Raw genomic sequence first — 57671 nt, forward strand, 5'->3', positions numbered from 1 at the left:
TATCAAACCCTTCTCCAACAGTTTTAACTGCTGAGCATGTACTTGTTATATCTAAAGTTTTGCAAGCCGCGTGACATAACTGTTGGACTAGAAATATACTGTCGTTACAGTTTTCCTTAACTTGGTTTTTGAACTCAATTGAGAAACTTATATTTAGTAAGGATTCACTATTAAAAAACAACTCATCAAGATCTTCTGGAGTCCATAGATCGGCATTAATTGAAATAACACGCCCTGTTAWGTCACCATTATGGACGGTGAGTCTATCCTCTTCGAGCCAAACACCTACGATAATGAAACAAATATCAGATGCTTCATGGAATGCTTTTAATGCGACAGAAAAATCAACTTGTGTTTCTTCGGGAAGATAATGAAAGTCTTCAATCACTACATATTTTTCAAAGGAAATTTCTCTTAATGCTCTTATGACATCATTAACGTCGCTAGGGTCTAGCTCTAAATTTTTTTTGTTAATTTGTTTGGCTTTTTCATAATCAACATCCCCTGAACCTCCTCCAATAAAGGGAATGTCAAACTTTAATCTTATTTTGCTCTTTCCTTTTATGGTTTTTGATTCTGAAATAGTAATCGAATACCCTGCTTCTTTTAAAATAGATATATGTAAATCTTGTAAGTCCCAATTATTAGAGCACGTAAGATCAATATAGTCTTCTTCTTGAAGATTAGACTTTCTCAAAGAAGTTTTTCCCTGTTTCGAACTGCCGTGGATCACTAGATGTGAATCCTCGGTCAAAGAATCGATAAAACGCTGGTCTGTATGATTCCTTGTAACATAATTTAGAGGTAGTCCTCTAGAAGTTTTAAAAACATCACTTGCTTTTACTACTTTTTCCACAATTTTTCCTTTGATATGAAGCTAAGAAAATTTTAATTATAGGTATTACGCCTCAAGAGGAGGCACCGCTTGTGGCGACGTTCTTGCTTGACTTGTTATGTGATTAATTTTTAGAGTCTTTACAGCCATTACGGTAGCATGGGTTTTTATCTGGTTTGTAATAGTATCTTTGTGGCATAGATAAAGTTATTGGACCTTCTTTAGTAAGAATAGCGATAAGTGTTCCATTCTTGAATATAACTCTGCCTATTGGATTAGTTAATCCTTTATGGTTTTTCAATTCAGAGATATTAATCTCTAAACACTGGCTCCAATAATCACCAGCATCACCACATAAGAAATTCTCATAATATTTAAGCCTTTTTTGAGCCACCAACTCTCCGTGATTAACACCGAGCAGAGGAAAATATATCCATATAATTATAAATAAGGGTATAAAAATCAGAAATACCATGAAAAAATATGATGCAGCAAAGGCAATAAAAGACTGTTCCTTAAGAAGGAGCCAATTGAATGGAACATAAATTAACCGGTATATCCAGATATGGTTTTGCCTGAGATTATAGATTTTTTTCGCTAACTTAAAATTAACTTTTCCACTTGTTTTTCCTTGGCTGTTATCAGATTGAATCTTTGACAACTGCATCCAAATTCTGGAAATTAGATATACAGAGAGCAAAAGGATTAGCAAGGCAGAAGACGTGAATTTATTCATAAATTCAATTGAACTAACGCCTAGCTCTCTGCTAGCGGCATAAGTCCACAGCAATGTGTCTTTCCATTCAATCGGAAAAAGATTGTATTCGAACCCAAGCGCTTCCACATATCCTTGATAATATCCTAAACCATAGATATACATAGCATTACCGAGCAACCCAGAGCCAATTGCCAAAAGCATTATTCTCTTGAGAATTTTCAAAATTACATTTTCTAAATTGTAAAATTCCATAGATTCCTGCTAATCACATAACGAATGACATGGATTCCCCCTCTTGAAGATCTGCCACACTTAGGTGCGGCCTTTATTACCGGAGGTAACCATGTCTACTCAATTCTTTTGTGGCGTTGATCTCGCCAAGCACCACTTTTCTCTTCACGCGGTGGATGACCACGGAAAAGTCATTCTCCATAAATCTGTTTCACGCGCTAAGCTACTGGCTACATTAGCAAATATGCCTACGATGTGCATAGGCATTGAGGCCTGTAGTGGGGCACATTATTGGGNTATAACGAATGACATGGATTCCCCCTCTTGAAGATCTGCCACTCTGAGGTGCGGCCTTTAATACCGGAGGTAACCATGTCTACTCAATTCTTTTGTGGCGTTGATCTCGCCAAGCACCACTTTTCTCTTCACGCGGTGGATGACCACGGAAAAGTCATTCTCCATAAATCTGTTTCACGCGCTAAGCTACTGGCTACATTAGCAAATATGCCTACGATGTGCATAGGCATTGAGGCCTGTAGTGGGGCACATTATTGGGCCAGAGAATTCAACAAGCTCGGCCACGATACCCGCATCATGGCCGCAAAGTACGTCGGYCCTTATCGCAYAAGAGGAAAAAATGACCTGAACGATGCCGTTGCCATTTGTGACGCTGTTCAGCGTCCAAACAGCCGGTTCATTCCTGTTAAATCACCCGAACGCCAAGCGATTCTCGCGATTCATCGTGTACGTGAACATTGGGTCAATGAACGTACCGCCCTCATTAATCGTATTCGTGCATTACTGGCAGAGTTCGGCATTATTATTCCAACAGGACGAGCCGCCGTTCACCGTCAAGTACCACTTATTCTCGAGGCAGCAGAAAATGGCCTGCCTGATATTGCTCGTGCTNATTCATCGTGTACGTGAACATTGGGTCAATGAACGTACCGCCCTCATTAATCGTATTCGTGCATTACTGGCAGAGTTCGGCATTATTATTCCAACAGGACGAGCCGCCGTTCACCGTCAAGTACCACTYATTCTCGAGGCAGCAGAAAATGGCCTGCCTGATATTGCTCGTGCTGTCGTGGCAGATTGTTTTGACCACCTACAAACACTTAATCAGCGTATCGACGATACCGAGCAGTGTTTCGATATGGTGACCAAGGCCAGCCCTAATGCCCAGCGTATTCTTAATGTTCGCGGCATTGGTCCACAAACAGCAACGGCGATTATCGCTACTATCGGAAAAGGCGAGCAGTTTGATTCCGGTAGAGACTTTGCGGCCTGGCTTGGATTAGTGCCCAAACAGTACTCAACCGGAGGAAAGCCGCGATTAGGTCGTATTAGTAAACGAGGAGATAAATATCTCAGAACACTCTTAGTGCATGGCGCGAGAGCCGTCATCACGAACCTAGGCGATAAACAAGATAGGCTCAGTGTTTGGGGGCGAAATGTCCTTGAGCGACGTGGCATGAATCGCGCCATTGTCGCTCTCGCAGCCAAAAATGCACGTATTGTGTGGGCGTTATTGCACCATCAAACAGATTATCAAGACTACGCGGCCTAACTCGTCGCTGTCGTAAGGAGAAATACACCAACCGGGTCATTGCACACGCAAGTTGATGAGTATCGGTGAAAACCATTTGCAGAGAGCCTGTTAATGCGGCGGGCACCTTGATGCCTTCTAACGAATTAGGCACTGCAACCGCGCAATGTCATCAGGGCCATGACGTGAGTCAGTAAAAGGCCGAATGTAGAGCGGCAGTCCAAACCAAACTCAATACGCTTCGCGGATGCTTGACGAAGGGGGAATCCATGTAGCCGCATTCAGCGGCTTGTCCGCTGCAATGCTTTTTAACCATTTTTAGCTTCCCTTTTGATGGCTCGTTTTCTGGCCATCTTGCTCGAGTTACGGCCAATAAGGCTTTCGACTTCTTCTTGGATAATTTCTACTGGAAATTCTGGTTTAACATCTGCGAAAAAATGGTGGTGGTCCTCGTCCATTTCTGCAATTCCTACGTTTCGTAATGCTGGATGGGAGATAAGCATAGACATCATTTCTTTGAGTTCTGGTTTATCTCCATGACCCAAGCAAATATCTATGTCTCTATCCAAATGCTCGCGAAAATAGCTTTTTGACATCCTAGTCCTGTCCATTCTTTGCACAGACCTTCGAAGGCTTTTTAACTCTTCTAGGATGTATTCTTGGCCAGAGACTTCTCTCTGCTCTAGTTTAGCTACTTTGAACTCGCCAAAATGTTTCAAAAATGTAGTGTAGTTTTGATCGGTTGTAGCCTTTTTGAAGGTGGCTTTTATTTTTTCCGATAGTTTTTGCTTAAACTCTACTATCTGACTAAATCTCAAGTCCCGCGGGTATTCTAGATGCTCTATTGCGGAAGTATCGAAAGAATACGAGGTCTCATCATCTTTTATTATTATGGTAGGCTTATCAAACGCAAGTCGGAGCCCCAACTCAAACATAACATTCGGATTTTTACAGCTTACATCGCATACAACGACTGGATTGTCGTATAGATTCTGTATTATCCGCTTATGGATTATGCCCACCTCATCCGCATTGCTTACCAAGTTCCCTTCAAACCCAGCATCATCTATTGCCTCGTTTATAATCTCAAGTACTTCGGACCAATGTGCTTCAGCACATCCATCGATACTTGATATTGGCATTACGATTCCGCATACCTTCGGCTCGGCATTCTCAGCCATGGCTAGATTCCTTTTTATGATTAACATTGTATTAATGCGTATGCTCGATTCCTCAAAAACTGTCATACGCACTCTTTCTTACTTAACTGGGTGTTATCAATTAGACCTATCGTCTCTAATGCCTCTCTCTACCCAAAGAAATAGTGTGCATCTATCACGGATAAACGCGCACGCTTTGCGTTTATCTGGCCGATAAACAGGTTAACCATCCTATGTTTTTGCCATGCTACCGCCAGTCAGTTGTCGGCACCTAACACGCCATTGAATTGGCAGATTTGCGATTAGTGTATCAAGGGCTGTTTTGGTTTTCGTGCGCTGTTGTCTAAAGTGTTAGATAAACCATGTTTTGTGAGGTGGGTACAAGAAGTTGGTTAGAACACAAGGAGAGTTGGGTTGGTGGGGCGGTGCGCGATTGGGGCTATGGCTCCGTTTCGCGCACTGCTCTGGTTGGGATGCGGTTGTGTCCGTCGATAGAGAACGTATAAGTGACTACGGTGGACTAAACACCCAGTGCTGGATTCACATCCATACTTTTATGCAGGATTCGAACGACTTTAATGTGATGATTACCCTTGGGTTGATAGAAAACAATATGGCTGCCAAGAGGAAATTTACGATACCCTGATCGGATGTCATCACACGGTTTCCCCATGTCTGGGTTTTCAGCCAATAACCAAAAGGTGTCATCGAACTGTTTTACATATAGATTGCGCTGCCCCTTTCCCCAGCGACGCTGGGTAAACAACGCGATATTCCTTAAGTCCGTTTTGGCGGCGATAGTCAGCGTAAATGGCTTCATTGCGTATCTTCGGCATCGATTTCGTGGATAAAGCTATCGATGTCATACTCCGCATCGCCACTCTGTTCGCCCTCTACGAGAAGTTGACGTAGTGTATGCAGTTTCGTCTCTTGGTTTTCGAGTAAACGCAGTGCGGCGCGAACGACTTCACTTGTCGAGCTGTAACGCCCTGTTTCGATTTGGCTAGCGATAAAGCCATCGAAGTGTTCACCTAGGGTAATACTTGTATTCTTTGCCATGGTTAGAACTCTTTGATACCAATATATACCTAATTATGGTATTTGGCGTGCGTGAAGGCAAGATGACGGCCATGGGCGATAAAACCTATACGACGAGCAATGTGCGCGAGCTCTTTCTCGCGCACTGCTGAGGTTGGGATGCGGTTGTGTCCGTCGATGCCAATTAGTGTGATTGCGCCGAATGAGTGGTGGATGGGCGCGTTGCTTTTGTTGCTTGCTGCGTCGGCTGTGGGCGCTGTTGGTTACGGTGGATTTGATATTGCTGCCACGCAAAGGTCACCACAAAGCAGCCGGTGAGTAGCAGTACAATGGTTGGGCCGGGTGCGCTGTCGAGGTAAAACGACAGGGTGACGCCGCCCACGGCGGTGACTAAAGCAATTGCACAGGCAATCCATAACATGCGGCTAAATTGTTTGCTGAGCATAAAGGCGGTAACGCCCGGTGCAATCAACATCGCCACCACTAAGATAATCCCTACTGCATGTAACCCCGCAACAATGGTGGCAATCATCACCGAGAGTAAGAGCCAGTGAAGTTTTTGTACTGGGAGCCCGAGCACGCTGGCTTGCGCGGGGTCGAACGATAGCAGCATTAAATCTCGCCCTTTAAGCAGCACGAGCGCGAGCACGACTAAGCCGGTAATGGCGGCGGTAAGCAGCTGTTGGTGGTTAATTCCCAATAGGTTGCCAAATAGAATATGGTCAAGGTGCAAATCAGACGGGAACTGGCCTTGCAAAATCAGCCCCAGCGCGAAAAAGCCAGAAAACACAATCCCCAGCAAGGTGTCTTCTTTCACACGGCTATTTTGTTTGAGCCAATGCACACTAGTGGCGCATGCGGAGCCCGCAGCAAACGCGCCGACAATCAGCGGCAGGCCAAATAAGTTTGCTAGTACCAATCCCGGCAGCACCGCGTGAGCTACCGCATCGCCAATTAACGACCAGCCTTTTAATACTAAATAGCAAGAAAGCAGCGCGCAGGGCAGTGCCACCAGAATCGCCATGAGCAGTGCATCTTGCATAAAGGTCAGTTGATACGGATTCATTGCAGTGCCTCCTGACGTTTGGCGCGCCGCGCGAGCAAACCGTGTTTGGGGCCAAACACAAAGGCGGCTAGGAAGAGTCCCACTTGGGCCAGCACAATCAGTGCGCCGGCGTTAAGGTTGGCGAAATAGCTGATATACACCCCAAACAGTGAGGTGAGTGTGCCGATGACACCGCTTAGCACCAACACGGGCCCGAAGCGATCACTCAATAAATAGGCGGTGGCGCCGGGGGCGATCACCAAGCAAATCACCAAAAAGGCACCGACACTTTTAAGTGCCGCCATGGTGCAGGCGCTGAGCAGCGCAAAAAACAGCACTTTAAGCCCCACCACGGGTAAACCAATGCAGCGGGCGTGGCTTTCATCAAAAAAGGTCAGCATAAAATCACGCCATTTCACCGCCAGTACGGTGAGGCTCACCAAGGCAATGATCAGCATTTGCACCGCATCGAGTGGGGCAATGGCGAGCAAGTTGCCCAGCATAATTTGTTGAATATCGACCGCGACGGGCGAAATGGAGACTAAAAACAGGCCGAAGGCGAAAAAGCTCGAAAAAATCAAACCGATGATCGCATCTTGTTTGATGTGACTGCGTTGATGCAAAAACAGCATCACGCTCGCGGCCATGCCGCCGGCAACAAAGGCACCGAGCGAAAAGGGCAGGCCTAGCATATAAGCGCCGGCAACGCCCGGTACAATCGCATGGGAAAGGGCATCGCCCATCAGCGACCAGCCTTTAAGCATCAAAAAGGCGGAGAGTAAGCCGCACACGCCGCCAATCAAGGTGGTGACCAGCAATGCTTTTTGCATGTATTGATAGGCGAGGGGATCRAGTAAGCTCATTCGCGGCGCTCCTGCGCGCTTTGTTCGCGCTTGCCATACACCACCAAAGGCCGCTCGTCGTCGGAAATGACCGATAGCTCGCGCGGATCGGCGTCTTGGTGGAGCTGATCGCTAGGCATGACATACTGGCGCAGTTTGCCGCCAAAAATGGCACTGAGATTCTCGGTGGTAAACACATGTTCGGTGCGTCCGCCTGCCACCACCGCGCGATTGACCAACACGGTGCGATCGCAAAAGTCGGGCACGGTGCCAAGGTTATGGGTGGCGATTAAAATGGTTTTGCCTTCGTCTTTGAGCTCGAGCAGCAAACGCATAATTGACTCTTCACTGGTGACATCTACGCCAGTAAAAGGCTCATCCAGTAAAATCAGCGGGCTGTGCTGAGCCAAGGCGCGGGCGAGAAAAACGCGTTTTTTCTGTCCGCCGGACAGTTCGCCAATTTGGCGCTGGCGAAATGCACTCATATCAACGCGGGCCAAGGCCTCATTCACCGCTTGATGATCCGCCGCTTTGGGGCGACGCATAAATGACATCTTGCCGTAGCGGCCCATCATTACCACATCTTCCACTAACACCGGGAACGACCAATCGATCTCTTCGGATTGAGGGACATAAGCGACCAAGCCTGCTTTTTGCGCTTGCTTAATGGGAGTACCGTTGACCGCAATGCTGCCACTGCCTGGATTCACAAACCCCATGATGGCTTTAAACAAGGTGGATTTGCCGCTGCCATTGGCACCCACCAAGGCAGTGATGGTTTGCGCTGGCAGTGAGAAACTGGCGTGCTCAAGGGCACACAGGCCGTTTCGATAGACGACACGTACCTCGTTGACATCTAACACACTGGGCGTGTCGTCGGTTAAATCATAGTGCGTCATGGCGCAACCCCGCTAAGACGGTTTCTGTGGTCACTGTCAGTAAGGATAGATAGTCAGGCACGGGTCCGTCAGCGCTACTGAGTGAATCGACATATAAAATGCCGCCATAGTGCGCGTCGGTTTCCGCGGCGACCTGTTTAGCGGGCGCATCAGACACGGTACTTTCAGAGAATACAGCACGCACTTGGTGTTCTCGTACGGTATCAATCAGCGCGCGAACTTGTTGCGGTGTGCCCTGACGCTCAGCGTTTATCGGCCATAAATAGGCTTCGTTGAGGTTTAAATCACGCGCCAGATAAGAGAAAGCGCCTTCGCTGCTTACTAGCCAACGCTGGGATTCGGGGACAGCGGATAGCGCGTCTTGCGCACGCGCGAACACGGCTTGAATTTGTGCCTTGTAGGCTTTGGCATTGGCTTGGTAGTGCGTTTGATTGGCAGGATCGTACTTAATCAGGGCTTGCTCGATGTTATCAACGTATCGCATTGCATCCGAAGGCGACATCCACGCGTGCGGATTGGGTTTGCCGCGATACGGGCCCGAGGCAATCACAATCGGCTCCACGCCCTCAGATAAGATCACATTCGGCACTTTATCGATGTGCTGGAAAAAACGTTCGAACCAGCGCTCTAAGCCTAATCCGTTCCACATCACCACATCCGCACCTTGCGCGCGCAGAATATCCCCCGGGGTGGGTTGGTAGTTGTGGATCTCAGCACCGGGTTTCGTAAGGGACACTACCTCGGCATGCTCGCCCGCTACGTTGGCAGCCATATCAGCGAGAATGGTAAAGCTGGTCACCACTTTTAACTTGTCCGCGTGTTTTAATTGGTCGGCGTGCGCCAGTGGAGAGAGCAAGAGCGCCGCAATAATTAGCAGGTGTTTTCTCATAAGCGTTAATCTCGTTCATTATGCGTGTGACTACGGCGTGAGGTCGCCAGCCGATCATACGTTAAAGATAACGGTTATGATAATCATTCTCAAGTGAGTGTTATTAAAAAGGGCACATGAGGTGCCCTGTCGTCACGCTTCCTGTGATCTTTTACTAATCACGAATGGTGTCGTAGCGAGCCCATTCCATAATGGTCCAATCTTTTTCTTGGGCGTGTAGGCTTAAGTGTGGGTCAGGGTTAACCGCAAAGGCGCTGTCGACTTGCTCAAGCAAGGGGACATCCCAGTGCGAATCACTGTAACCGTATGTGTGGCCGACCGTGTCATGACGGTCAGATAGCCATGCCTGCATGTAGTCATGCTTACCACGAAAATCACGCACGCAATGGGATATGCTGCCTGTATACACGCCATTYAATGTTTCAAGCTCAATCGCAATCACGGTATCGAGTTTGAGTAGTTCGCCAATCGGCCTTGCCAAGTGTGCGGCGGTATTTGATACCAACACACAATGATCGCCACGGTTGCGATGCCACTCGATGCGCTCTAACGCTTGTGGCACCACCACAGGGGCGACGCGCCGATCGATAAAGTCGGTCGCCCATGCAGCCACGGTTTGAGTGGATTTTCCTTTGATTGGGCTCAACTGCACTTGCATATATTGCTCAAGGTTGATGCGGCCTTTTTTAAAATCCAGATACGCCCGCTTTTCTTGGTCGACCACGTTTTGCGGGGCAAGGTCGCACTGACAAAGGTATTCCAGCCACGCTTGTTTGGTGTCGGTGGCAATCAGTGTTTCGTCTAAGTCGAAGAATGCAATGTTAATCGGAGAAGTCATAGCCAAACTGATGTAATGAGACATTGATAGGCATCCTAACGAGCAACTATGACGATAGGGTTTCACTCTGCAGTGGTATCGTCTGGTAAGAGCAGCCCGTATTTTTGCTTCAAATCGTCAAAGGTGCCATTTTGTTTGATTATTTCCAACCCGCGGTTAAAGGCTTGAATGTATTCTTGCGCTTTAGGGTTGGCTTTGCCGGCGGTGACATGGATGTGCTGTTTGAACATCGGGGTGGGAGAAAAGTGAAAATCATCGGTATTTAGGTTTAAAGGTTCGAGCTCGTGTTGCATGACAAAGCGATTGCCCACCGCCATATCAACCCGACCGGCAGCGAGCATTTGCAAGCTAGACATCAGTGAGGTGGTTTCTACTCGTTGAAAATAATCTGCATCTAAAAACCATGAATCATAGCCGTAGTCGCGTACGCTGGCGATGCGTTTGCCAATAAGGCTTTTGGGACCTTTGAAGTCAAAAAAGGTATCTTTTCGCATCATGATATCGATATTGGTGGCGAAATAGGGTTCGCTGTAGAGCAGAAATTCACTGCGTGCGTCTGTGTACCAAGTGGTGGTGATTAAATCGATTCGCCCATTTCTCACTTCGTACAAGCCGCGCGCCCAAGGGAAGAGTAAGAATTTGGTATCATAGCCTTGGGTAGAGAGGGCAGCGGTCACTACTTCAACAGAAAAGCCCGGTTTAGCTGTATCTCGAGTGACGTAAGGAGGCCAAGCGTCGTTGACTGCGGTAATAATCTTCATCACCCCTTGTGCTGGAAGTGTGATGAGACAGAAAGCAAAAAAGAGGGAAAGACGCTTAAAAGAGATGAGCCTCATAGATAGGTATCCTTATCGATCAATGGATATCATCGCCAGACCAAGGCGCCGTTTTTCATCAGTATAGTGAATGTTTTAGGGATCGATAATAAACGCCCCAGCAGGTGCCGGGGCGTATGGATTTGAGGGAGAGAAAGATTGCTCTCTTATTGGCGGATACCCTCTACGTGCAGCTCCATATCGACATACGTGGCTGGACCCATAGTGGCAATGCCGAAATCAGCGAGCTCGAGGCGAGTGTTGCCCATAAAGCCTGCGCGGTAGTTACCCCATGGGTCATCGCCGTGGCCAACCAATTCAGCGTCAATCTCAATCGGCTTGGTTTGCCCATGCAAGGTGAGGTCGCCTGCAATGGTCATTGAGCCATCGCCGTTATCTGTGACCTTAGTGCTCTCAAAAGTGGCTTGGCCAAACTTGCTCGCGTTGAGAAAATCCGCACTACGAATATGCTTGTCACGCTCGGCTTGGTTGGAGTCCAAGCTGGTGGTATCGATGGTCACTGTTACGCTAGACGCGCCAATGTTGTTGGGATCAAATTCAAACTGACCATCGAATTTGTTAAAGCGACCTTTGATAAAGCTGTAGCCCAAGTGAGGCACTTTGAAGTTGACAGAGGCATGTGCGCCCTTGGTGTCAATCATATAAGTGTCTGCYAATGCAGGCCCAGATAAGAGTGTCGCGGCGCTAATTCCCATGGCTAACATGAGTTTTTTCATTTCGGGTTTCCTCCGATCATCTTCCGTAACGTATTGTCTTTGTCGATAAAATGGTGCTTTAACGCAGCCAGTGCGTGAACAGCGGCTAAGGTAATCAGGGTAATGGCAACATAATAGTGTACGTCACCTGCGATATCCGACTGATTAGGGAAAAGCTCCCCTGCACTTGGCACGGTAAACCAAGTAAACACGTCGATACCTCGGCCATCTGAGGTAGAGATTAAATACCCAGACACAARCAGTACTGCGAGGAGCAAGTAAATCGTGTGGTGTGCTGCGGTCGCTGCTTTGCGTTCCCATGCTTTGCCCTCAACCTTAGGCATTGTATGGGTGATTTTCCATCCTAAGCGCAGTATGGTGGCGCCAGCGAGCAAGATCCCAATGGATTTATGCCAATGTGGGGCGGTTTGATACCAACTGCTGTAATAGCTAAGGTCGACCATCCACAGGCCCACGGCAAACAAGCCGATAATGACCAGAGTAGAAAGCCAGTGCAGCACCCGCATTACAGGATCGTAACTCGTTTTCGCTGTCATAGTCCCTGTCCTAATAACAATTCCAACACAGTATATAAGGTAAAATGGGATTCAGAACCAAGTTACCTTGAACAAGATGTTCGAATTATTCTAACGAACTCTTTACGCGGTTACGAATCGCGGTCTGTCCAACTGAGGCTTAGTGAGACGGAGTCGGCAAACCTTAACGCATGCGGCTTATCAATAGTCACTTGGGCGTAACGCACCCAGTGGTGATCGCGTGCAATGTCGAGCACGCCGGCGACCAGTTTTTCCAACAACAAAAAGCGGCCATTCTCAACATAGTCGATGATCGCTTTGGTGATCACTTTATAGTTCAGTGCGTCGTCAACATTATCCTCTTGGCTGGCTTTGTGGCCGGGATAGTGAATTTCTACGTTAATCACCACGTCTTGCTTCTTTTCCTGCTCTTCGGGGTTAAAGCCGATATAAGTACGCAAACGTAGATTGGTAATTTTGATCACAGCGTCATTCATCATTGTGCTTTCCAGTTAGGCAATTACGCTAAATGGCGTCCGCCATCGAGTTTAAGGGATTGGCCCGTCATATGCTGACTGGCAAGAATAAAGTCGCAGGCGTTGATCACTTCCTGCTCGCCGGGCACTGTGCCCAAAATCGATTTTTTGCGCGCTTTCTCACGGTAGGCATCGTCATCACTGTCGTTGAACATGATAAGCGCGGGGGAAATACTGTTTACCTTGATGTCGGGGGCGAGTTGTTGAGCAAACGATAGGGTGAGGTTTTCAAGCGCGGCTTTACTCGCGGCATAGGCAAGGTGTTTTGCGCTACCTTTGTGGGCCACATAATCGGTCAGGTGAATAATGTCGCCGCTATTCATCCATCTGGTTGCCGCCATATTGATCAGATAAGGCGTTTTGGCGTGGATTTGCATCATGCTGTCAAACAAAGCCGCGAAATCTTGGCTTTGCTTTTCACTGTCCCATGATGAGGCATTGTGGATTAAACAATCAAATACCGGATTGTGCGCGTCAATGGCTTGGATAAATGCGTGGATGCCGGCATCGGTAGAAAAGTCCGCCTGAATACAGTGGGCGCCTCGTTCGATAAGCTCACTCACTTGAGGACGCGGTGTCCGATACGACACAGTGACTTGATGCCCTTGCGTAAGAAAGTGACAAGCAAGCGCGTAGCCGATCCGTTGTCCTGCCCCTGTGATAAGAATATGCTTTTTTGTCACGTGTTTTCCTTTATGGTTACCACTGAGAGTGAATGCACTCTGACAACAACGAGTATGTTACGTTTCATGGACTTGTAGCGATCAAAGATAGCGACATGTTAACGAAATCGACAGATTTATACCGAGTTAACTCGCTGATTTCGTGGCATGAACAACAAAATCGCGGACAATCGGAACAAATGCATTACCATCATGCAACCAACTTTGAGGGAAATTGTCATGGAACCTTGCCAATGGGCACAACAGAGTGAGTCGGAGCAGCATTATCACGATACCGAGTGGGGCGTGCCGACATTTGATGATCAAGCGATCTTTGAGTTCATTTGTTTAGAGGGCGCGCAAGCAGGATTAAGTTGGCGGCTGATTTTAGAAAAGCGTTCCGCGTATCGAGCCGCTTTTACTGATTTCGATTTCTATCAACTGGCAAACGTGGCTGAGCCGAATATTGCTGAGATCATGGCCAACCACGAGATTGTCCGTAATCGCTTGAAAGTGGCGTCTGTGTTTACCAATGCGAAAGCGGCGGTGACGCTAGTGGAAGAGTATGGATCCTTGGCGAAGGCGCTGTGGCAGTTTACTAGCGGTGTACCGATCGTGAACCACCACCAATCGGATGCCGATGTCGCCACCGCGACCGACGAATCCCGCGCCATGAGTCGTTTTTTAAAAAAGCGTGGGTTTAAATTTGTGGGCGAGACGATTTGCTATTCGCTGATGCAAGCGCTTGGCATGGTCAATGATCACGTGGTCACTTGTCCGCGTTATCAACCCTGTTGCGATCTGGCTGAGTCGGTAAAAGCCCCGCCTCAGAAATAACGACGGAATTGCCAGAAGCGTGCTTGCCAATACGGATTATCAAGGCGTGACACTGTCACGCCTTGTGACGTAGACGCATGCATAAATTGCTGGTTGCCGAGATAGATACCAACATGTCGCAAGCCGGGGCGAATGTGGAAGAAAACCAAATCACCTAATTGGGCATCCTTATAATCAACCGGATAGCCGCCCTTCGCTTGGCCATGGGTTGTGCGCGGTAAGGGCGTGGATAGCGCATCACGATAAACGCGCTGGGTATAGGCCGAGCAATCGATGCCTTGGCGTGAGGTACCTCCCCAACGATAAGGCGTGCCTTGCCATTGCTGATAGTGCTGCGTCAGTGCGTAGTGCAATGCTTGGCTGCTTGCGGAGTGTGAGGGAGCCGAGGAGACGGGCGTTGTGCTTGAGTCCGGATCGGATAGTGAGCTGCTACATGCGCTTAGCAACAGTATGAAGGTACACACTAACCCCAGCTTTATCATTCGCTTCCTCGAATACAGTTTCTTCCCGCTTGTTTAGCTTTATACAGTGCTTGATCGGCCAGTTGCAACACTTCATCCGGTTGGCTGGCTTGCGAGGCATCGGCGAAACCGATACTCACAGTCACATGAACGGTTGCGGTGTCTTTTTTCTGCCCTCGTTTTTGCTTGCCTTCATTCGGGTTGGTAGGACGGTTTTCTTCACGAAGTACCAACGGGTACTGGGCGATATCCTCTCGCAATGCGTCAAGAAAAGGCAGGCATTGATCGGTGGTTTTCCCCTTGAATAAAAGGGTAAATTCTTCCCCGCCATAGCGGAAAGCGGTTGCGCCACCTTCGCATTGTGATAGCAAACTCCCCACCAGCTTTAACACATCGTCACCGGTTTCATGGCCATAGGTGTCATTAAAGCGCTTGAAGTGATCCACATCGAGCATGGCGATGGTGTAACGGCGACCGAGGTGCTTTAACTCATCTTGCAGTGCCCGACGACTTGGAATGGCGGTTAAACCGTCTAAAAAGGCTAATTGATGACTAAACGCGACTTGGTTGGCAATGAGGAGCAAGCCGGCAATGGCAAAACTAAACGATGACACATAGGCCATATCAAAAAAGATCACCGTGACCGATGTACAGGTGAGCGCGATAAAGGTGGCATGATCGTCGACACTGTTTTTATGTAAAACACGTATCGCGGCCATACACAGTGCAATTAGCAGCATCACGATCAAAAGTAGGGGGAGTGGGCTAAAGGCGGGAATGCGCACAAACACTGGATGCTGATACAGCCAGGTCGCCAATTCACCATATTGCATCACTAACAGAGCGCCCCAGCCAATCTCGAGTGCCATCGCGGCAAAGAATAACAAGCCAAACAGCGAGGTCAGCTTTCTATCGCGGGTGATGCGAATATAGAGCAAATTAATCGGCAACAATACAACCAGAAGTACATATTCCAAATAGGTTGTGCCATCAGTCAGTGGTGATTGCAGCCGGGTTAAAATGACGGTGTAGCTAATAAGCAATATCACCACAGTCATGCCAACACGCGCACTCTTGAACAAGTGACTTAATAGCAGGGCAGTAAATAATAAATAGAAGGGCGCGGCATAGAGTAAGTTTAGGTATGGCGAAAGCGAGGCCAGCAACGGGTGATAACCTGCAGCAAAAACAAGGAAGATAAGTAGCGGCACGCCCAAACGTGCTAACGGTGAATGTAACAGCCCCATGACACCTTATATACTGCGTGGCGAGTGTGAAAAATCAATGATTGTGTTTTAGTTATCATAGTGTGCGCATAGTGAAAGAGTGCCAAATTCAGAGCCTTAAACAAACAGACTGTGACCAGCCTTGTGCTTTTTCCTCCGATGCGCCATCAAGGCTCGTTATCGATGAGATTGTGGCTCGATTACTTTGGCGCCTTGCCGTTAGATAGCGGGAAACTAATGACTAACTTATCATTTCAAGCGCAATACGCCCAATAAAAAAGCCAAGCGGTAAGGCTTGGCTTTGAAGGGGAGTGGACTCGCCGTGGCGAGCCACAAGAAAGAGGGTGAGATTATTCGTCTTTCGCTTGTTCAGGCAGCGCAAACACTTGGGTTGGTTTTGCCACAATGGAGCGCGTAGACTCTTTGATATCCGCAATCACCACTTCCAGACTGTCGCCAAGCTTAAACTCAACGTTGCCATCAATGGTCACTGTGCCTGTTTCTTTATCACAGGCAATGCGGGTTTTGTTATCGATGATCAGCGACGATGGAATAAACGCCGGTGCGCCATTTTCGAGTAGGCGAACACGCATACCCGCGCGGTTAATATCAAAGATTTCCGCTGTGTAGCGGGTTTGTGCTTCCACTTCTGGCTTCAACAAACGGACGTACAGCCAATCAGCGACATCGCGCTCGGCCATGCGGTGGTGTTTGCGATGACCAGCCAGTTCTTCACCGACCGTATCCGCAGGGGCATTGGCTTCGGTTTCGCCGCGAATGATCGCTTTGAGTAAGCGGTGGTTAATCATATCGCCGTACTTGCGGATAGGCGATGTCCATGTGGCGTAGACATCAAGGCCCATCGCGTAGTGAGGAGCAGGCTCATGACCAATTTCACTGTACGCTTGGAAACGACGCAGGCGGTTGTCGAGATAGGTGGTGTCGAGGCTGTTTAACCAACGGCGCAATGCGCTAAAGCCTTCAACGGTTGCCAAACTCTCGCTCTCGGCGTCTCCGTCATGGGCTTTGACCAACTCGACCACATCGTTCAGCTTGTCACTGTTAAAGCCTGCGTGAGTATTAAAAATACCGAAACCGAAGGATTCACGCAGTTTGCGACCTGCACAAATGTTAGCGCTGATCATCGCCTCTTCAACGATACGGTTAGCGATGCGGCGCGCGTCAGTATGAATCGCGATCACATCGTTATCTTCGCTGAGCTCAAAGCGATAGTCAGGACGATCGGGGAAGGTCACCGCATGCGTTTCACGCCATTCAATGCGGGCAAGTGCAAACTGGTGCAACTGATGGATTTGATCCGCGATGTCGCTGCTCTCTGGCTGCCATGCCGCCTGTTCGCCTTGCTCGATGTAGTCCGACACCTTGTCGTAGGCTAGCTGGCCGTGTGATTGGATCCATGCAGAGAAGAACTCGGCGTCATCGGCAATGGTGCCATCGGCAGCGATATTGAAGGTACAGCAAAGCGCCGGACGTTTTTCGTGGGCACGTAGTGAACACAAATCGTCACTCAGATCGCGAGGCAACATTGGGATGTTGCGACCAGGCAAGTAAATGGTGAAGCCGCGGCTGCGAGCCACTTGGTCAAGGTCGTCATCCGCATCGATATACGCAGTCGGATCGGCAATCGCGACTGTCATGGTAAAGCCGCCTTGCTCGTTGGCTTTTACATATAACGCATCGTCCATATCTTTGGTCGATTCGCTATCAATGGTCACGAAGGGAAGCGCGGTCAGATCGCGGCGCTCTAAACCTTGCTCCAACATCGCCCATGCCTCTTTAGGCGCAGGCTCTTGGTTTGGTAAGTTATGTTTTGCTAGCGTGACCCACCAAGGTGCAATCTTGTCATTTGCATCGGTGATTTTTTCACTGACTTGGCAGAAGAAGTTGTCGTCGCCTTTGAGTGGGTGGCGGATCAGGGATGCGACAACCCAGTCGCCATCTTTGAGCTCGTCTTGCGATAAGCCGCGCTGGGTTTTGGCACGAATCGCATCTTTGATTTGCGGATGATCCGGCACAATGTTAAGACGGTTACGAATCCACTGGACGCGACCAATAAAGCGGTCAATGCTCTGCTCAACCAAGGCATCTGGCTCTGCGACCTCACGCTCTTTTTCTGTGCGAATGAAGGCTTCAACACGATCACCGTGCATCACTTTCTTCATATACGGTGGTGGAATAAAGAGGCTGGTTTTATCGTCCACTTCTAAAAAGCCAAAGCCTTTTTCAGTGGCTTTTACCGTTCCCTCTTTCTTGGGCAGGGTTTCTTGGATCTGTTGCTTAAGTTGCGCTAGCAGGGGATTGTCTTGAAACATAACATCGGTCTCGGTTTTCGAATCGCCACACTATACGTATTCGCTCACGCAAAACCAACCCGTGACCGGAAATTGCTATCGATGGTGTGGTATGTCGTGGATCCAAGTGAATCGCCGGTAATCGGTTGATGCGTAACCATACAGGGATTGTATGCGAGATAAACAATGTGCCACATGAGTGCGCGAAAGCGGCAAAATTTGTGAAGTTGTTCAACTTTTTCTGGCTTTTTTCGCCTGAATAGCGCAGAATGCACACCCTTAATTACCGAGGCCCGTGGCGCTGGTGACTTACACTGTGAAAGAGCAGTGTAGCTGGTTGAGCAGAACGCTGAAGGGGCCCCGTTTCGCTACACTCATAGATTGGGATCCCAATGCAAGAATCTGTAACCAAATTTCGCCAGTTAGATCTGGCCGACACCCTTTTATCTGCACTTGACGCCATGGGCTTTGAATCGCCAACACCGATTCAAGCTGCGTCTATTCCTGTGCTGCTAGAAGGCCGTGATGCGCTAGGTAAAGCGCAGACGGGGACGGGCAAAACCGCGGCGTTTTCTTTGCCGCTGTTGAACAAAGTTGATTTAAGCCAGCATAAACCTCAAGCCATCGTGATGGCGCCGACTCGCGAGTTGGCCATTCAGGTTGCTGCCGAGATGAAAACCTTGGCGCAAAACATCAAAGGCCTCAAAATTCTTGAGATCTACGGTGGTGCTTCGATCGTTGATCAAATGAAAGCGCTGAAAAGCGGCGCGCACATTATCGTGGGTACCCCAGGTCGTGTGAAAGATTTGATTAACCGCGATCGTTTGAAGCTGGATGAAGTACATACCTTTATTCTCGACGAAGCTGACGAAATGCTCAAAATGGGCTTCGTAGACGACGTAACTTGGATCATGGAGCAAGCGCCTGAATCGGCACAACGCGTGTTGTTCTCTGCCACCATGCCTCCAATCGTTAAACAAATCGTTGATCGTTTCTTGCGTAAGCCTGCTCGCATCGACGTTGCGGGAAGCAACCGTACGGTTGAGAAAGTTGAGCAACAATTCTGGGTCGTGAAAGGCGTAGAAAAAGACGAAGCGATGAGCCGTCTTTTGGAAACGCAAGACACAGACGCATCGATTGTGTTCGTTCGTACTCGTCAAGATACCGAGCGTCTTGCGGACTGGTTGTCTGCACGTGGCTTTAAAGCCGCTGCGCTGCACGGTGATATTCCACAATCTCAACGTGAGCGTACGGTTGACCAYATCAAACGTGGCGTGATTGATATTTTGGTGGCAACTGACGTTGTCGCGCGTGGTCTTGATGTGCCACGTATCACCCATGTCTTTAACTATGACATTCCGTTTGATGTTGAATCTTACATTCACCGCATTGGTCGTACCGGTCGTGCTGGACGTGCAGGTAAAGCGATCTTGTTGGTACGCACCAACCAGATGCGTATGCTGCGTACCATTGAGCGTGTCACGCAGACGCGCATGGACGAAATCCAGTTGCCGAACCGCGATAAAGTAGCGGAATCTCGCGTAGCCCGTTTGGCTAGCGAACTGGCTGAGAAAAAAGATGCTGATTCAATCGCACCTTTCGTCAGCTTGATTGAACAGCTACAAAACGACATCGAAGTTGATGCGACTACCTTAGCGGCGATGCTACTTCAGCGTCAGCAAGGCAAGCGTCCATTGTTCTACAAAGGCCCTGATCCAATGATTGCGGCGATGGAACGTGAAAGCCAACGTCGTGAGCGTCGTCGTGACGATCGCCAAAATGGTCGTGACCGCCGTGAAACCAACCCTGCAGACTGGGATACCTATCAGTTAAGCGTGGGTCGTGAGCAAGGCGTACAAGTTAAAGACATCGTGGGCGCGATTGCTAACGAGCTAGGTCTAGACAAAAACAACATTGGTGCGATCAAACTGGCACCGGGACACACTTACGTACAGTTGCCTAAGACCATGCCAAAAGAAGTCTTTGCACAGCTTCAGAAGCTACGTATTCGCCAGAAAGAAACCAACGCACAACGCGTTGAAGGCAATGTGATCCGTGACCGTCGCCCAAGCGATCGCAATGGCGGTGGCCGTGGTCGTCAAGACCGTGACAACCGTGGTCGTGGCGAACGTCGCTTCAACCGTGACCGTGGCAATGATCGCGGCTCATTCCGCGGTGAGCGTCGCCAAGCGCAGTAAATAATAGAAAGCCGGGTAGCAATGCCCGGCTTTTTTGATCCATGTCTGCGACGTAATGCCTTGTTGGCAGGGTATTAACGACGCTGATATGCCTGTGGCATTGTGGGACATTCCCGATGTGCCAGCTATATACTTTTAACGGTGCGCGGTTTAATGTGCACTTTTACCGTTGTCGCCTTTATGGCGTGATAACGCGAGTGGTTCGAAGGGCCTGCAGGCCACTGGCGCGTTAATGATGAGTTTCCCATGTCATGATTAACTTTCAAAACACACTGCGTCTATTGGGCATGCCTGTTTTATGGATGGGTATTGTTCAATTTGTGTTTGGACTTCTGTCGCTATTCCTATTTCGCGATCATGTGTCGACACAGTTTTTTTATCCCTCTTTACTGATGATGATGGCCTCTTTGGTTATCTCTTGGCTATTTCGCAAAAGTAAGTTAAGCCAAGTCACCTTCCGTGATGCTTTATTGTTCTCGACCTTTACGTGGATTTTGGTCGGTATATTGGGTGGGATCCCGATCAAACTGGTGACTGGGGTGAACTTCTCGGATGCCACCTTTGAGTCGATCAGTGCACTCAGCACTGCTGGTGCCACCATACTCAGCGGGCTGGACGATATGCCCGCCTCATTTCTGTTGTATCGCCAGTTTTTACAATGGATGGGGGGGCTTGGTGTGGTTATCTTTGTGGTCGCGGTGTTGCCCATGTTGAACGTGGGCGGGATGCGGCTGTTAAAAGCAGAAACCCCAGGACCAATCAAAGACGAGAAATTGTCCCCGCGGATCTCCAAAACGGCCCACTATTTATGGGGCGTGTATGTGGTGATCACGCTAGCGTGTGCCCTTGCGTATTATTTGGCGGGGATGAGTGCTTACGATGCCATTGCCCATAGTTTCTCAACCGTTTCAACCGGTGGCTTCTCGACCCATGATGCCAGTATGTGGCACTTTCAAAGCCATTTGATGTTGATGATTTCCAATGTCTTTATGCTGCTTGGCGCGATCAACTTCGGTTTGCACTTTCGTATTTTTCGCATCGGTTGGCGGGGTGTGCGTTTGTATTTCGACGATGAAGAGTCACGGGTCTTCCTCATTGTCGTTGCCTGCTTATCCCTGATGTTGGGATTATACTTATACGGTGAATCACGCTATGAATCGGTATGGGTTTCTCTAAGCTTTGCCGCGTTTCATGTGGTGTCTTTTATTACCAGCACGGGGTTCGGTGCTGCTGATTTAAGCTCTTGGCCTGCGGCGACGGGATTGTTCTTGGTGTTCTGTGCCTATTTGGGCGGCTGCTCTGGCTCTACCGCCGGCGGGAACAAAATTATTCGTGATATCATCACGTTTAAAATTATTCGTCGCCAGTTACACCAATTGATTCACCCCTCAGCGATGCTGCCGATCCGTTATCAAGACAAAGTCGTATCCAACGACGTGACGCAAGCGGTCATGGCCTTTATGTCGCTGGCTGCGCTGACCACTGGCGTTTTCACCTTGTTGATGATGATGACAGGCCTCGACTTTTGGTCTGCATTTACCGCGGTCGTCGCGTGTATCAATGTATTGGGCCCAGGTTTTGGTGAGGTTGGCAGCAACTTCCAGCCGGTGAGTGACACCGGTATTTGGTTCCTTAATGCCGCAATGATTCTGGGGCGGTTAGAATATTTCACCGTTTTGGCCCTATTCATGCCGCACTTTTGGCGTTGGTAAGCCCGCGATCAAGCGGGCTGTTCAGTCTCCGTTGCCATTAGGGTATCGACAAACTCACTGATATGGCGCTGCTCGGTATACGGATTAAGGAATACGGCTTTTTCGCCGGGAATAAACAAGCACTGACCATCGGTGTCGAACTCCGTGTGGGCAATGGATTCAACCCAATTGGTATGAAGCTTTCGGCCTTGCCGAGCCAAAAAGTGCTCGCGGTGAAATAAGCTGTGCTGGGTAATACTGTCGATACGCGCGCCTAACTGGTGGAGTTTTTGTTCACGCTCGAACAGGGTATCCACATCGAGGTCATCAGCGGGTTGATACAGGCGAAAGGCCACCGTGGGCCCCAAGTTATCTCGCGCTACTACCTTGCAATAAGGTAAATCGCTCAATCGTCCCTTCAGATACTCCGCATTTTGTAAGCCATGCGCAATCATGGTCTGATAGCCTCGCTTGCCCAGCATATTAAGCGCACAGTATGCACCATAAGCACCCGCTGCACCGCGAGAACACTCGATGGTAGATTGCAGATGGGTATGGGTGGTTTTGCTCGCTTCAAAATAGGAGAAATAGTGAGGGTCTTGTTTGAGGCATTCCATATCTTCGCTATTTTTGAACATCACCAAACTGGAGGTATAAGGGACAAATCCCCATTTTTGGAAATCGATCGTGATGGAATCGGCATAACGCAGACCACGGATCCGCGGGATCAAGGCAGCGAGCTTTTGCGCGGTCACGGTGTTAATGCCGAGCGGGTTGTCGTTAAAGTCGTAATCATTGAACATGATCAGTGGCCAACCGACGGCCGCATCCACATGGATATGAGGCTTGCTGTCGACTTGATATTGCTGGCAAGCACGCTCTCGGATCTGATACACGCGTTCGATGTCATCAATCGCAAAAGTGTCTGTGGTCCCAAAGGTGAGTAGGATGGTGGGAACTGCTAGCCCTTGCGCCAAACAGCTATTTAAGGTGTAGGCAAAATCATCCAAATCCATGCGGTTACGCGCATCGACTTTGACGCGAAGTACTTGATTAGGAATATCTGTCCCTAACAGGCCGAGGTTCGTCATGTTGGAATAGTGACCGGCCAATGAGTTAATCATCCGAAAGTCTTGCCCTTGCAGACCACGCTGTCCAGACAGCGGAAACTGTTTTCTCAGCCCAAGCAAGTAACCGTAAAGGTTGCCAAAGGTGCCACCTTGGGTAAAAAGCCCCGTGGCGCGTTGGTCATCATAACCAATCAAGTTGGCGACTTGGCGGACGATAGTTTGCTCAAGCTCTACCGACAACCCCGCGTATTCGCTATACACCAAGTTTGGATTGGCCAAAGTAGCCAGCAGTGCGCCATGAATGGCAGGGTCACAGGGCGCAGTAATCACATTTTCGACCGCTTGCGGTGCAGTCCAATCTTTGGAGTGTGTTGCCGCGTGTAAAGCAAGCGGCGGAAAAATATGATGACTCAGATCGCTGTGGCTTGGCACATGTTGTTGCTCAAGTAAATGTATATCGGGTGACGTTGGCGCGGGGAGCATACCTTGCTCAAGCCACTGGGCTAAACCCGGGGTACGATAAATAGGCCAGCGGTTCGGGTCTCGGTTAAAAAAATGCGCCCGCATGGTTTGGTAATGTTTAGCAAACGTGGGGGTGATGGCATAGCCGCCGGGGTGGTCACTAGACATAACTACGTCTCCAACTGCGAAGTCAGGCAGGGAACCCTGCCTGACGATAAGAACAACCGAATAAGGCGTGAAGGTGCTTTTACAGTTTAAAACTGACTCCGTGCAAAACTACTGCAGTTTAAAATTCGACACTAAGCGATCAAGCTCTTGATTCGATTGTGATAATGAGTCAGTCGCGGAAACGGTTTGCTTGCCGCTGTTGACTAAGTTGCTCACCATGTCGCGAATCGAGAGCATGTTTTTACTCAACTCCTCCGCCACGGCACTTTGTTCTTCGGTCGCGGTCGCGATTTGGGTGCTGACATCATCAATCTCACGCACGGAGGCGCTCATGATGGTCAAACTGTTTGAGACTTCCGACGTCTTATCCGCCGTGCTCTGACACTGCTCTTTGGTTTTCCCCATCGCCTCAACCACGCTCGATGTGCCATCAAGAAGGGCAGTCAGCATATCTGAGATTTCGGTCGTGCTGCTTTGCGTGCGTGCGGCGAGGGCACGAACTTCATCGGCGACCACCGCGAACCCACGGCCTTGTTCACCGGCCCGCGCGGCTTCAATCGCGGCGTTGAGTGCAAGCAGGTTGGTTTGCTCGGAAATTTCCCCGATCACATTGAGCACGTCGCTAATTTTGTTTGCATCCTGATTCATACTGGTGATTCGGGCTGACATATCTTCCACTTCATCTACCAGCGCACTCACGGTGACGACGGCATTGTCTACCACTCCAAGCGATTGGCTGGCCTCTTTACTGGCCGATTCTGTGATGTCATTCGACTGCGAGACGTTATGAGCAATACTGCGCGCACTCTCACTCATCTCAGTAATCGCGGTCACCACTTGTTCGGTTTCTGCCGAGTGCGCCTCTAGGATAGCCTCGTTTTCTTGGGTGTTTTGCGACAGCTGGGTGATGTTACTCGAAATCATTTGACTGGCTTGGGAGACCTTCAGCATCATATTTTGCAGGTTCTCGACAAAGGTATTAAAGCCGCGGCTGATTTGGGCTAAATCATCGTTGCCGTTGACCTCCAGTCGTGCGGTGAGATCGCCGCTCCCTTTAGAGAGATCTAACACTGCCTGTTTCAGCTTGAGCAGTGGACGATATGAGTAGCTGATGATCAGATAGATCGCCGCCAAGCTCAGCGCCAACAGGATGATCCCTGTCACTAAAGATTCAATTATAGCGCTGCGAATGTCCGCCAACGCGGTTTGCTGATCAACAAATACCATCAGCGTCCAATAGCGATTTTCCGTGAGGTTAACGCGCTGGAAATAGCCATCAAAATTAATGCCCATATAGGGAAAGCTCAAGTGACCTTGCTCATCAGTGCGGAACATRTTTTCCATATCACCAAAGCTCGCACTGACCTGAGAGGGCGTTTTGCCGATATCATTCGGATCATCACTGGCAAAAAAGACTGCGTTTTGATCGGTCAGTGTCGCGGCACCACCGGCAAAGCGCATATTGCTTACCTGAGTGATCACGCTTTCCAGTGGAATGTCACCAAGCAACGCGCCGATGAAGCGGCCATTTTCAAACACGGGGGCGACCGCGCTGATCACCTTACCGCCAGTCACTTTGTCGGTGTAAATACCGGTTAAGTGAATGGCTTGATCGGCTTTGACTTGCCGATACCAGTCGCGATCGCGGAAGTTATATTGGTTGGTGGTGATGCCATCGCCCGAATGATTCGACATAAACGAATCACCGGTTTCATACGTCATGATCACATTGGCGATACCGGCCGTGTCTGCCAACATCCTCACTTGCGCCACGTTTTCTTGTGCCGTGAGGCCCGTCGTAAAGTGATTTGCACCTTTTTCTATCGCCGAGAGTTGAGAGGTAACCAACTGCTCTAACTCTGTGACATGGTGATCAAGTTTGTTTCGTGTTTGTGTGGTGAGAGACTCAATCATTTTGTCTCGTAGCGAGAGTGTATTGAGTGTTCCCAACACCACGAGAGAGACGGTAACCAACAGACCGACCCCCACCATAATGCGTGATTTAAACCCCAACGTCATAGTTTTTACCCCTTACTGAGCTAACGCTTGTCTGTCTAAAAAGTAAGGGTGCTTCCTACTGGCGGTAATCGTACATTGCCCGCTTTTCTATGCGGTTTTTATTATGTTTACCGCGGAGTCACCCAGCCAACATCGGTTTAAAGTTAGTTAAATGTTCGGCAACTCGCCAAATAATGAATGCTTTTTGATAAGAATAACAGTAGAGCGGGTTGGTGGATTTAGCTAGTCGAAATGACAAAAAAATGTATGACAATTTGGCGTCACTTGTGCGCCGGAGGTGTAATAAAACACAGGCATCTTTGCTGTTTTAAACAGGTGATTTATTGGCAGGGAGAATAACTGGTTTAAAGTCGGTTACTTTTATCCGTGTGGAGCGCTTTGTGTAAACGCTCCTCAATAGGCGCGGGATGATTAGCTGACAGGGGGTTCTTGTTCGGGAATGATGAAAGCCTCTGGTTGGGCTCGGTACTTTTCGACACATTGGAGGTAGAAGTCCCGTTGCCATTCAGTCAATGCATACGCTTCTTGCTCGAACAAGCTCGATTCTGCTTTGTTGTTCACCACTTTCCAAACTGCGTAGGCGGCTTGTTTGTCGAGTTCTATTTTTTGTTTTTCATCAGCAGGCAGGTTCGCCAAATTAATGTCCATAGGGGGCTCTTATGTTTGCGCGCGTAGCCGCGATCCTAGCGAAGTCGGTGCCACACGGCAAGATTAACTCGCGCTTAACGGCAGGCTGACATTCGTCGGTCGTGGCTTGTTACCCTTGCAGCCAATGCTCTTTTTTCGATTGGACACTAGGATGACGTTTAACCAAGAGGATCGACAAGCCCTCTACGACACGTGGATGTCGTACAAAGCCAAAGCACGGATCACGCAAATTGAAATGGCAAAACGCTTAGAAGTCAGCCATCTTACCTTTTCACGTTGTATTCATGGCGATGCCACACTCGACAGCCGTTTTGTGTTCGCATTTTGCCAAGCGATGGGCGTAGAGCCCAACAAAATCTTACCCAGCCTGCGTGAGCGCGAACAAGCGTACCAAGATGTGTTGGTAACCAGTAAAGTCATTGTCGATGGCGACATTGAAGCCGTGTACTACGAAGGTAACCAAGTGATTATTGAATACCGTAAACCACTGGTGGCATCAGCTGAATCGTCGTTTGAACGGGTTTCGTGAGGGGCGAATGGGCTCAGGCGGTTTTGGGTCAGGACGCTGTGGGAGCTCAGCCATAATCGCGGCGCGCTGATCGTCGGTCATTTTGCCCCACGCAATGATTTCATCGAGGGTACGCTTGCACCCTACACAAACATCTTCTTCACGGCGGCACAAACCAATACAGGGCGTTAACACGACAAAACCTCGACAGCATAGACAGAACAAAAAGGGCAGGCCAATGACGTGCCTGCCCGTCTAGTATACCGCTCAGCCTAGCGTGTGACCATGCCGCGAATTTGTTTGGCACGCTCTTCATCTGTCGCGTCAGAGGGGGCGGGCGTGAGTAAGGCCTTTTGGCAGGCGGGTCTTTCTGCCAGCGTATCTAGCCACGCTTTTAAGGCATCGAGCCCCGAAATATCAATGCCGCTCCACTCATGAATGCGCGCCCAAGGCCAGGTGGCCATATCGGCAATGGTGTACTCTTCGCCGGAAAGGAACGGATGTTTTTGCAACTGGCCATCAACCACTTCGAGTAGGCGTCGCCCCTCTTTTTGATAGCGTTCGATTGCGGCTGGGATTTTCTCTGGGAAATAGCGGTAAAACACATTCGCTTGGCCCATCATCGGTCCAACTCCACCCATTTGAAACATGAGCCACTGGATAGTTTGCGAGCGCGCTTTGGGATCTGACGGTAAAAATTGCCCCGTTTTCTCCGCGAGATAGAGCAAAATGGCACCGGACTCAAACACGGCAAAATTGTCGTTGTCCTGATCGACAATGGCAGGAATACGGCCATTGGGGTTAATCGCCAGAAATTCCGGTTGCTTCTGTTCGTTCGCCATTAAATCGAGTGCATGCAATTGATACGGCAGCCCCATTTCTTCCAAGGCGATAGCAACTTTGTAGCCATTGGGTGTGGCGGCTGAATAAAAGTCAATCATGTTAGCTCTCCCTGTCAGTGAACCCTCAGTATCGACACGATAAAGGGGAAGATCAATCCTCGCCAAGCTGCTGCGAACTTGGCCATATAAGTGACATTGTCACACCATCTTGGCTGGCGCGATTGCTAGCCACGAGTGTCGCTTGGTGAAAGTCTGCAATCAGACGCGCAATGTAAAGGCCTAAACCGAGATGCGGTTTGTCCGATTTATGCGACTCTGACCGCACGCTAACCATCGATTGGAACAGCTGATCACGCATATGCTCGGGCAGTAGCGGCCCGGCGTTACTCACTGTGATGATAATATGCTCAGCGTCAAGGCTCAGCGCAAGATCAATCGGGGTGGCGCCATCATCAAACTCAACCGCGTTGGACACGAGCTTATCCAATAACTGCGCGAGATAATCGGGTACAGCGAATACGCGGACGGTCTGCGCTGGTAGCGTGACGTTAAACCGATGATCCGGATACGCCAGTTGATAGCCTTGCCCGCAGCCTTCTATCAGTGCATTGAGATTGACCGGCTCTTTATCGGCGTTATCAAAGCTTTGCTCAAGGCGTGTGGCTTCGGTTAAGGTCGATAAGATCCCCGCTAGGCGCTGCACGCCGTCTTGAGCGCGGTTGATGTAGGTTAGCTGGCTAGGGTCCGCTTGGGTATAGGCCATGTTTTCCAATGACGACCGCACTACCGCAATGGGCGTTCTCAGCTCATGGGATAAGCGAGACGACATTTTTTCAAGATACTGGTTATAGCCAGCAATGCGTCCCACCATGTCGGTGATGGTTTGGGTTAATAAACCGATTTCATCGTGGCTGGTTGCCGGTGTGATTGTGCCCGTAACTCGCCCTTGGCTATCGATAGCATGATTAGCTTCTTGTTGGAGGCGACGCAGACGTTTAGCGATCTGCGAGCCAAATAACAGCAGCAAGAGCACGCCGGTACAAATCACCGCAAGCATCACAGAAAAGAGGGTTTCGAGGGCCTCATTACGCAGGCTACGGATCCCATTGGTGGTCTCTTCAACAATCACGGCCCCCGCAACTTTACCGTCCAACCAAATCGGGTAGGCTGCGGTTAAGATCATCGCTTGGTTGTCATCTGAGCTGCGCCAACTGGCGTAAGGCCGCCCTTGTAAGGCTTGTTGCGCCTGTACGCCCTTATAAATTGAGGCTTGTTGCATCGCATCGACAAAATGCTCAGGCGGGGTCACAAGCAGTTTATCGTACCAAGGGCGTAGCAGCGTTTGTGTTATCCAATCCATGACGCCTTGCTGCTCTGGGATCGCTTGGCGAGGTTGCCAGACACCGGTGGAAGTTTGGATGTCACCCGCTTTTGCTAGCACGCGACTGTGTTGATCAACCACCCAAACACTGGAGGCGCCATTATTCATTCGCTCAATTAATGCTTGAATGGGGGCCGAAGGCATCATAAAGCTACCCAGCGTTGCCGCTGAACGTGTCGATGCGGTACCAATAATCGCGCGTAGGCCGCGGTTAAAACTGTCGTCCACATCGTAGTAAGCGATGCCGAGCTGCTGGCCGACCCACGCCGCTGGCAGTTTGATCTCAACTTGATAGCCTTGCTCGGTGGCGCGCCACTTAGCGGCAATGGGAAGTGGTTGGGGCGGGCCTTCGATATTTACGCCGGTGGCATTGTCAGCAAGACCGTTATCAAGATGGATGATTGTTGCATTGTCTGAATCAGGCGCTTGTCCGATAGCGACCCGATAAAACGCTCCTTGCGGTGAGGTGAGTGCCAAGATGAGGTGATCTTGACTATCGATATCGCCTGTCGCTTGCGGCGTGGCAGGGGTGTTATCGATAATATCGAGCGCGAAATACACCGCAGTGTCGGTGCTGCCACTCATGATCGCCAAAGAAAGCGTGTCACTATTGTACGCACCTTGGCTAAAGATGAGTCCGTTGCGTTGATAAAGGCGCTGATGATGGCGATAGGGCTGCCAATCTTCAAGATTGCCATCTAAGCAGATCGGCTGGGTTAAGCGAAATGCATGTAAGTCTTTGCCCGGCTCTAAGGCAGAGGGTGGGGCATGCTGGGTAAACAAGCTGGGGCGWTCGTTCATTCCCATCGCAAAGGCCCGAGCAGTGCCCATTAGCGTCTGCTCTTGGCCTTGGCGTAAAACACTTTCCATTTCCCACACGTACTGGTAGCCCAAATAGGGCAGCAGCAGCAGAAAACTCGAGAGAATCACAATCTTGGTACGGATCCCGGCCAGCCCTTCTCGGACCCAGCGACGTCCTTTTAAGCCATAACGACGCAGTCGACTCAGGCTCATGGGTGTTCCTCATCCCAGCGATACCCCATGCCATAGACGGTGCTAATGCAATTAAATTGGCTATCGACGGCGAGAAACTTTTTACGGATCCGTTTCACGTGTGAGGTAATGGTGCTGTCGTCCACCACTGCGTGCGCTTCATCCATTAGTGCTTGACGGCTTTTGACGTGGCCCGGACGTTTAACCAAGGCATGGACCATCCAAAACTCGGTCACAGTGAGATCGATTAAAGTGTCATGCCAGTAAACGCGCATCCGATCCAAGTCAAGATTCAGCGGGCCGCAATGCAGACTCGTTACTTGGCTAGCCGGCGCTTGGGCCAAGAGATCACTGCGGCGAAACAAGGCGGCAATGCGTGCCATCAGGTGAGGCAGTGAGACGTCTTTGGTCAAGTAATCATCGGCGCCCATTCGCAGTCCCACTACAGTGTCAATGTCACTATCCCGAGCGGTTAAGAAGATAATCGGCACTGTTGCAGACATCGCACGCAAGGCTTGGCATAGCGCAAAGCCGCCGTCAATTTCATTCCCCAGACCAATGTCGATAATGGCTAAATCGGGTAGACGTTGCTCAAAAGCGGTTTGGGCGGATGGACGATCGGCGTAGGTATTGACCTGATAGCCTTGGCGACGAATCACATCGGCATAGTTATCGCGAATGGCGGCTTCATCTTCAACAATTGCTATCTGCTTCATGGTACGGGATAGGTAACGAGTGTTGCAGTGACTATACCCAAACTCAGCGCAGAGAAAACCCCTTTTGCCGGATTCCGCGCAATTGCCATTTTTTTGCCACAATTGATCGCCACATTGCCATTTTTACTCCCACAAAATGCCTGATCGGCTTGTTTTAATGTCCTCATCGCCAGCACGGCACAACAAGCACATTTTCGAGGACATTATGGATATCAAAAAAGCACTCACACACTCTGTATTCGCGGTTTCTATGTTTGTCGTGGCAACCCCACAAGGGATGGCCGCCACACATGTTGAGCGAGACAAAAAACCAGAACTGATCGGGATGGGCAGCGGCGCGGTAGCCGGCGCGTTAGTGGCAGGACCGGTCGGCGCAGTCGCGGGGGCGATTATCGGCACTGTGATGGGCCAGAACGCGAGTTTTGAAACTCTTGCGACGGAGCAGCAAGATACGATTGAAACGATGAATGCGAAAAATGAACAGCTGAGTCTTGTTACGCAAAAATACAACGAAGCTCAATTAGAGCTTGCCCGCTTGCGCTCCGAGCAACATTCTATTGAGGATATCGACTTAGCGATGAATATTCAGTTTCGAACCAGCTCGGCCGATATTGAACCCCACTTTATGATTCAGCTTGATGAGCTAGCAGGGTTTATCCAGCAAATGCCGGATGCGCAATGGCAATTGGCCGGGTATGCCGACCCACGGGGGCGCAAAGCCTATAACCAAGCGCTGTCAGAGCAACGTGTGCAAGCGGTTTATGACTACTTGGTATCAGTGGGAGTCGATCCGGCGCAGCTAGATACGGTTGCGTATGGAGACAGCCAGCCATTGGCCGACCAAGCCGACAATGAAGGCTTTTTCTTTGACCGTCGCGTCACCCTTTCACGCGTGAAAGGTGGGCAAATGGCACAGGCACAGTAATCGTCGCTTTATCGTTTTGGGGCTGGGCTGCCATGCAACGGCCTAGCCCATCGCAAATGTTAGAGACTTATCTTCGGCAACCAAGGAAGACACCATGATTCGACAGGCAACCCTTCACGATATCGATGCCATTTGCGCTTTGTGTGAGCGCTGTCAGCCTGACCCACTTCCGTGGCGTCAAATGAAGAAAACGCTCACCGATTTGATTCACGCAGAGGATGCCAACGTGCTAGTCGCTGAGCTTTGTGGGTTGGTGGCAGGCGTGGTGGCGTTCAACGTGATCTTACAATTGGATAAATCCAACCATGTCGGGCGCATCAGCACCATTATGGTGGATGAACACTTTCGAGACATGACCCTCGGCCGCCAGCTACTCAGTGCCGCGGAGACCTGTTTGCAGGCAAGAGGGTGTGACCAGATTGAAGTGGTCCCGAGTTATCACAAAGCCGATGCGCAAAGCTTTTACCTGCACTGCGGTTTTAAATTGACCCCAGAGCGACTGATAAAAGCGTTAGCAGCATAGCTAAGCGACAAAGGCTTTCTCTTTACCACTTTGCGGATTGGGGAGCGTGGTTGGCCATTCGCCGGTTGCTTCCCATATCAATAAGGCTTGTTTGGCCGCAAGACCGCCCCCGTAGCCAATCAGCTGCCCTTGGCGACCAATAATACGATGGCAAGGAATGATGATAGAAATCGGGTTCTTGCCATTCGCACCGCCAACCGCTTGGTTGGCTTTTGGGTTACCAATGGCGTTAGAAATGGTCTGATAGCTGGCCGTTTGCCCATAAGGAATCGCTTGTAGCGCTTGCCACACCCGTTGCTGAAAGGGCGTGCCTTGTGGGACGAGGGGCAAAGAGAAGTGTTGGCGCGTGCCATTGAAGTAACCATCCAGCTGACGACATGCTTCATCCAGTACCCGTTGGGCGGAGTGAGACGATGCATTAACGGGTTGCGGTGCGCGTTTAGGCAAATACAACCCGGTGAGTCCGTCGCTATTCGCGGTTAAGGTTAACTCACCGAGTGGTGATGCATACGTGATTTGGCTCATAACACATCCTTGTGGTTATCACTTAATTAGTTGTTGTGCTGGTTACAATACGCGCAAGCGGTTAAAAACGCTTGTTCTTGGAATTGCTTAAGGCCGAGCTCTTTTAAGCTCACATCAACAGGATGACGTTTTAGGGTTTGCTTCATTACGCTGCTTGGCAGCACCTCAGCATCCGTTCCCTCAATCAGCTGCAACGCGGCTTCTAGCTTGAATCCAGCACTGCTACCAGCAAATTTGCCTTTGGTTGGGCGCTCGCGGATCACAATCTTTTCTACCTGATAGTCTTCGACCAGCTTGCTCATGGTGCGATGAAAGTGTTGGATGCTTTCTTGCGCTTCAGGCTTGGCAACGGTGATCTTTTTTGCGCGGCACTCAGGCACAGAAAACAAGCCGTTGTCGCTGTCTAGCAATACAATGTTCGCTTCATTGGCTTTTAAATCAACAGCACAAACTCTCATGATGATCTCTCTGTCTTAATCAGTAAGGGCGGGCAGTATACGCAAAAGGTCTCGCGTCGTCACAGGATTAACCTTACTTGCACGGGCGAGTCTGTCAATAATGTCGATAAATTCGCCCATACGGGTTTTTTAGCACCACGCTGGATAGCAAAGAGCACGGGGTTCGGGAAGAAGGTCGATAAAATAAGACATATAGCTCGCATTATTCTGGACGTTGGCGTAATTTTATGCGCGCTCCGTGTGCGGAACCCCAGGGGCTTCGCGCGTTTCCTTTCGCCGTATGATTATTCATCGTAGAGACAACCATCATGAATACTGATGCACGCGCCACCACCAAGCCGAGTGGCCTTTTAATCGTAGGAATCTTTTTTATTCCTTACCTGTGTGTTTGGACCTTATTGGACAAAAAGTATAGCGCGTTTAGCCGTATCCTCGGCTTTGGCTATATGGTGATTGCATTTATGTTATTTGTTAATGGTCCTACCAACCCGCACACGAGGGGATCAGCTACGTTAAGTTTGCTCGCACTTTGCGCATTGGGCTTTGGGTTTTATTTAGTCCGCCAAGCGCTCAAGTGGGGGTGGAAAAATGCCATTGAGCAATTAAAACCTACCGGCAAGGAAACCACATCACCCGCCAGCGTGCAGCCACCAGCCCAGCCAGCGGTGACAAAAAAACTGCCAGCTTGGCTGGTAAAAGGCATCGATGTGAGCGAAAACGCCGATGGCACCATGCATTTCACATTTCCCGCTGATATGTCTGGCCCAGCGAAAGATAAAGTCATTCAGTTCTGTGAAGGCTTATCGGACTTCGGCCCCTTTACGTGGTCAGACGCGGTGGCGTCTGAGTCCGTTTCGTCATCTGTTGAGCATCACACGCCCGCTCAAGCCAATGATACGCGCGTGAGCAACACCCATTCGGTACGTCCGGAAGAGGGCTTGATCAAACTTGCCACCCCCAAGCATGGCTGGTTTAAAGTCAGTTTCTTAGGCTTTCCAAACGATGAAGAAAGTCAGTTATCAGAGATGGCACTGCAAAGCGGTATGACGATTAACGACCACACGCAAGAGGCGGTTGATGTGCTCTGCTTTGGTGATTTCGCCAGTAACGCGATGATAGAAAAAGCGCACGCTGAAGGCGCGGTGGTGTTAGATAAAGAAGCGTTTGTTCACTTCGTGGCGAGCGGCCATGTACCAGAAAAAGGCACCGCCTTGGCGTAACAACGTTCGCGGTTTGTAACGCGCTGCGGCGAATCGTGCGAGTGTGTTATACTCGCGCGCTTTGCTTTCGTATTGCCTGAGTTCTTTATGCAGATTATCGCCCAACACACCGATGAGCGCGTGTTACCGCTCGACAACAAAACCATTATCACACGCCATGCGGCCCGCGCGATTGCGCTGCAAGGGGATGAGATCCTTTTGATGTACACCGCACGCTATGATGATTATTCGTTACCCGGTGGCGGTATTGACGAGGGTGAAACTGCAGAGCAGGGGATGATCCGCGAGCTACAAGAAGAAACGGGTGCACAACATATTCGTGATATTCGCCCGTTTGGCTGCTTTGAAGAATACCGCCCTTGGTATCGTGACGGCGCTGATGTGATGCACATGTTTTCTTACTGCTTCTACTGCCAAGTCGATCGAGAGCTTGGCACTCCCACGTTTGAGCACTATGAAATCCATAACGGCATGCGACCTGTGTGGGTGAATTTGTCTCACGCGATCGCGCACAACAAAGCGGTGATGGCAAACAGCGACAAAGCCGGGCAATCGCTGGTCCGTGAAACCATGTTGCTTGAAATGATTGCTCAGCAGCGTGAGAACACCCAACAAGCCACGGCGTAATCGACAAGGAATGCTTCATGGACAAAGAACAACTGATTAAATTGGCCAACATGCGCATGCCGTTTGGCAAGTACGCAGGCCGTGTATTGATTGATCTGCCTGAAGAATACTTACTGTGGTTTCAAAACAAAGCAGAATTCCCCGACGGCGAGCTCGGGGAGCTGATGCAATTGTGCTTAGCATTAAAAGTTGAAGGCTTAGAAAGCGTCGTTAAGCCCTTAAAGCGGATATAACCTGCCTCAACCCAAACAGTCAGGCCATCAGCCTGGCTGTTTTTCCCTCATCTCACGCTGGTAACGAGAAGGAAGTTCTCGGTTGCTTAAGTTGTTTTTGCTCCTTTCTGCGTTAACGTAATTGCTCTGTGGCAGATTGTGCCACTGAAATCACCGTACTTTTGCTCATGGTTAGCCATTGAGTGGCCGAGAAAGGAAACTCCCAAAAACCATCACGTTTTAACATTTCACCCTCCATTTTATATCTACATAATGATTCGCTTGGATGATTTTCCAGTCTGAGTGGAGCAGATCAGTTCCCTATCACACAAGATTTGATACATCTAGGCTCTATATACAGTACAGTTGAAACAACCAGGATTCGCATTATGAACCTGTAGGTATTTAACGTTGGCGTCGGTCAACTGATTGTAAATAATCTTTTCCAAACCTGAACCCAAAGTAGTTTCAGCATGAATCATAATACTATCTTCGCTATATGCTCTTACAGACAGTAGGCGTTTAGTTAATATTTCGGGAATTTCATTTATGTTCAATTTTGCCTCTACAGCATCTTCCCGAATGAAAATGGGCCCAGAAGCTTTATATGGTGAGTTTACGTCATGATATTTGTACGGGATGAGTAAAACCCTCTCGCCAATCTCAGCTTCTTTTAAAGATACTCGACATGGGAAACCAGGCTTTGAGTCTGCAATCAACCATTTTGCACTGAATTTTTCAAGTTGTTGGTCGTTGAGGTTAAAATATTCACTAAACATGCTCTTTTCAATTGGTTTTATAATAAAGTTTGTATTCATAAGGTTATACCTTATTGGTTGTTTTGGTTTTGATGAATACTCATGTTAGCTATATGAACCGCTCTTAAACATCCGAAAATTGCGCCATATTCGAATTGAGGGGTAAATAAACATTCTCGAATTAACCAGCAAGAATCGGATGGTATCATCAAACTTGGTGTGATGAGATACTGATGAATCACGCGAAACAGTGAGCGTAGCTATGCCAAAGTTATCTGACAATGAAATGAAAAATGCGGTAGCGCAGAGAGATGGATCTTTTGACGGACATTTTTACTATGGCGTCATCACTACTGGTGTATTCTGTTCGCCTTCCTGTTCAACCAAAGCGGCAAATCCAGAAAACCTGAGATTCTTCTTAGATATTGAATCCGCAATGCAATCAGGGTTTCGTCCTTGTAAGCGTTGCAATCCAACAGGACAGGACGAGCGTACTCATCAGCTAATCGATGTGGCTCGCTATATAGAAACTCATGCCGAAGACAAAATGACACTAACCCAGTTAGGTAATATTGCAGGGCTTTCACCTTCCCGATTACAGCGCTTATTTAAAGACATGTTTGGTGTGTCACCCAAGCATTATCAGGATGCAGTGCGAATGCGAAAATTTAAGCGTTCGTTAAAAGAGGGAGAGAGTGTGACTGATGCGATTTATTCGTCAGGTTATGGCTCAATAAGTCGGGTATATGGTGAAGTGACCAGAAATATAGGCATGAGGCCAAAAGCATACAGAGCTGGCGGTAAGGGTGAAATTATCCATTATGCATGTCGAGAGACAGTGCTTGGGTACATGATAATGGCTGCGACAGATAAGGGGGTATGCTCGGTACAGTTTGGTGATGACAAAGGTTCTTTGCTAACTCTGTTAGGTGATGAGTTTCCAGAGGCTCGGCTTGTACTTTCTGCGGCACAAGACGCACCAGAGCTGGATAGCTGGATGTTGGCTTTAGATCAGCATATTAGTCAGGGCACTCCCAAACCCGATGTGCCTCTTGATATCAGAGGCACGGCATTCCAAATCAAGGTGTGGCAGTTTTTACTAAGCATCAAAGAAGGGGACGTGATGAGCTATGGTGAGGTTGCAGAGCATATTGATAACCCGAGGGCTGTTCGCGCTGTAGGAACCGCTTGTGGCAAAAATCCAGTTGGGATTCTTATCCCCTGCCACCGAGTATTGCGCAGTGACGGTTCTTTAGGAGGTTACCGTTGGGGACTAGAGCGCAAAAGAACATTGTTGGGTATGGAAAAAGCAAGGCGCTAATTCAATTGGCCACTAGATAAGTGAAATATTGAATACTCACTGATAAACCCTGCATATAATAAATCCAATAGTGTTGATGAAGAGTGAAAGATTTTGTCCAGAGCCTTGCATATCGACCACCGTATATAACGATGGTCTTTGACGTTTTGGGATACAAAAAGTTATTCAGGGACAGCTAAATTAGCGAAGTCACTGACTCACTTTTGTCCAGAACCTTCACAGATGACACTTCTTAACTCAGAAGTGCTTACAGAAAATCCCGATCTCTTCTCCCAAACACAACACTCTCTTTCCTGTGAAATGTTCGTTCAATAGCGAGCGTCTTCAAGTCGCTTAAGCATCAGGGTTAGTCGGCAATCACCCATTGGCGGTTGTCGTCAGTCGCCTCCATCATTGCGTGTAGAAGTTGTGCGCGGGCGTCGTCAGTGGGGGCAATCAGATCATAAATGCCGCTGATTGGCTGGCCGTTTTCTTGGGTATCTACCCGCATGGCGGCGGCGCAGGTTTCGCCGTGTTGGGTGCCAATGCACAAAGAGACCGTGGCTTCGGCAATTTCAACACCATCATGCAGAGCAAGTTGCGCGAAGTAAGCAAGCATGTCGGGGCGGGCATCGTCCGGCCATTGTGCTGCTTGTAGCTTGGCGTATTGCAGCATCAATGGATGGTTATCGACCCAATAAAGTGTCAAGGGTGCGCTGGCAGAGGCTGGTGGCCGAGTCGCATGAGTGGGTAACGTCTCTTCGGCATGGTAGCGTTCGAATCCGGCCAAGCTCTCAGCGGTTGGATATTGGGCTTGTTTAACATGGCAGGCCATCCAACGCTGCTTGACTTCAAAATGGGAAATAATTTCAGACGCGTCCATAAACACCACATGCGATAACAACAATCAACAGGCATCATAGCGGAGTGAGCAGAAATAACAATCGCTGCGCTACAGCACGCGAAAATAAAGCCTGCCAGAGATCACAGCCTCGATCTGATTGCGTTCAAACTGGGCAGACGGACTGTCCGTTGTCGCGTAAAATAGGAAGTATCAATAATGACTGATACTGCCTTTAGGTTCCCCTTTTATGTCTGGACAGCGGCTACGCGCACAATTTACCCGTCTTTATCATCACTTTAACGGGGAAGATTCGGATACTACGTTACAGGCGATTGCCGATATTTTGGTGTGTACGCGGCGTAATGCGCGGATGGTCCTAAATAAATTGGAGGAGCAGCATTGGCTGACGTGGGCGCCATCCGTTGGGCGAGGCAAATTGTCACGGCTGACTTTTTTGCGTACCGAGTCAGCCCTGCGTGACGAGCAAGCGGCCCATTGGTTAGCACAGGGCAAAATGGACCAAGCACTCGCCTGTTTGGATAATGATTCGACCAAGCTTGCGGCGTTGATCCAAAAGCAATTGGGGCCGAGCACCTTAAATGGTCGCCAGATTGTACGCTTGCCGTATTATCGTCAGCTTGAAAGCCTTGATCCGCGTACCCCTCTGCGCCGTTCTGAAGAGCACTTGGTGGGGCAGATTTTTAACGGGCTGGTGAAATACCAAGAGGGTAATAAGCAAGTCTGTGCGGATTTAGCTCACCATTGGGAGGCACTTAGTCATACCCATTGGCGCTTTTATCTGCGCCCCGGCGTGCGATTTCATGATGGGCGTATGATGCGTGAAGACGATGTGGTGGCGAGTTTGTCTGCGCTATCGTCTCGGCGGTTTTTTGCCCACATCGCTAAAGTGACATCACCTGCCGCACGGATCATTGATATAACGCTTTCGTCACCCGACCCGCGTTTTGATCATGCGTTAACCTTGCCTGAAGCAGTTATTTTACCCGCCGATTGCGATCAGCAAAAAGGGTTTGCAGATCAGCCAATTGGCACAGGCCCCTATCGTGTGGCTGAGCGTCAGGATCACCGCTTGGTGCTCCAAGCATTTGATGATTACTTTGGCTATCGCGCGTTAACGGATGAAATCCAGTTGATGGTGTTTGATGAAGCGGCCATGTGTTATCTCACCCCAAGTACGGATCGTATGCCGGACTATGCGGTTAAGCCGCCAGCTGCGTTAAGCCAAAAGCTTGAAATGGACCAAGGGGCAGGGTATTTGATGCTCAATTGTCGTGATGGGTTGGCGAAAAGTGCACGCTGGCGTGCTTACTTGCATGCCAAGTTGTCTTCCTTGCAATTGCTGCCGCGTTTAGCCGCGAACGGGATGGGTGAATACCGCTTGTTTAATGCTTATGGTTTGATGCCCGGTTGGATCCATCACACCCAGCCAGTATCGATGCCAGAGCTACCGGGCCCGACGCGATTGAGTGTGGCCTATTTGGCGGACCATCCTCTTTATCCGCTGATCGCAACCGCCATCGAAGCGCATTTAGCTGAAGAAGGCATTCAAGTAGAAACCATGGCGCTGTCGCCAGATGCGTATTTTGGTGGGAAATACAGCCGAAAAATCGACATCTGGTTAGGGGCGATCAGTTTTGGGATCCGCGGAGAAGAAGGATTATTCAATTGGCTGGGTAATCACGATCTTTTCTTGCATGCGTTCACCGATGAGTTGCTAAATAAAGTTACCCGTTACACCACCCGTTGGCGTGAGCAGGCTAAGCCAGATTGCGCTGAAGCCTTGGCGCGTGAGCTGGTTGCCCAGCAGGTGGTGCCGTTATTTCATATCTGGACGGGTGTGGTTGCCACGCCGGACTTGCAAGATGTGGCATCGAATGCGGTGGGTTGGTTCGATTTCCAATCGGTGTGGTATAAGCCAAGCGAGTAAGAGTTATTCGTCGACACCGAGCGGAAAGGTGGCGGTGAGTAGCAGGTACTTATGCAACGGCAGGCCATCTTTTTTACGAAACAAAGGGTGGAAAATGCGATAGCGCCCATCGGTCAGCCCCAATGGTTCGATGGTTTCGGCGAGGCTGGTGGTCGCACTGGCCAGTTTAATCCCTTGCGCGCGGTAAGAGTCGGCATGAATCGGTTGATGGCCTAGCCACCAAGAGGGAATCGCTTTGCTGGCATTGGTTCTATCCATCCAGTGGTCGCTGACAATGATCACTCGCCCGGGCTCTGCCGGATTGGTAATACCGTGGTTGAGCAACCATGCGACATCGCGCACCAGTGCATCACGACAGGCCAAATTCCCACTGAGCAGACGGTGAGCAAGAATGTAAACCGCGGCGCCATCCAGTTGCAGTTGATAAACGGTTTGGCTGTGGGGACGACTGTCATCGAGCAAGTGAAACTGAGCGGGGCGGTCGTGCGCTTCCAACACGCGCATTAAACGACGTGCCAGTGCTTTACCCATGTGTGGGTCACGCATCCCGCGGTTATGCACTGTGGGGTAATGATGTTCGCAAAGCTTGACGCAATCTTGTTGAAATTGTCGAAGCGCGAGCGAGACGAGATCATCTAACAAAAACGAGCCACTCCTACCAAAACACGACTGATTTATCGCACGTCATAAAGTATGCATTATATCACCAAAATCGCCCAATAAATCAGAGAGAAACGCCACTCTGTGCGCACTTTCTCATCACAAGTCGGTGTGATTGGGCGAAGCATGTCTAGTTCTGCCACTAAAAGAGGTATCGGCAACGCGGGCATCGGCTTGATAGTGGCGGCAGAGATTTGCCTCTGTGTTTACCCGATGAAGGGCAAAAGCCATGATGAGTACACCAATGTTGGTCGAAGTATGACCGGTTTCGGGCGCATTGAAGCTTATAAGTTGGAACGGTAATTGCAGTGCTTGGTGTCTCTGTGACATGAACTCGATGGATGATAATGAAAACAATAGCTTGGCTATGTGGTTCGGCATGTTTATTTGCCGCTTCGATTTCTTTTCCCGCTCGGGCAGCTGATGGCTTGGCGGCCGGTGTGTTTCTGGGGTCGCCGATGTCCGGCGTGACCATCAAGCAAGACCAATTTAAAATTCAAGCTGGGATCGATAAGTTTGGTATTGCGATCGACGGGACGTGGAATTTAGGGGAATGGCTAGGCCGGATGGAATATGCCCCCATGTATATCTATGCTGGTGGTCAGTGGGTAGATGATTCTACCCATCAGTGGGGACCGAGAGCTGGGCTAGGGGTGACACTTCCCGTAGGCACCGGTGATGTAGAGTTGTTTGCGGAAGCCGGTACCACATGGTACTGGGAGGAGAAAGGCGATATTGAATTTGAAGGCGCAGCCGGCGCAAGGATGTATTTTTAAGCGGTTTTATCATGCGCTTTGGGTGCTTGCCATCGGGTGGGGGCTGAGCGTTTCCCCAGCATGGGCGGTGAGCTATCCGTTACCGTTGGATGGCAGTCGGCTCGTCGGCTATGCCGCCATGCATGAGGTGCAAGAAGGCGAGCATCTTGAAGCCATTGCAAAACAGTATGATATCGGCTTTTTAGCATTATTGACGCTAAACCCCGGCGTAGATCCGTACTTGCCAGAGCCCAGTACACTGATCAAGCTCCCCCAGCAGCATCTGTTGCCCGACACTCCCTACGAAGGGATTGTGATCAACTTGGCGGAGCTTAGGCTCTATTACTACCCGCCAGCTCCTCAAGGGGAGAATGACGCGACGGAGCAAGATCCACGGGTTCATATTTTTCCGATTGGCATCGGCCGAATTGGCCGTGAAACGCCCGTGATGCAAACCTACGTCAGCCAGAAGCGTCAAAATCCGACGTGGACGCCGCCGCAAAGTATTCGAGAAGAATATAAGCGGACACGCAATATTGTGTTGCCAGACGTGGTCCCTGCCGGTCCCGATAACCCGTTAGGACACCATGCACTACGTCTCGGCTATGGGAATGGCGAGTATTTAATTCATGGCACTAATAAGTCATTTGGTATTGGTTTACGCGTGAGTGCCGGTTGCATCCGGTTACGGCCCGATGATGTGGCTTGGCTTTTTGAGGCGGTGGATGTCAACACGCCCGTGCGGATCATTGATACGGCAACCAAGGTCAGTATTGAACCAGATGGACGAATTATGGTGGAAGCCCATCGGCCATTGTCGCGCACGGAGCAAGAAACGCAGCAACGTATTCTCCTATCCCCCGATCCGGCGATCATTGCCAAGCTTGAGCGAATGGGTATTTCCACGCGCCGCTATCGTGCCGCACTGGCCGTGCAACAAGGGGTGCCGATTGAAGTGGCGGAGCTGAGCCCGTTGCAGTTAAAGGCGTGGCACAGGCTCAATGAGCAAGGCCTGACAAACGCGTCTGATCTGGTGAGAGCGGATACCCCTTAGTGACAGAATGAGGTAATCACGGATAAACAAAAAACGGCGCGAAGGCGCCGTTTTTATCTTTTCAGAATTGCCTTATTTGGTATAAGACTGTGCCATGTTATCAATGCGTTCGTTAGCGCGTTTTGCTTCGTCGTGCGCCATTTGAGAATCATTTTTCATCATGGAAACGTCGTTAGACAGCGCATCGACTTTCGCGGATAAATCATCAACACTTTGTTGTAGTGCCGTGTTGCTGGTACAGCCGACGAGCAATACAGTTGAAGCTATTGCTGCTAGCGCCATTGGACGGATTTTCATAGAGAACCTCGCTATTGTTGTTGGAGATAGCAATCACGTCAAAAGGGTCACGCGCAAGCGCGACTAACTTTTACCATAGACGGTGATAGGAGATTTTGCTGCTGAATCCTCAACTTGGCGGCCATACCTTGACACAGTTAACATTTAACGCGCTGTGTGACTCATCCATTAAGACGTGTTAAACGCTATTGGTGGTGATGGTTTCCTTCATCGTTATGGTGCTGCATGCCTTCCATGACAGATTTCACTGGAATTTGCTTGGTCAGTGAATGGCCATCAGCGGTGGTTAGGGTCAGGGAAATATGTTCGCCCACTTTAAGAGGTTTCACTAAGTCGAACAACATAACATGCAAGCCGCCCGGCTGAAGGACAACTTGTTCGCCGCTGGGCACCAGAATTTGTGGGATTTGGCGCATCTTCATCATGCCATCTGCCATGGCGTGCTCGTGTAGCTCAACGCGTTTTGCCGCAGGGGTTTGGGCACTGACAACACGTTTAAGCACATCACTTTGATTGTCTAACACCATAAAGGCGGCACTGTTAGGAGCGCCCGGTGCACTGGCGCGCGCATAGGCATCATGGATAAAAAATTCACCATGAGCATGGCTGAAAGATGCAGTGAAAAGCGCAATGGCTGAGATAAAAAGGCGAAAAAACGACATTATGGTTCCTTATTGGTGTCAGTCACTCGAGAAATAGCGGCGGTGATCATTTGAGGGTTCAAGGTGTGGGGCACCTTTTCTAAAAGCTCACCGTTGGGAGAAAGAAAATAAAAGTATGAGCTATGGTCAACGGCATAATCCATGGCGGAGTCTTCAAGCTCGGTAATTTGATACAAAACGCCGTATCGCTTCGCCAGTTGATCAATTTGTTCGTTACTGCCACTCACACCTGTAATGGCCGGATGAAAGAAATGGGCATATTCGGCCGCTTTTTCACTGGTATCCCGTTTTGGATCCAGCGTAATAAAGACAGGTGACACCGCATCTTGTGTCGATTGTGGCAGTGACTTGAGCGCCGCCGATAATACCGCCAGCGAGGTGGGGCACACATCTGGGCAATGAGTGTAACCAAAATAAACAATCCGGGGCCTAGGGTCTGCTTCATTGAAAAGGTTGAAGGGTTGCCCGTCTGACTGCAAGGCACCGGCTTGCGTTTGCTGCTGCCTTACTTGATAACTGTCATAGTAAGCGCGTGCGCCTAACCCTAAACAAACCGCAAATAATGCCACTAGCCATGCTTTTTTGCTCATGGTCGCTCCATGGTCACTTTGATCGGAAATTGTGTTTGACCCTGATTTGGCACCGTAATGGTTCCTGCCCACGTCATGGTCTGCTCAGTACATACCGGAAGCATCAAATCGCCGCGATAGTGCGTTTCATCTATTTGATTCAGCACTAAGCGATATTCTCCCATATTCATCTCAACACCTTTTAGCTTAACTAACAGGGTTTTGCTATTGAGAGGTTGTGATGTTGTGAAGGTCAGCGTGTTAGCGTGCATGGGGTGGATGGTCGGGTCCGATAAACTGGCTTGATAGCCTTGATAATGGCAGGTTTGTTGGTTTAATGAGCAATAGTTAAGAGAGGCCGTGGAGCCTCCCTCTATCCAATCGGCAAGGGTATTTAGCCATGTTGGTGCGCTGAATGCGAGCGCAAATACTGCGACGATGCCTGCAATCGTCAGCAGGCGATGACTGCTACGTGAGTCGGTGAGAGAAGAGTCCATGATTTAGTCCTGACTGGGGGCAAAGCGCTCCAACAGCAATACCAACACAAAGCCCGCTATCATGGCAATCACCGCAAGGCCAACTTGTGCCGGATGTCCCACCACGGCCTCGTAGGCGCCGGGAAAGAGGTTATCTTGCACCAGCGGCACTTGTTCACCGGATGAGTTCGTGCGCCAAGTGAGGGTATGTTTCCAAGGCCAAATCTTACCCAAGGTGCCCAACATCAGACCGGTCAGAAACGCGAGCGTCAGCGCATAATAGCGGCGTAGTAGCCATGACAATAGGTGCGAAAACGTCAGTAAGCCGGTTACCGCACCAACAGCGAATAATCCCAATAAGCCAAATTGCGCTTGATGAACCGCACTCAAAATAGGGCTGTACATGCCAAGTAAAAGCAAAATAAAGCTGCCGGAGATACCGGGCAGGATCATAGCGCATATGGCAATCGCGCCGGAGAGAAACACTGTGGCCGGGCTTGCGGTCAAATGAAGTGGGCTGGCGACGGTAATCCAATAAGCAAATCCAACCCCTAGCGCACCGGCGATAAGGGTTTTAACGGTGAACTTAGGCGTCGGTAATTGCTTGGCCATGTGAAAGGCCGAGGCAATGATAAGACCAAAGAAAAACGACCAAAGCGGAATGGGATGATGAGTGAGCATCCAACTGATCCCTTTTGCCAAACTGGCAATGCTGGTCAGAATGCCGGCTAAGAGTACACAAAGAAAGGTACCGTTAACATGTTGCCAGACCGCTTTGAAGCCTTCTTGGCGCCATAGTGTAAAAAGGCGCGGCGTGATACGCCGAATACTCTCAAGCAACTGCGTGTAGATACCGGTAATAAATGCGATCGTACCGCCAGAGACACCAGGAACCACATCCGCAGCGCCCATCGCCATGCCTTTAAGGTAAGTTGAGATCAGGTTCTTGATCATAATGCTATTCATCGATAAAAGCTGAGACGCGCATTATACCGACATTCATCCTGTGGGGTAGGGGGAATTATAAGGGGGAGCAGCACTCCCCCAAATGATGGTTAAGGTTGATGAGATTTCTCGAATACGGCGACGGACCAAGCGGGTACGGTAAGTTTGCCGTTGGTTACGTGAGCCCCCTGTTGGTTATACGCTATCGAGCCGTTGCCCGCATTGGCTTGCAAGCTGTGAAGCTGATAGCCGGTGGCGTCGATGCTGGCAAAGTCGTTGATGGCTTGGCTTGAGGCATTGATCGCGACGATAATTCCATCACGCGTCGCATCAATATTGCTGTCGTGCAGACTGCCACTGTTATCAAGCTGCATCACAATCAGCCCGGGGATTTGTGAGGCGCCCGTGTTGTGAAAGCTGACACGTTGGTTGATCACACTGCCTTGGCCTAAGTGGAACAGTCCAGATGAAGTGCGCAGCGCCACCAGCTCATTAAAGTAACTGTCCATGTTGCTGATTGCCTGCGGTGTTGGTTTGGCCTCGCTGTTGTGGTTGGCAATCACGGTTTCAATCGTTGGCCAGTTGTAGCCGTCTTTATCTTCACGCGGCAACCCTTTGTCCCACTGCGTGGTTTGTTGAGTAAAGTCGACGCGGTTATACCAATCGCCTGAGTCGTAGGAGTCACGCTGCATGGATTTTGAACGAAGCAGTTCGCTGCCCATGTGAACAAAAGGCACCCCTTGTCCCAGCAGTGCCGTTGAGAGTGACACGGCTTGGGCACGAACGCGTGTCGCAAGCGGCATGGCGTAAGGGAATTTGTATTGATTGTTATCCCACAAGGTTTGGTTGTCGTGCTTGGAGACATAGTTTTGAACCTCCCAAGCATCTTGCGCGTAGCCAGCTGGTTGACCGTTGTAATCGACCTCGTCACCGCGCACGACATCACCATTGGCAATCTGTAACTGAAAATCTTTTAAGTTACCCGCCATACCCAAACGAACTAGATCGGCATTATGCAAGGCACTGGCTCTTTCCCCGCTGTCTTGCTGTTGTAAATCATTGGGGGCGACCCATTGACCATTACCAAAGCCTTGGTTTTTGCGTAGGTACTCGCCACCATCGAATGGGCCGCCGCCGCGAACCGCATCCCGAAGTCGATCAGAAAACGAGCCAATGCCGGTGCCTGCAAGGTTTGCTTGGGTGGCTTGGACAAACTGGCGATCGTTGGCGACTTCACCGAAGTTCCAACCTTCACCATAGAAATACACATCTGGGTTGATGGCGCGGGCAACGGCAAGTGTGTGCTCGATCTGGGCCAGCGGATGATGACCCATTAAATCCCAACGGAAGGCATCGATTTTGTAATCTTTCACCCAAGTCGCAATCGAGTCATCAATCAGTTTGGCAAACATGCGATGCTCAGGCGCGGTATTGGAGCAGCAAGTGGATTGCTCAACGTCCCCGGTTACGGGGTTAAGGCGCTGATAATACCAAGGCACGACTTTATCCAGCACAGAATAGGTCCCTAAGCCTGCTTGGTGGGTGTGGTTGTAGACCACGTCCATCACCACATTCATGCCGATATCTTGTTTGATGGCCATGATCATTTTACGAAAGTCGAGGATACGCGCGGTGCCTTCAGGCTCGGTCGCATAACTGCCTTCGGGCACGGTGTAATGGAAAGGATCGTAACCCCAGTTAAAGCTGTCGTATTGACGCATCGCCGCCATCACCGTTTGCACATAGGGAGTGTCAGCGCTGTCTTGGGTGGCTAAATCCATTAATGCCGCTTGGATGGTTTGATTGTTGTCGCACTCACTCGCCAGCCTTGGCGTCTCTTTCAGCGAAGGTGCTTTGTCACATAGCGTGGAGAAACGGTCGGTTAAATCGATACGCTGCGCCGTGTCTTCGTTGATGGAGGCAATATCAAACACGGGGAGCAGGTGTAAGTGGGTAACGCCGGATTGAGAAAGCGCTTTTAAGTGATTGACCGGGGCGGTGCTATTTTGGGTAAAAGCCAGATACTTACCGCGCAGATTCTCTGGTGTGGATTGATCGAGCGCGGAAAAATCACGCACGTGCGCCTCATAAATCACGCTGTTGGCAGGGTTTTGCTGCGAATGAGGTGCACTCAGCGTATCCCAGCCACTGGGTTTAAGCGCGGGTGCATTCAGATCGACCACCTGCGAATAGCTGGAGTTGGTCGACAAGCTATGTGAGTAAGGGTCAGTGACTTCGAGACGCTCGATACGATGCGTGGTAGGGTGATAGACCGATAGTTGATAGCGGTAATAGTCGCCATGATTCAGCGCCGTGGTGGCAACATGCCAGCTTCCTGAGTTGGCGTCGAAGTCCATTTTAATGGGTGTCTGGCGCTGCTTTGGCGCGTTTTGTTCGCTCGTCGATTGATAGGGTACTAGCGAGACTTGCTGTGCGGTGGGTGCCCATAAACGAAACTCAGTGTGTCCAGCGTCAGGGACGGCACCATAGTTAAGTTTTTCGGCGTGTTCTGCGTACAAGGCATCAAGCGCGCGGGCCGGTTGCACATCGGTTGCGGTTAATACGGTATCACCGTCTTTGGCGATAGCGAGAAGCTGTCCTTTAAGCCATTGCTTCAGGGTTATGTTGGCGCTAACAAAGTCAAAATCGAACCCTTTGACGTTACCTTGCAAATGGGGGAACGATGTCTGCCAATTATCGCTAGTAGCAAGGGTAGATTCGACACTCGCAGTGGCGTTTTCCACTTGCTGCGTGTCTGGGTTATAGCGCATCGTGCCATCCGCGGAGTAATACAAGGTGAGCGAGGTGGCGTTGGTTTGATGAGTGAGCAGGGTATCGGCGTCAGCAAATAGCACACTGGCATCGCTGGTGCCCGCATCACGAACACTGGCGGTTGGGTTGGTATCGACGTCAGAGTTATCGTCATTTAATTGACAGCCTGTTAACACAATCGCCGAGGCAATCGTAAAAGGCAGTGCAAGAGGATGTTTGCTTAATGGATGATTCATCAGGTTGACCTTTATGTTTTGTAGGGAGGCCAAGCTTACTGAAAGGTGAACTGTACCAACTGTGATCGCGTTATAAATAAACTTATGAATAAGAAAATATTTCAACAATTCAATAACGTATCACGAAAGGTAGGCGGAGAGTAATCAGTGCCTACGCCCTTAGCGAACAGCCAAAGGCGTAGGCTTCATCCGTTAACTTCCCATCAGTTGCAGTAGATTTTCTGCAGTGACAATTGCTTCTTTGCGGTTTGCAATATTCAGCTTTTGGTAAAGATTACGGATATGGGTTTTGATGGTGGTGCCAGCGACATCGAGCTCTTGGGCAATTTGTTCATTGCTCAAGCCCGAATAAATGAGCCCAAGAACTTGCCACTCGCGTTGCGTAAGCGAGCTGGTGCGTACTAACTCAGGGACGTTGGGATGCTTCACTAATTTTTCGACGAAATCTTCATCAAAGTGAACGGCGCGGCTGCGTTGATGACTGGCAATTTCTTTCAGCAGCTGCTGAGCGCGATGACGCTCCAATGCCCCGAGCGCTTGTTGTTGAAGCAATTGGTGCAGTAGGGGCGCAATGGCCTCGCCTTCGATTAAGAAGTTACCCACCATACCGGTCTGGTTGGTTAGCGTGAGCGCCTCTTGCAGTAAGGTTTTCGCATATTCTTCTTCCTGCTCGCGGCTGGCGAGTACGGCTTCCACAATCAGATTGCGGTTTTTATCCGTGACTAGGCATGCGCGATCGGCTTCTTTACGTAAGAAGGCCAACGCCTCGCGGGCTTTGTCATGATGTCCCAGTTGTAAGTACGCACGGGCAATATTTCGCCATTGCAGTTGGCAAAAATGGTTGCAGGCAGTGTCGGGACGCACGGCTTGATGAAGCCATTCATCGATATTGGTGAGCTCATGTTTGGCTTGCCAGTATAAGAGCAGTGACAGCGAGGCATTGGCAGTCCAGTCCACGTGGTAAACCGATTCACGAAGAAGATGTTCAATATGGTCGATGTACTTTGACGCTTTATCGAGCTCACCACGGCTAATCGCGACGCGAGCCAGCATGGAATAACTGTGCAAGTGTTTGCTCGGCGGCTGCGTTTCCAGCACGCGAAGTCCTTTATGTGCACACACTTCGGCTTCATCCAATCGGTGCCAGCACCACAGAATTTGTGCCCGCAAGCGCAGCGCAAATTCATGTAAGGGAACTTGATGAAGCTGCTGATCTTCAATCAATTTATCAGCGCTATCCAACAATTCGAATGCGGCTTGCACGTAGCCTTGCGCGAGCAAAATTTCGCTTTGTTGTAAAATCGCCCATAACGCTTGGTGATACACTTGATGCTGGCGCGCGAGCTTCTCGGTTTGCTGCATCATTGACAGGGCGCGATCAAGTTGCCCAACCACATGATTTACTTCCCCCACAACGGATGTGGCGACAATGCGACCGCGATAGTTCGCGCTATCGAGTTGGCTAAGTGCCAGCTCGGCCAGCGCCATTGCTTGGTCAGGATCGTTGCGATTGATGGCAACTTGGGCCAGTAACGCGTTGGCATTTCCCTGATAATCAATATCAAGCGTGATATTACGTTCTTGGTAGGCTTGCTCTGCTTCTGCGAGAAGTTCGCCGACTTCATGATATCTGTGTTGACTCTGCGCTAACCACGCGCGTAGCAGACCTAAGTTGGGGTAAGTGAACAGCAACTGATTGCTGATTTGGCCGATAGCCGCTTCGAGGGTCGAGAGCTCACCACGATTAAACATACGCCAACCGTGCTGATTGAGGATATCGGCCATCAAGGTATCGTCTTCGGCGTAGCGGGCGTGRCGCAATGCTTGATGAGGTGTATTCAGCTTTAGCCAAGCCAGTGCTGCCTGCTGGTTTAAGTGTTGCTGCTGTTGGGGGATCCGTGCTTGACGCTCATGGGCGAGAAACTCTGCGAATAAATGGTGGAAGCGGAACCAGTTATTGTCTCCTTCCAACGGATAGATGAATAAGCCGTAGCGGTTGAGCGATTCGAGCATGCCGAGCGCGTCTTCGCGCTCGGTAAGCGCAAAGACCAGCTCGTCATTAAACATTTCCAGTACGGAAACTTGCATTAAAAACTGACGGGTTTCACTGTCCAGCAGATCAAACACTTCTTCGACCAAATAATCCCACAGGTGGGTATGGTTAAAACTGGCGCATGAGGCAGCGCTTTGCATCAGGGTTCGTTTTTGATGCTGAGCCTGAATCGCAATTAATTGTAGGGCGGATGGCCAGCCTTCGACGTAGGCACAGAGGGTGCTTGCGGTGGTTTCGTCGACACCATCGGCGACACGTTGATTAAAAAAGCGGGTGGTCTCTTCATTATCAAATGCAAGCAGTTCATTGCCGATCTCGATCATCAGGTCGCGGACGCGCAAATTTGCTGTCCCTAGCGGCGGGTTCGCGCGCGAGGTCACGACTAAGGTCAGGCTATCGGGCATGTGCTTGATAAAAAAGCGCATCGCTTCATGAATGTCTTCATTGTCGATCAATTGGTAATCATCTAACACCAGATAACAGGTGGACTGTAACCCAGCCAGCTCAGCGAAAACATCGGAGAGCAGCGCGCGCAGGGATGAAAATTGACGCTTTTCTGCCAGTTTAACGGTATTGGGGCACCCATCATGGGTCGCTTTATTTAATGCTTGCAACAAGTAGTTGATAAAGCGGAAGCTATCATTGTCGCTGTCATCAATGCTGAACCAGCCGACATGGTTTTGATCGGAGAGCCATTGCGCGGCCATGGTGGTTTTGCCGTAACCTGCCGGCGAGCGGAACAATACCAATTTGTAATGCGGCGCTTGTTGGAGGATATCCAATACACGCGGGCGCAAGATGGCATTGTAAAGACGGCCGGGACGGGTAAGTTTTGACGGGATCCACATAGCGAGAAGGTCCTTTACAGCGAGTGCGGCTTTGCCGCGTTTATCCTTGTTCGCAAGTGTATGTAACTGACCTGTCACAAACTATGATCCAGCGCTGATAATGGTGCGGTTGCTCTAATTTGGTGCAGCTACGCCCTTTAATTGTGATGTTTGTCACTAATTTTTAGTGGGTAGACACATTATTTGACGCTGGTTACGCGATAGGCGTAATGAATTAACCCGTAATTTGCGTTTGCGCACAAAATTAACAAAAGGGGTTGTTGTTTTTTCATACCTGCTTTTTGGTCAGTGTTCCCCCAAATTGTGAGTTTTATCACCTCAATATCGCGAAATTTATCCATTGATGAGAGCAAGCTCACTCACAGCTTGTGATGTGGCTCTCTACGCCCTGACAACTCCTCCTTTCCTCCTCCTGCCTCGGGAGGATGTTTGCATCGACAGGCTTGGGCAGGATGACTGTCATCGAGATTTTCTTCCATTACGAGAGCGATGACATGACGCCTAAACAGCAACGCGCATTTGATAAAAGCGCTTTTAAAGCCAGTATGACCCAGCATTTGACTCAGCTTGGTCGCACCCCTGAAACCGCAGAGATGCGCGATTGGTATCTCGCCTTAGGCCGCGCGCTGGCCGAACACACCACCAGTGACTTGGTTGCAACAGAAAACGATTTAGCCATCAAACAAGCTAAGAGTGTGAACTACTTATCCTTGGAGTTTTTGATTGGCCGTTTAACCGGCAACAACCTGATCAGCATGGGGCTTTACGATGAAATTGCGGCTGTGGTCAGCGAGTTTGGATTTGGCCTGACAGATTTGCTTGAGCAAGAGCGCGATCCTTCGTTGGGTAATGGTGGTTTGGGCCGCTTGGCCGCGTGTTTTATGGACTCGCTCGCAGCCCAACAGTATCCAGCGGTCGGCTATGGTTTGCACTATGAATATGGCCTGTTCCGTCAATCATTTAAAGATGGCGCCCAACAAGAAGCACCGGATGCGTGGCGTGAGCCGGAGGGCTACCCGTGGGAAGTGGTTCGTCCTGACCTTGCCCAAACGGTTGGCTTTTATGGTCATGTAGCGGTGATTGAAGAAAACGGTCACACGCGCCGCGAATGGGTTCCTAGCCTTCATATTCAAGCGATGCCTTGGGATCTGCCTATCGTGGGCTATCAAAGTAATACGGTTTATCCACTTCGCTTATGGGAAGGTCGAGTACTGACGCCATTTGCGCTCGATGCCTTCAATGATGGTGACTATACCCGTGCGCAACAAGCCGCAATTGATGCAGGCAACCTGACCAAAGTGCTTTACCCGAACGATAATCATGATGCGGGTAAAACGTTGCGTTTGATGCAGCAATACTTCCACAGTGCGGCCTCTGTTGGGGATATTCTTCGTCGCCATTTAGATGCTGGCCACCCACTGGCTGCCCTTCCAGATTATGAAACCATTCAGTTGAATGATACTCACCCGACTATCGCCATTCCTGAGCTGATGCGAGTGCTGTTGGATGAGCACCATTTGAGCTGGGATGACGCTTGGTCTATCTCCTGCCAGACGTTTGCTTACACCAACCATACCTTACTTCCAGAAGCGCTGGAGACATGGAGCGAGTCGTTAATGGCGCACTTGCTGCCGCGTCATATGGAAATCATTTTTGAAATCAACCACCGCTTCTTGCAAGACGTTGCTGCGAAATGGCCGGGCGATGTCCGCAAACAGCAAGTGCTGTCTGTGATTGACGATCAGGGCGAGCGCATGGTGCGCATGGCCAACCTCTGTGTGATTGGCTCGTACGCGGTTAATGGTGTGGCGGCGTTGCACTCTAAGTTGGTAAAACGCGATCTCTTCCCTGAGTTTGATGTGCTTTATCCGGGCCGTATCCAAAACGTGACCAACGGGATCACGCCACGTCGTTGGTTGAAGTTCTGTAACCCGGATCTTTCCGCGCTGATCAGTGAAAAAATTGGTGATCAATGGCCAGCTCATCTCGAGCAACTGGAGCAAATTGCCCAGTATGCTGATGACAAAGCGTTCCAAAAAGCCTTTATGGCAGTGAAAAAGCGCAATAAGCAGCGTCTTGCCGATTGGGTAAAAACCCATCTAGACATCACGCTAAACACTGACGCTATCTTTGATGTCCAAATCAAACGTCTTCATGAGTACAAGCGTCAACATCTGAACTTGTTGCATGTGATTTCGCTGTATCACCGCCTGGTCCACGAGCCGAATTTCGACATGACGCCTCGTGTGGTGTTCTTTGCTGCCAAAGCCGCGCCGGGCTATGCGCTCGCCAAATCGATCATTTTTGCGATTAATAAGGTGGCAGAGACGATCAATAACGATCCACGAGTCGGTGACAAGCTTAAAGTGGTCTTTATCCCTGACTACCGAGTCAGCATGGCTGAAATCATTATTCCTGCCGCCGATGTGTCCGAACAAATTTCGATGGCCGGCAAAGAAGCGTCGGGCACGGGCAACATGAAGATGGCGCTTAACGGTGCATTGACTATCGGGACCATGGATGGCGCAAACGTGGAAATTCGCGAAGAAGTCGGCGATGACAATATCTATATCTTCGGCCTCGACGTGGAAGGCGTGAATGCATTGCGTGAGAAAGGTTATCACCCTGATCACGAATACCATCAGCAGCCGCTGCTAAAAGCGTCGCTTGATAGTCTGTTGGATGACACCTTCACGCCCGGACACCCAGGATTACTCCGTCCGGTATTCGATAGTGTGATGGCCAGTGGCGACCCGTACTTGTGTTTGGCGGATTTTGCCGACTATGTGCGTGCCCATAATCAAATTGATAGCGATTATCGTGACCCAACGCTGTGGGCACACAAAGCAATTTTGAACACTGCGCTGGTGGGCAAATTTAGCTCTGACCGCTCAATTAGAGACTATGTGGCTAACATTTGGCAACTGAAAGCGGTAAAACGCTAAGCCTTTGATACCAAGCTGACATGCTAAATGGGTGGCACGGCATAGGGTGCCACCCACAATAACAATAACTGCAATGGCCGATAAAAGAAGGGGGCGGACCCCTCGGAGAATGCGATGAAACAACCTGCACTTAAAACAGTCGCACAAATGGCAAATTTAGCCGACCGCTACATCAGTGCCTGGGGCACTGAAGCCTCTGTGCCTGACAGCACCTTATACGATTTGTTGACGTCACTTGGCTATGACACCCGTAACGATGAAACGCTACTGGCCTCAGCAGAGAAAAAACACAAAGAAGGCGTCTTGTCGCCAGTTCAAGTCATTCGCGACGATGAACCCCTTGAGGTTGCGTTGCACTTAGGCACCAGTGCCAGAGAGAGTGACTTTAGCTGGCGCATCGATACCGAGCAAGGTGAGTGCTTTGAAGGCTATCTACAATCCCAAATTGTGCGTGATGAACGTCGTGAAGGCGGGCCTCTAGTCTTTAATTTGCCCTGCACCTTGCCTTGGGGATACCACCGTTTATCGGTAATGAGAAAACGCCGCAAAACCCCCTATGAAATGACGTTAATTGTGGCACCCGCGCGTTGCTACATGCAGCCTGAACTCGACCAACACAAAAAAATGTGGGGGCCGAGTATTCAACTTTATACGCTGCGTACCCCGCATAACTGGGGGATTGGTGATTTTGGCGATCTGAAGCAGTTGGTCAGTGATCTGGCGTCGCGTGGCGCAGATTTCGTGGGGCTTAACCCCATTCATGCGTTGTTTCCAGCCAACCCAGAAGCAGCCAGCCCGTATAGCCCGTCGTCACGTCGTTGGTTGAACTTGCTCTATATCGATGTCAGTGCGGTGTCGGAGTTTGCATTAAGTGCCAAGGCTCAGCAGTTGGTGGGCAGTGCTGACTTTCAGCGTCGTTTACAGGCCGTGCGGGAAACGCATTGGGTCGATTACAGCGGAGTGGTGGCACTGAAGATGGCCGTTTTACCCTTGCTTTTCGAGGAGTTTAAACAGCGACACCTGACCCAAGACACAGCCCGCGGCCGCGCCTTTCTCGACTTTGTTGAGCAAGGTGGCGATAGCTTGAAGCAACAAGCGACCTTTGATGCATTGCATCAGCATTTGCGCGCGGATGATGACAGTATTTGGGGCTGGCCAGTCTTCCCGGAAAAATATCGACGCTACGAAAGTGCGGCGACCCAGGCTTTTGTTGAGCAACACCAAGACAGTGTCCACTTGTATATGTATTTACAATGGATTGCACAAGGGCAGATTGAAGAAGCACAGCGTCTGGCTGAAGAAAAAGGCATGTCGATGGGCTTGTATCGCGATTTGGCGGTTGGGGTGTCTGATGCGGGCAGCGAAACGTGGTCCGATCATTCGCCATTGGTGTTGGATGCGAGTATCGGTGCGCCACCGGATGTGCTGGGGCCATTAGGTCAAAACTGGGGACTGCCGCCGTTTGACCCACATGCGTTGAAAGAAACCGGCTATGAAGCATTTATCGAGCTGCTACGCGCAAACATGCAACACTGCGGCGCACTGCGCATCGATCATGTGTTGGGTTTGCTTCGTTTGTGGTGGATTCCGAAAGGGAAAAATGCCACTGAAGGCGCGTACCTTTATTATCCCGTTAAAGACATGCTGGCGATTTTGGCACTCGAGTCGCACCGTCATCAATGCAGTGTGATTGGTGAAGATCTTGGGACCGTTCCCGATGAGATTGTCGATTTACTGCGTGATGCGGGGGTGCATTCTTACAAGGTCTTCTTCTTTGAAACCTCGAAAGACGATGGTGGCTTTATTTCCCCCGCCCATTATGCAGAGCAAGCAATGGCTACCTTGTGTACCCATGATATGCCAACCATCCGAGGTTTTTGGCATTGCGACGATTTGAAAATGGGACAAGAATTGGGGCTGTATCCGGACGAGTCACAGTTGCAAGCCTTGTTTGATGGCCGTTTAAAAGCCAAACAAGGCATTCTCGACAGTGTGCGTTGGCATGGCATGTTGCCTGAAGGGGTCGGTGATGACGCGCGTTATGTGCCAATGGACGGTTATCTGAGCCGAGCGTTGCAGCTGCATGTAGCGGCAGGACAGTCTGCGTTGTTGAGTGTGCAACTGGAAGATTGGTTAGAAATGGATAAGCCAGTCAATATTCCGGGGACGGTCGATGAATATCCTAACTGGCGTCGTAAGCTTTCGGTGAACCTTGATGCCTTATTTAGCAAAGAGGAAGTGAACCAATTGGCGCGTGATTTAACCCGCGTTCGACAGCACGCCAGCCGTCAGTCGGTCGCATGATTCACGATTTATAACCACGATGCCACGTTTTAACGCTCTATCCTCGGTGACAGCCAACACCTCAGGGGTAGGGCGTTTTTTGATAAGGAGACAACCGTGCCTGACACCATCAATCCTAAGCCGCATGGCGCCATCGCTGCGGACGACTATGCGCTTAATGCTGCGCATCTATCCGACCCTCATCAGGCCTATCATCAGATGGGGGCCAAGCTAATGACACTTCCGGTTAACGGTACGCCCATCAAAGGCGTCCGTTTTCTGGTTTATGCCCCAAACGCGCGCTCTGTCAGTGTCATTGGTGATTGGAACCATTGGCAGTCAGAGTCTGCTCCACTGACGCGACTCGATGACGGCTACTGGGTCGGCTTTGTGCCTAGCCTGGGCGCGGATTGTCGCTACAAGTACGCGCTCACCGGGCCCGATGGGCATTCACTTCCTCACAAGGCGGATCCGTTCGGTGCTTATGCGGAGCAATATCCTTCGTTTGCGTCGTTAACCTACGACCATCACGCTTACCAATGGCAAGATGAAGCTTGGCAGACGCGGCCTGTTACTGCTAAGCATCAACAAGCCTTATCTTTCTATGAGTTACACATCGGCTCTTGGCAGCATGACGAGACGGGAAACCCGCTGGGCTATCGTGAGTTGGCAGCGCGATTGGTRCCTTATTTGGTCGAGATGGGGTATACCCATGTCGAGTTGATGCCGGTCAGCGAGCATCCATTTTATGGCTCATGGGGCTATCAACCGGTTGGTCTGTTTGCACCGACGAGTCGTTATGGCTCGCCGGATGACTTTAAGTATTTTGTTGATCAGTGCCACCAAGCAGGTATTGGTGTGATCTTGGACTGGGTGCCTGGGCATTTTCCGAGCGACGATCATGGCTTAGCCTATTTCGACGGCACGCCGCTTTA

General features: G+C 49.9%; 52 protein-coding genes and 4 pseudogenes (1 of these 56 running past the window's edge). 19 read left to right on the plus strand and 37 right to left on the minus strand.

Annotation, left to right across the window (positions count from 1 at the left end; all coding sequences use genetic code 11):
• Together BZJ19_RS11165 and BZJ19_RS11170 are read right to left on the minus strand one after the other, a co-directional pair.
• A partial coding sequence (locus tag BZJ19_RS11165; protein WP_201249191.1) for a hypothetical protein occupies nucleotides 1-856 on the minus strand: 856 nt, incomplete at its 3' end.
• Between the two features lie 103 nt (nucleotides 857-959).
• Complete coding sequence (locus BZJ19_RS11170) at nucleotides 960-1805, minus strand: hypothetical protein (RefSeq protein ID WP_077675690.1); 846 nt, start codon at nucleotides 1803-1805, stop codon at nucleotides 960-962.
• 91 nt (nucleotides 1806-1896) lie between these two features.
• Here BZJ19_RS11170 and BZJ19_RS17010 point away from each other — a divergent pair.
• From BZJ19_RS17010 to BZJ19_RS11180, 3 pseudogenes are all read left to right on the plus strand, one after another.
• Nucleotides 1897-2088, plus strand: a pseudogene (locus BZJ19_RS17010) (IS110 family transposase); the annotation flags it as partial.
• 68 nt (nucleotides 2089-2156) lie between these two features.
• Nucleotides 2157-2690 (plus strand): annotated as a pseudogene (locus BZJ19_RS11175) (IS110 family RNA-guided transposase); the annotation flags it as partial.
• A gap of 7 nt (nucleotides 2691-2697) precedes the next feature.
• Nucleotides 2698-3354, plus strand: a pseudogene (locus tag BZJ19_RS11180) (IS110 family RNA-guided transposase); the annotation flags it as partial.
• A 287-nt stretch (nucleotides 3355-3641) separates the two neighbouring features.
• On the opposite strand, the gene BZJ19_RS11185 reads toward BZJ19_RS11180, so the two are convergent.
• The 13 genes from BZJ19_RS11185 to folM form a co-directional block, all read right to left on the minus strand.
• Entirely contained in the window at nucleotides 3642-4580 is a 939-nt protein-coding gene (locus BZJ19_RS11185; protein ID WP_235608214.1) for a hypothetical protein, read from the minus strand.
• A 433-nt stretch (nucleotides 4581-5013) separates the two neighbouring features.
• On the minus strand, nucleotides 5014-5313 hold the full coding sequence (locus tag BZJ19_RS11190; RefSeq protein WP_046075938.1) for a type II toxin-antitoxin system RelE/ParE family toxin: 300 nt from the start codon (nucleotides 5311-5313) through the stop codon (nucleotides 5014-5016).
• Complete coding sequence (locus BZJ19_RS11195; protein WP_046075937.1) at nucleotides 5310-5552, minus strand: type II toxin-antitoxin system ParD family antitoxin; 243 nt, start codon at nucleotides 5550-5552, stop codon at nucleotides 5310-5312. Before BZJ19_RS11195 ends, BZJ19_RS11190 begins: the two co-directional genes overlap by 4 nt.
• A 163-nt stretch (nucleotides 5553-5715) precedes the next feature.
• Nucleotides 5716-6597: a metal ABC transporter permease gene (locus tag BZJ19_RS11200; RefSeq protein WP_077638882.1), complete on the minus strand. Its 882-nt coding sequence runs from the start codon at nucleotides 6595-6597 to the stop codon at nucleotides 5716-5718.
• Nucleotides 6594-7439, minus strand: coding sequence for a metal ABC transporter permease (locus BZJ19_RS11205; protein ID WP_074214347.1), 846 nt, complete (start codon nucleotides 7437-7439; stop codon nucleotides 6594-6596). Before BZJ19_RS11205 ends, BZJ19_RS11200 begins: the two co-directional genes overlap by 4 nt.
• A complete protein-coding gene (locus BZJ19_RS11210; RefSeq protein ID WP_077675692.1) occupies nucleotides 7436-8317 on the minus strand; it encodes an ATP-binding cassette domain-containing protein in 882 nt (293 codons plus the stop codon). The genes BZJ19_RS11205 and BZJ19_RS11210 overlap by 4 nt, the downstream gene beginning before the upstream one ends.
• Nucleotides 8304-9206, minus strand: a complete 903-nt coding sequence (locus BZJ19_RS11215) for a metal ABC transporter substrate-binding protein (RefSeq protein WP_077675693.1) — start codon at nucleotides 9204-9206, stop codon at nucleotides 8304-8306. The genes BZJ19_RS11210 and BZJ19_RS11215 overlap by 14 nt, the downstream gene beginning before the upstream one ends.
• A gap of 154 nt (nucleotides 9207-9360) precedes the next feature.
• On the minus strand, nucleotides 9361-10068 hold the full coding sequence (locus BZJ19_RS11220; protein ID WP_077662495.1) for an HAD family hydrolase: 708 nt from the start codon (nucleotides 10066-10068) through the stop codon (nucleotides 9361-9363).
• Between the two features lie 38 nt (nucleotides 10069-10106).
• Nucleotides 10107-10880, minus strand: coding sequence for a substrate-binding periplasmic protein (locus BZJ19_RS11225; RefSeq protein WP_077675694.1), 774 nt, complete (start codon nucleotides 10878-10880; stop codon nucleotides 10107-10109).
• A 146-nt stretch (nucleotides 10881-11026) separates the two neighbouring features.
• A complete protein-coding gene (locus BZJ19_RS11230; RefSeq protein WP_077675695.1) occupies nucleotides 11027-11596 on the minus strand; it encodes a YceI family protein in 570 nt (189 codons plus the stop codon).
• Entirely contained in the window at nucleotides 11593-12132 is a 540-nt protein-coding gene (locus BZJ19_RS11235) for a cytochrome b (protein ID WP_077675696.1), read from the minus strand. Before BZJ19_RS11235 ends, BZJ19_RS11230 begins: the two co-directional genes overlap by 4 nt.
• Before the next feature lie 110 nt (nucleotides 12133-12242).
• Complete coding sequence (gene folX / locus BZJ19_RS11240) at nucleotides 12243-12611, minus strand: dihydroneopterin triphosphate 2'-epimerase (protein ID WP_201249192.1); 369 nt, start codon at nucleotides 12609-12611, stop codon at nucleotides 12243-12245.
• 20 nt (nucleotides 12612-12631) lie between these two features.
• Nucleotides 12632-13330 carry a dihydromonapterin reductase gene (gene folM, locus BZJ19_RS11245; RefSeq protein ID WP_077675697.1) on the minus strand — a complete coding sequence of 233 codons (699 nt, stop codon included), beginning with the start codon at nucleotides 13328-13330 and terminating at the stop codon, nucleotides 12632-12634.
• Between the two features lie 219 nt (nucleotides 13331-13549).
• On the opposite strand from folM, the gene BZJ19_RS11250 reads away from it, so the two are divergent.
• Nucleotides 13550-14146 carry a DNA-3-methyladenine glycosylase I gene (locus BZJ19_RS11250; RefSeq protein ID WP_077675698.1) on the plus strand — a complete coding sequence of 199 codons (597 nt, stop codon included), beginning with the start codon at nucleotides 13550-13552 and terminating at the stop codon, nucleotides 14144-14146.
• On the opposite strand, the gene BZJ19_RS11255 is transcribed toward BZJ19_RS11250, so the two are convergent.
• From BZJ19_RS11255 to BZJ19_RS11265, 3 genes are all read right to left on the minus strand, one after another.
• Nucleotides 14137-14628, minus strand: a complete 492-nt coding sequence (locus tag BZJ19_RS11255; protein WP_077675699.1) for a C40 family peptidase — start codon at nucleotides 14626-14628, stop codon at nucleotides 14137-14139. The two genes, BZJ19_RS11250 and BZJ19_RS11255, sit on opposite strands and share 10 nt — an antisense overlap.
• A complete protein-coding gene (locus BZJ19_RS11260) occupies nucleotides 14625-15854 on the minus strand; it encodes a GGDEF domain-containing protein (protein WP_077675700.1) in 1230 nt (409 codons plus the stop codon). Before BZJ19_RS11260 ends, BZJ19_RS11255 begins: the two co-directional genes overlap by 4 nt.
• A gap of 329 nt (nucleotides 15855-16183) precedes the next feature.
• The gene (locus BZJ19_RS11265; protein ID WP_077675701.1) at nucleotides 16184-18166 is read right to left on the minus strand and encodes an exoribonuclease II; all 1983 of its coding nucleotides are present in this window, start codon (nucleotides 18164-18166) and stop codon (nucleotides 16184-16186) included.
• 371 nt (nucleotides 18167-18537) lie between these two features.
• Between BZJ19_RS11265 and BZJ19_RS11270 the strand changes: the two genes are divergently transcribed.
• A complete protein-coding gene (locus tag BZJ19_RS11270; protein WP_077675702.1) occupies nucleotides 18538-20343 on the plus strand; it encodes a DEAD/DEAH box helicase in 1806 nt (601 codons plus the stop codon).
• A 251-nt stretch (nucleotides 20344-20594) separates the two neighbouring features.
• Nucleotides 20595-22055 (plus strand): TrkH family potassium uptake protein, encoded by a 1461-nt coding sequence (locus tag BZJ19_RS11275; protein WP_077675703.1) that lies wholly within the window; start codon nucleotides 20595-20597, stop codon nucleotides 22053-22055.
• A gap of 8 nt (nucleotides 22056-22063) precedes the next feature.
• On the opposite strand, the gene BZJ19_RS11280 is transcribed toward BZJ19_RS11275, so the two are convergent.
• The 3 genes from BZJ19_RS11280 to BZJ19_RS11290 form a co-directional block, all read right to left on the minus strand.
• Entirely contained in the window at nucleotides 22064-23734 is a 1671-nt protein-coding gene (locus tag BZJ19_RS11280; RefSeq protein WP_077675704.1) for a pyridoxal phosphate-dependent decarboxylase family protein, read from the minus strand.
• Between the two features lie 108 nt (nucleotides 23735-23842).
• Nucleotides 23843-25753: a methyl-accepting chemotaxis protein gene (locus tag BZJ19_RS11285; RefSeq protein WP_077675705.1), complete on the minus strand. Its 1911-nt coding sequence runs from the start codon at nucleotides 25751-25753 to the stop codon at nucleotides 23843-23845.
• A 411-nt stretch (nucleotides 25754-26164) separates the two neighbouring features.
• Nucleotides 26165-26401 (minus strand): DUF3283 family protein, encoded by a 237-nt coding sequence (locus BZJ19_RS11290; protein WP_077675706.1) that lies wholly within the window; start codon nucleotides 26399-26401, stop codon nucleotides 26165-26167.
• Between the two features lie 151 nt (nucleotides 26402-26552).
• On the opposite strand from BZJ19_RS11290, the gene BZJ19_RS11295 reads away from it, so the two are divergent.
• Nucleotides 26553-26930: a helix-turn-helix domain-containing protein gene (locus BZJ19_RS11295; RefSeq protein WP_077480861.1), complete on the plus strand. Its 378-nt coding sequence runs from the start codon at nucleotides 26553-26555 to the stop codon at nucleotides 26928-26930.
• Here the strand turns inward: BZJ19_RS11295 and BZJ19_RS17455 are convergent.
• The 4 genes from BZJ19_RS17455 to pdsR form a co-directional block, all read right to left on the minus strand.
• Nucleotides 26898-27104, minus strand: a complete 207-nt coding sequence (locus BZJ19_RS17455) for a DUF1289 domain-containing protein (RefSeq protein ID WP_198532242.1) — start codon at nucleotides 27102-27104, stop codon at nucleotides 26898-26900. The genes BZJ19_RS11295 and BZJ19_RS17455 overlap by 33 nt on opposite strands.
• A 77-nt stretch (nucleotides 27105-27181) precedes the next feature.
• A complete protein-coding gene (locus tag BZJ19_RS11305; RefSeq protein WP_077480859.1) occupies nucleotides 27182-27850 on the minus strand; it encodes a glutathione S-transferase family protein in 669 nt (222 codons plus the stop codon).
• A gap of 52 nt (nucleotides 27851-27902) precedes the next feature.
• The gene (gene pdsS / locus BZJ19_RS11310) at nucleotides 27903-30146 is read right to left on the minus strand and encodes a proteobacterial dedicated sortase system histidine kinase (RefSeq protein WP_102136133.1); all 2244 of its coding nucleotides are present in this window, start codon (nucleotides 30144-30146) and stop codon (nucleotides 27903-27905) included.
• Nucleotides 30143-30841 (minus strand): proteobacterial dedicated sortase system response regulator, encoded by a 699-nt coding sequence (gene pdsR, locus BZJ19_RS11315; RefSeq protein WP_074214755.1) that lies wholly within the window; start codon nucleotides 30839-30841, stop codon nucleotides 30143-30145. The genes pdsS and pdsR overlap by 4 nt, the downstream gene beginning before the upstream one ends.
• A gap of 205 nt (nucleotides 30842-31046) precedes the next feature.
• Between pdsR and pdsO the strand changes: the two genes are divergently transcribed.
• On the plus strand, nucleotides 31047-31766 hold the full coding sequence (gene pdsO / locus BZJ19_RS11320) for a sortase-associated OmpA-like protein PdsO (protein WP_157891185.1): 720 nt from the start codon (nucleotides 31047-31049) through the stop codon (nucleotides 31764-31766).
• Nucleotides 31767-31860: 94 nt separating this feature from the next.
• The gene (locus BZJ19_RS11325) at nucleotides 31861-32289 is read left to right on the plus strand and encodes a GNAT family N-acetyltransferase (protein WP_069588709.1); all 429 of its coding nucleotides are present in this window, start codon (nucleotides 31861-31863) and stop codon (nucleotides 32287-32289) included.
• Here the strand turns inward: BZJ19_RS11325 and BZJ19_RS11330 are convergent, their stop codons facing one another.
• Both BZJ19_RS11330 and BZJ19_RS11335 read right to left on the minus strand, forming a co-directional pair.
• Nucleotides 32290-32814 carry a methylated-DNA--[protein]-cysteine S-methyltransferase gene (locus BZJ19_RS11330; RefSeq protein WP_077675707.1) on the minus strand — a complete coding sequence of 175 codons (525 nt, stop codon included), beginning with the start codon at nucleotides 32812-32814 and terminating at the stop codon, nucleotides 32290-32292.
• A gap of 26 nt (nucleotides 32815-32840) precedes the next feature.
• A complete protein-coding gene (locus tag BZJ19_RS11335) occupies nucleotides 32841-33272 on the minus strand; it encodes a DUF3010 family protein (RefSeq protein WP_077675708.1) in 432 nt (143 codons plus the stop codon).
• 308 nt (nucleotides 33273-33580) lie between these two features.
• Here BZJ19_RS11335 and BZJ19_RS11340 point away from each other — a divergent pair, with 308 nt between their 5' ends.
• From BZJ19_RS11340 to BZJ19_RS11350, 3 genes are all read left to right on the plus strand, one after another.
• Nucleotides 33581-34492 (plus strand): hypothetical protein, encoded by a 912-nt coding sequence (locus BZJ19_RS11340; RefSeq protein WP_077675709.1) that lies wholly within the window; start codon nucleotides 33581-33583, stop codon nucleotides 34490-34492.
• A gap of 87 nt (nucleotides 34493-34579) precedes the next feature.
• Nucleotides 34580-35119, plus strand: a complete 540-nt coding sequence (locus tag BZJ19_RS11345) for an NUDIX hydrolase (protein WP_069591215.1) — start codon at nucleotides 34580-34582, stop codon at nucleotides 35117-35119.
• 17 nt (nucleotides 35120-35136) lie between these two features.
• Nucleotides 35137-35352, plus strand: a complete 216-nt coding sequence (locus tag BZJ19_RS11350) for a DUF3820 family protein (RefSeq protein WP_077457216.1) — start codon at nucleotides 35137-35139, stop codon at nucleotides 35350-35352.
• A 323-nt stretch (nucleotides 35353-35675) separates the two neighbouring features.
• On the opposite strand, the gene BZJ19_RS11355 is transcribed toward BZJ19_RS11350, so the two are convergent.
• Complete coding sequence (locus BZJ19_RS11355; protein ID WP_077675710.1) at nucleotides 35676-36149, minus strand: DUF1203 domain-containing protein; 474 nt, start codon at nucleotides 36147-36149, stop codon at nucleotides 35676-35678.
• 202 nt (nucleotides 36150-36351) lie between these two features.
• Between BZJ19_RS11355 and BZJ19_RS11360 the strand changes: the two genes are divergently transcribed.
• The gene (locus BZJ19_RS11360; RefSeq protein WP_077675711.1) at nucleotides 36352-37410 is read left to right on the plus strand and encodes a bifunctional transcriptional activator/DNA repair enzyme AdaA; all 1059 of its coding nucleotides are present in this window, start codon (nucleotides 36352-36354) and stop codon (nucleotides 37408-37410) included.
• A gap of 346 nt (nucleotides 37411-37756) precedes the next feature.
• On the opposite strand, the gene BZJ19_RS11365 is transcribed toward BZJ19_RS11360, so the two are convergent.
• Nucleotides 37757-38272, minus strand: a complete 516-nt coding sequence (locus tag BZJ19_RS11365; RefSeq protein WP_131826395.1) for a hypothetical protein — start codon at nucleotides 38270-38272, stop codon at nucleotides 37757-37759.
• 208 nt (nucleotides 38273-38480) lie between these two features.
• Here BZJ19_RS11365 and BZJ19_RS11370 point away from each other — a divergent pair, with 208 nt between their 5' ends.
• The gene (locus BZJ19_RS11370; RefSeq protein ID WP_077675713.1) at nucleotides 38481-40181 is read left to right on the plus strand and encodes an SgrR family transcriptional regulator; all 1701 of its coding nucleotides are present in this window, start codon (nucleotides 38481-38483) and stop codon (nucleotides 40179-40181) included.
• A gap of 3 nt (nucleotides 40182-40184) precedes the next feature.
• Here BZJ19_RS11370 and BZJ19_RS11375 read toward each other — a convergent pair whose 3' ends face one another.
• A complete protein-coding gene (locus tag BZJ19_RS11375; protein WP_077675714.1) occupies nucleotides 40185-40823 on the minus strand; it encodes a hypothetical protein in 639 nt (212 codons plus the stop codon).
• A 365-nt stretch (nucleotides 40824-41188) separates the two neighbouring features.
• Between BZJ19_RS11375 and BZJ19_RS11380 the strand changes: the two genes are divergently transcribed.
• Nucleotides 41189-41617, plus strand: a complete 429-nt coding sequence (locus BZJ19_RS11380) for a hypothetical protein (RefSeq protein ID WP_102136134.1) — start codon at nucleotides 41189-41191, stop codon at nucleotides 41615-41617.
• A 22-nt stretch (nucleotides 41618-41639) separates the two neighbouring features.
• Complete coding sequence (locus tag BZJ19_RS11385; RefSeq protein WP_420876435.1) at nucleotides 41640-42650, plus strand: L,D-transpeptidase family protein; 1011 nt, start codon at nucleotides 41640-41642, stop codon at nucleotides 42648-42650.
• Nucleotides 42651-42722: 72 nt separating this feature from the next.
• Here the strand turns inward: BZJ19_RS11385 and BZJ19_RS11390 are convergent, their stop codons facing one another.
• From BZJ19_RS11390 to malT, 7 genes are all read right to left on the minus strand, one after another.
• Nucleotides 42723-42947 carry an LPP leucine zipper domain-containing protein gene (locus BZJ19_RS11390; RefSeq protein WP_077481026.1) on the minus strand — a complete coding sequence of 75 codons (225 nt, stop codon included), beginning with the start codon at nucleotides 42945-42947 and terminating at the stop codon, nucleotides 42723-42725.
• 185 nt (nucleotides 42948-43132) lie between these two features.
• Complete coding sequence (locus BZJ19_RS11395; protein ID WP_077675716.1) at nucleotides 43133-43609, minus strand: copper chaperone PCu(A)C; 477 nt, start codon at nucleotides 43607-43609, stop codon at nucleotides 43133-43135.
• Nucleotides 43609-44199: an SCO family protein gene (locus BZJ19_RS11400; protein ID WP_077675717.1), complete on the minus strand. Its 591-nt coding sequence runs from the start codon at nucleotides 44197-44199 to the stop codon at nucleotides 43609-43611. Before BZJ19_RS11400 ends, BZJ19_RS11395 begins: the two co-directional genes overlap by 1 nt.
• Nucleotides 44196-44675, minus strand: a complete 480-nt coding sequence (locus tag BZJ19_RS11405) for a hypothetical protein (protein ID WP_077675718.1) — start codon at nucleotides 44673-44675, stop codon at nucleotides 44196-44198. The genes BZJ19_RS11400 and BZJ19_RS11405 overlap by 4 nt, the downstream gene beginning before the upstream one ends.
• 3 nt (nucleotides 44676-44678) lie before the next feature.
• On the minus strand, nucleotides 44679-45608 hold the full coding sequence (locus BZJ19_RS11410) for a polyprenyl-phosphate transporter (protein WP_077675719.1): 930 nt from the start codon (nucleotides 45606-45608) through the stop codon (nucleotides 44679-44681).
• Between the two features lie 101 nt (nucleotides 45609-45709).
• Nucleotides 45710-48607 (minus strand): pullulanase-type alpha-1,6-glucosidase, encoded by a 2898-nt coding sequence (gene pulA, locus BZJ19_RS11415; RefSeq protein WP_077675720.1) that lies wholly within the window; start codon nucleotides 48605-48607, stop codon nucleotides 45710-45712.
• 192 nt (nucleotides 48608-48799) lie between these two features.
• On the minus strand, nucleotides 48800-51508 hold the full coding sequence (malT, locus tag BZJ19_RS11420; protein ID WP_077675721.1) for an HTH-type transcriptional regulator MalT: 2709 nt from the start codon (nucleotides 51506-51508) through the stop codon (nucleotides 48800-48802).
• 494 nt (nucleotides 51509-52002) lie between these two features.
• On the opposite strand from malT, the gene BZJ19_RS11425 reads away from it, so the two are divergent.
• The 3 genes and pseudogenes from BZJ19_RS11425 to glgB form a co-directional block, all read left to right on the plus strand.
• On the plus strand, nucleotides 52003-54453 hold the full coding sequence (locus BZJ19_RS11425) for a glycogen/starch/alpha-glucan phosphorylase (protein ID WP_077675743.1): 2451 nt from the start codon (nucleotides 52003-52005) through the stop codon (nucleotides 54451-54453).
• 114 nt (nucleotides 54454-54567) lie between these two features.
• Complete coding sequence (gene malQ, locus BZJ19_RS11430; protein WP_077675722.1) at nucleotides 54568-56757, plus strand: 4-alpha-glucanotransferase; 2190 nt, start codon at nucleotides 54568-54570, stop codon at nucleotides 56755-56757.
• Between the two features lie 168 nt (nucleotides 56758-56925).
• Nucleotides 56926-57671 (plus strand): annotated as a pseudogene (gene glgB, locus BZJ19_RS11435) (1,4-alpha-glucan branching protein GlgB); its annotated part runs 1108 nt beyond the window's last position; the annotation flags it as partial.

Source organism: Salinivibrio proteolyticus (genome assembly GCF_001996165.1).
GTDB classification, from domain to species: domain Bacteria; phylum Pseudomonadota; class Gammaproteobacteria; order Enterobacterales; family Vibrionaceae; genus Salinivibrio; species Salinivibrio proteolyticus.

Coding starts and splice junctions, on each gene's coding strand:
- BZJ19_RS11170 (WP_077675690.1), bottom strand. CDS start 1,805: ATGGAATTTTACAATTTAGAAAATGTAATTTTGAAAATTCTCAAGAGA.
- BZJ19_RS11185 (WP_235608214.1), bottom strand. CDS start 4,580: ATGACAGTTTTTGAGGAATCGAGCATACGCATTAATACAATGTTAATC.
- BZJ19_RS11190 (WP_046075938.1), bottom strand. CDS start 5,313: ATGAAGCCATTTACGCTGACTATCGCCGCCAAAACGGACTTAAGGAAT.
- BZJ19_RS11195 (WP_046075937.1), bottom strand. CDS start 5,552: ATGGCAAAGAATACAAGTATTACCCTAGGTGAACACTTCGATGGCTTT.
- BZJ19_RS11200 (WP_077638882.1), bottom strand. CDS start 6,597: ATGAATCCGTATCAACTGACCTTTATGCAAGATGCACTGCTCATGGCG.
- BZJ19_RS11210 (WP_077675692.1), bottom strand. CDS start 8,317: ATGACGCACTATGATTTAACCGACGACACGCCCAGTGTGTTAGATGTC.
- BZJ19_RS11215 (WP_077675693.1), bottom strand. CDS start 9,206: ATGAGAAAACACCTGCTAATTATTGCGGCGCTCTTGCTCTCTCCACTG.
- BZJ19_RS11225 (WP_077675694.1), bottom strand. CDS start 10,880: ATGAGGCTCATCTCTTTTAAGCGTCTTTCCCTCTTTTTTGCTTTCTGT.
- folX (WP_201249192.1), bottom strand. CDS start 12,611: ATGATGAATGACGCTGTGATCAAAATTACCAATCTACGTTTGCGTACT.
- BZJ19_RS11250 (WP_077675698.1), top strand. CDS start 13,550: ATGGAACCTTGCCAATGGGCACAACAGAGTGAGTCGGAGCAGCATTAT.
- BZJ19_RS11255 (WP_077675699.1), bottom strand. CDS start 14,628: ATGATAAAGCTGGGGTTAGTGTGTACCTTCATACTGTTGCTAAGCGCA.
- BZJ19_RS11260 (WP_077675700.1), bottom strand. CDS start 15,854: ATGGGGCTGTTACATTCACCGTTAGCACGTTTGGGCGTGCCGCTACTT.
- BZJ19_RS11265 (WP_077675701.1), bottom strand. CDS start 18,166: ATGTTTCAAGACAATCCCCTGCTAGCGCAACTTAAGCAACAGATCCAA.
- BZJ19_RS11275 (WP_077675703.1), top strand. CDS start 20,595: ATGATTAACTTTCAAAACACACTGCGTCTATTGGGCATGCCTGTTTTA.
- BZJ19_RS11280 (WP_077675704.1), bottom strand. CDS start 23,734: ATGTCTAGTGACCACCCCGGCGGCTATGCCATCACCCCCACGTTTGCT.
- BZJ19_RS11290 (WP_077675706.1), bottom strand. CDS start 26,401: ATGGACATTAATTTGGCGAACCTGCCTGCTGATGAAAAACAAAAAATA.
- BZJ19_RS11295 (WP_077480861.1), top strand. CDS start 26,553: ATGACGTTTAACCAAGAGGATCGACAAGCCCTCTACGACACGTGGATG.
- BZJ19_RS11305 (WP_077480859.1), bottom strand. CDS start 27,850: ATGATTGACTTTTATTCAGCCGCCACACCCAATGGCTACAAAGTTGCT.
- pdsR (WP_074214755.1), bottom strand. CDS start 30,841: ATGAAGCAGATAGCAATTGTTGAAGATGAAGCCGCCATTCGCGATAAC.
- pdsO (WP_157891185.1), top strand. CDS start 31,047: ATGGATATCAAAAAAGCACTCACACACTCTGTATTCGCGGTTTCTATG.
- BZJ19_RS11325 (WP_069588709.1), top strand. CDS start 31,861: ATGATTCGACAGGCAACCCTTCACGATATCGATGCCATTTGCGCTTTG.
- BZJ19_RS11330 (WP_077675707.1), bottom strand. CDS start 32,814: ATGAGCCAAATCACGTATGCATCACCACTCGGTGAGTTAACCTTAACC.
- BZJ19_RS11335 (WP_077675708.1), bottom strand. CDS start 33,272: ATGAGAGTTTGTGCTGTTGATTTAAAAGCCAATGAAGCGAACATTGTA.
- BZJ19_RS11340 (WP_077675709.1), top strand. CDS start 33,581: ATGAATACTGATGCACGCGCCACCACCAAGCCGAGTGGCCTTTTAATC.
- BZJ19_RS11345 (WP_069591215.1), top strand. CDS start 34,580: ATGCAGATTATCGCCCAACACACCGATGAGCGCGTGTTACCGCTCGAC.
- BZJ19_RS11350 (WP_077457216.1), top strand. CDS start 35,137: ATGGACAAAGAACAACTGATTAAATTGGCCAACATGCGCATGCCGTTT.
- BZJ19_RS11355 (WP_077675710.1), bottom strand. CDS start 36,149: ATGAATACAAACTTTATTATAAAACCAATTGAAAAGAGCATGTTTAGT.
- BZJ19_RS11360 (WP_077675711.1), top strand. CDS start 36,352: ATGCCAAAGTTATCTGACAATGAAATGAAAAATGCGGTAGCGCAGAGA.
- BZJ19_RS11365 (WP_131826395.1), bottom strand. CDS start 38,272: ATGGACGCGTCTGAAATTATTTCCCATTTTGAAGTCAAGCAGCGTTGG.
- BZJ19_RS11370 (WP_077675713.1), top strand. CDS start 38,481: ATGTCTGGACAGCGGCTACGCGCACAATTTACCCGTCTTTATCATCAC.
- BZJ19_RS11380 (WP_102136134.1), top strand. CDS start 41,189: ATGAAAACAATAGCTTGGCTATGTGGTTCGGCATGTTTATTTGCCGCT.
- BZJ19_RS11390 (WP_077481026.1), bottom strand. CDS start 42,947: ATGAAAATCCGTCCAATGGCGCTAGCAGCAATAGCTTCAACTGTATTG.
- BZJ19_RS11395 (WP_077675716.1), bottom strand. CDS start 43,609: ATGTCGTTTTTTCGCCTTTTTATCTCAGCCATTGCGCTTTTCACTGCA.
- BZJ19_RS11400 (WP_077675717.1), bottom strand. CDS start 44,199: ATGAGCAAAAAAGCATGGCTAGTGGCATTATTTGCGGTTTGTTTAGGG.
- BZJ19_RS11405 (WP_077675718.1), bottom strand. CDS start 44,675: ATGGACTCTTCTCTCACCGACTCACGTAGCAGTCATCGCCTGCTGACG.
- BZJ19_RS11410 (WP_077675719.1), bottom strand. CDS start 45,608: ATGATCAAGAACCTGATCTCAACTTACCTTAAAGGCATGGCGATGGGC.
- pulA (WP_077675720.1), bottom strand. CDS start 48,607: ATGAATCATCCATTAAGCAAACATCCTCTTGCACTGCCTTTTACGATT.
- BZJ19_RS11425 (WP_077675743.1), top strand. CDS start 52,003: ATGACGCCTAAACAGCAACGCGCATTTGATAAAAGCGCTTTTAAAGCC.
- malQ (WP_077675722.1), top strand. CDS start 54,568: ATGAAACAACCTGCACTTAAAACAGTCGCACAAATGGCAAATTTAGCC.